At 36.3% G+C, this 57671-nt stretch carries 52 protein-coding genes (1 of these 52 running past the window's edge); 28 read left to right on the forward strand and 24 right to left on the reverse strand.

What is annotated here, in order from left to right; genetic code table 11:
• Nucleotides 1–318: 318 nt before the first annotated feature.
• From CLV62_RS12915 to CLV62_RS12960, 9 genes are all read right to left on the reverse strand, one after another.
• Nucleotides 319–978: a hypothetical protein gene (locus CLV62_RS12915; protein WP_110311201.1), complete on the reverse strand. Its 660-nt coding sequence runs from the start codon at nt 976–978 to the stop codon at nt 319–321.
• A gap of 97 nt (nt 979–1075) precedes the next feature.
• The gene (locus tag CLV62_RS12920; RefSeq protein WP_110311202.1) at nt 1076–1657 is read right to left on the reverse strand and encodes a non-canonical purine NTP diphosphatase; all 582 of its coding nucleotides are present in this window, start codon (nt 1655–1657) and stop codon (nt 1076–1078) included.
• Nucleotides 1623–2777, reverse strand: coding sequence for a hypothetical protein (locus tag CLV62_RS12925; RefSeq protein WP_110311203.1), 1155 nt, complete (start codon nt 2775–2777; stop codon nt 1623–1625). The genes CLV62_RS12920 and CLV62_RS12925 overlap by 35 nt, the downstream gene beginning before the upstream one ends.
• Nucleotides 2778–2868: 91 nt before the next feature.
• A complete protein-coding gene (gene porN / locus CLV62_RS12930) occupies nt 2869–3927 on the reverse strand; it encodes a type IX secretion system ring subunit PorN/GldN (protein WP_110311204.1) in 1059 nt (352 codons plus the stop codon).
• Between the two features lie 106 nt (nt 3928–4033).
• The gene (gene porM / locus CLV62_RS12935) at nt 4034–5572 is read right to left on the reverse strand and encodes a type IX secretion system motor protein PorM/GldM (RefSeq protein WP_110311205.1); all 1539 of its coding nucleotides are present in this window, start codon (nt 5570–5572) and stop codon (nt 4034–4036) included.
• Nucleotides 5573–5635: 63 nt separating this feature from the next.
• On the reverse strand, nt 5636–6799 hold the full coding sequence (gene porL / locus CLV62_RS22055) for a type IX secretion system motor protein PorL/GldL (RefSeq protein WP_245904089.1): 1164 nt from the start codon (nt 6797–6799) through the stop codon (nt 5636–5638).
• Nucleotides 6800–6904: 105 nt separating this feature from the next.
• Nucleotides 6905–8329, reverse strand: coding sequence for a T9SS ring complex lipoprotein PorK/GldK (porK, locus tag CLV62_RS12950; RefSeq protein ID WP_110311281.1), 1425 nt, complete (start codon nt 8327–8329; stop codon nt 6905–6907).
• Between the two features lie 182 nt (nt 8330–8511).
• Nucleotides 8512–9456 carry a PorP/SprF family type IX secretion system membrane protein gene (locus CLV62_RS12955; RefSeq protein ID WP_110311206.1) on the reverse strand — a complete coding sequence of 315 codons (945 nt, stop codon included), beginning with the start codon at nt 9454–9456 and terminating at the stop codon, nt 8512–8514.
• Nucleotides 9457–9647: 191 nt separating this feature from the next.
• Complete coding sequence (locus CLV62_RS12960; protein WP_110311207.1) at nt 9648–11492, reverse strand: 4-hydroxy-3-methylbut-2-en-1-yl diphosphate synthase; 1845 nt, start codon at nt 11490–11492, stop codon at nt 9648–9650.
• A gap of 307 nt (nt 11493–11799) precedes the next feature.
• Between CLV62_RS12960 and CLV62_RS12965 the strand changes: the two genes are divergently transcribed.
• Complete coding sequence (locus CLV62_RS12965) at nt 11800–13464, forward strand: mechanosensitive ion channel family protein (protein WP_110311208.1); 1665 nt, start codon at nt 11800–11802, stop codon at nt 13462–13464.
• Between the two features lie 7 nt (nt 13465–13471).
• Here CLV62_RS12965 and CLV62_RS12970 read toward each other — a convergent pair whose 3' ends face one another.
• From CLV62_RS12970 to CLV62_RS12995, 6 genes are all read right to left on the reverse strand, one after another.
• Nucleotides 13472–14371, reverse strand: coding sequence for a hypothetical protein (locus tag CLV62_RS12970; RefSeq protein WP_110311209.1), 900 nt, complete (start codon nt 14369–14371; stop codon nt 13472–13474).
• A gap of 108 nt (nt 14372–14479) precedes the next feature.
• Nucleotides 14480–15892 carry an MBOAT family O-acyltransferase gene (locus CLV62_RS12975; RefSeq protein WP_110311210.1) on the reverse strand — a complete coding sequence of 471 codons (1413 nt, stop codon included), beginning with the start codon at nt 15890–15892 and terminating at the stop codon, nt 14480–14482.
• Between the two features lie 132 nt (nt 15893–16024).
• A complete protein-coding gene (rpsO, locus tag CLV62_RS12980; RefSeq protein ID WP_050709170.1) occupies nt 16025–16294 on the reverse strand; it encodes a 30S ribosomal protein S15 in 270 nt (89 codons plus the stop codon).
• A gap of 168 nt (nt 16295–16462) precedes the next feature.
• Nucleotides 16463–16837, reverse strand: a complete 375-nt coding sequence (locus CLV62_RS12985) for a hypothetical protein (protein ID WP_110311211.1) — start codon at nt 16835–16837, stop codon at nt 16463–16465.
• A 71-nt stretch (nt 16838–16908) separates the two neighbouring features.
• Nucleotides 16909–17847, reverse strand: a complete 939-nt coding sequence (locus CLV62_RS12990; RefSeq protein ID WP_110311212.1) for a hypothetical protein — start codon at nt 17845–17847, stop codon at nt 16909–16911.
• A complete protein-coding gene (locus tag CLV62_RS12995) occupies nt 17844–18755 on the reverse strand; it encodes a helix-turn-helix transcriptional regulator (protein ID WP_110311213.1) in 912 nt (303 codons plus the stop codon). Before CLV62_RS12995 ends, CLV62_RS12990 begins: the two co-directional genes overlap by 4 nt.
• Before the next feature lie 544 nt (nt 18756–19299).
• On the opposite strand from CLV62_RS12995, the gene pta reads away from it, so the two are divergent.
• The 10 genes from pta (at nt 19300) to CLV62_RS13045 (ending at nt 30661) form a co-directional block, all read left to right on the forward strand.
• Nucleotides 19300–20310: a phosphate acetyltransferase gene (pta, locus tag CLV62_RS13000; RefSeq protein WP_110311214.1), complete on the forward strand. Its 1011-nt coding sequence runs from the start codon at nt 19300–19302 to the stop codon at nt 20308–20310.
• Between the two features lie 109 nt (nt 20311–20419).
• Nucleotides 20420–21385: a 3-hydroxyacyl-CoA dehydrogenase family protein gene (locus CLV62_RS13005; RefSeq protein ID WP_110311215.1), complete on the forward strand. Its 966-nt coding sequence runs from the start codon at nt 20420–20422 to the stop codon at nt 21383–21385.
• 90 nt (nt 21386–21475) lie between these two features.
• Nucleotides 21476–22672, forward strand: coding sequence for an acetate kinase (locus CLV62_RS13010; RefSeq protein ID WP_110311216.1), 1197 nt, complete (start codon nt 21476–21478; stop codon nt 22670–22672).
• Between the two features lie 269 nt (nt 22673–22941).
• Nucleotides 22942–23988 carry an agmatine deiminase family protein gene (locus CLV62_RS13015; RefSeq protein ID WP_110311217.1) on the forward strand — a complete coding sequence of 349 codons (1047 nt, stop codon included), beginning with the start codon at nt 22942–22944 and terminating at the stop codon, nt 23986–23988.
• Nucleotides 23985–25013, forward strand: a complete 1029-nt coding sequence (locus CLV62_RS13020; RefSeq protein WP_110311218.1) for a serine hydrolase domain-containing protein — start codon at nt 23985–23987, stop codon at nt 25011–25013. Before CLV62_RS13015 ends, CLV62_RS13020 begins: the two co-directional genes overlap by 4 nt.
• A 335-nt stretch (nt 25014–25348) precedes the next feature.
• On the forward strand, nt 25349–26224 hold the full coding sequence (locus CLV62_RS13025; RefSeq protein WP_110311219.1) for a carbon-nitrogen hydrolase: 876 nt from the start codon (nt 25349–25351) through the stop codon (nt 26222–26224).
• 148 nt (nt 26225–26372) lie between these two features.
• A complete protein-coding gene (locus CLV62_RS13030; protein WP_110311220.1) occupies nt 26373–27311 on the forward strand; it encodes an NAD-dependent epimerase/dehydratase family protein in 939 nt (312 codons plus the stop codon).
• A 3-nt stretch (nt 27312–27314) separates the two neighbouring features.
• Nucleotides 27315–28283 (forward strand): MraY family glycosyltransferase, encoded by a 969-nt coding sequence (locus tag CLV62_RS13035; protein WP_110311221.1) that lies wholly within the window; start codon nt 27315–27317, stop codon nt 28281–28283.
• Nucleotides 28264–28686: a cupin domain-containing protein gene (locus tag CLV62_RS13040; RefSeq protein ID WP_110311222.1), complete on the forward strand. Its 423-nt coding sequence runs from the start codon at nt 28264–28266 to the stop codon at nt 28684–28686. Before CLV62_RS13035 ends, CLV62_RS13040 begins: the two co-directional genes overlap by 20 nt.
• Nucleotides 28687–28753: 67 nt before the next feature.
• Nucleotides 28754–30661: a polysaccharide biosynthesis protein gene (locus tag CLV62_RS13045; RefSeq protein ID WP_110311223.1), complete on the forward strand. Its 1908-nt coding sequence runs from the start codon at nt 28754–28756 to the stop codon at nt 30659–30661.
• Nucleotides 30662–30707: 46 nt separating this feature from the next.
• On the opposite strand, the gene CLV62_RS13050 is transcribed toward CLV62_RS13045, so the two are convergent.
• From CLV62_RS13050 to prmC, 3 genes are read right to left on the reverse strand one after another with little or no spacing between them, the layout of a single operon-like run.
• Nucleotides 30708–31400, reverse strand: coding sequence for a ComF family protein (locus CLV62_RS13050; protein ID WP_245904090.1), 693 nt, complete (start codon nt 31398–31400; stop codon nt 30708–30710).
• A complete protein-coding gene (locus tag CLV62_RS13055; protein ID WP_110311224.1) occupies nt 31369–31863 on the reverse strand; it encodes a regulatory protein RecX in 495 nt (164 codons plus the stop codon). Before CLV62_RS13055 ends, CLV62_RS13050 begins: the two co-directional genes overlap by 32 nt.
• A complete protein-coding gene (gene prmC / locus CLV62_RS13060) occupies nt 31860–32708 on the reverse strand; it encodes a peptide chain release factor N(5)-glutamine methyltransferase (RefSeq protein WP_110311225.1) in 849 nt (282 codons plus the stop codon). Before prmC ends, CLV62_RS13055 begins: the two co-directional genes overlap by 4 nt.
• 107 nt (nt 32709–32815) lie before the next feature.
• Between prmC and ribD the strand changes: the two genes are divergently transcribed.
• From ribD to CLV62_RS13120, 13 genes are all read left to right on the forward strand, one after another.
• A complete protein-coding gene (gene ribD / locus CLV62_RS13065) occupies nt 32816–33883 on the forward strand; it encodes a bifunctional diaminohydroxyphosphoribosylaminopyrimidine deaminase/5-amino-6-(5-phosphoribosylamino)uracil reductase RibD (RefSeq protein WP_110311226.1) in 1068 nt (355 codons plus the stop codon).
• 78 nt (nt 33884–33961) lie between these two features.
• Complete coding sequence (locus CLV62_RS13070) at nt 33962–35362, forward strand: DUF6242 domain-containing protein (protein WP_110311227.1); 1401 nt, start codon at nt 33962–33964, stop codon at nt 35360–35362.
• Nucleotides 35363–35477: 115 nt separating this feature from the next.
• A complete protein-coding gene (gene porG / locus CLV62_RS13075; RefSeq protein ID WP_394337208.1) occupies nt 35478–36143 on the forward strand; it encodes a type IX secretion system protein PorG in 666 nt (221 codons plus the stop codon).
• Nucleotides 36144–36256: 113 nt separating this feature from the next.
• The gene (locus CLV62_RS13080; protein ID WP_110311229.1) at nt 36257–36994 is read left to right on the forward strand and encodes an isoprenyl transferase; all 738 of its coding nucleotides are present in this window, start codon (nt 36257–36259) and stop codon (nt 36992–36994) included.
• A gap of 22 nt (nt 36995–37016) precedes the next feature.
• The gene (locus tag CLV62_RS13085) at nt 37017–39680 is read left to right on the forward strand and encodes a BamA/OMP85 family outer membrane protein (protein WP_110311230.1); all 2664 of its coding nucleotides are present in this window, start codon (nt 37017–37019) and stop codon (nt 39678–39680) included.
• Nucleotides 39681–39774: 94 nt separating this feature from the next.
• Nucleotides 39775–40290, forward strand: a complete 516-nt coding sequence (locus tag CLV62_RS13090; RefSeq protein WP_110311231.1) for an OmpH family outer membrane protein — start codon at nt 39775–39777, stop codon at nt 40288–40290.
• Nucleotides 40291–40352: 62 nt separating this feature from the next.
• The gene (locus tag CLV62_RS13095) at nt 40353–40850 is read left to right on the forward strand and encodes an OmpH family outer membrane protein (RefSeq protein ID WP_110311232.1); all 498 of its coding nucleotides are present in this window, start codon (nt 40353–40355) and stop codon (nt 40848–40850) included.
• A 120-nt stretch (nt 40851–40970) separates the two neighbouring features.
• Nucleotides 40971–42590, forward strand: a complete 1620-nt coding sequence (locus CLV62_RS13100; RefSeq protein ID WP_110311233.1) for a DUF4836 family protein — start codon at nt 40971–40973, stop codon at nt 42588–42590.
• A gap of 250 nt (nt 42591–42840) precedes the next feature.
• Nucleotides 42841–43485, forward strand: a complete 645-nt coding sequence (locus tag CLV62_RS13105; RefSeq protein ID WP_110311234.1) for an ATP-binding cassette domain-containing protein — start codon at nt 42841–42843, stop codon at nt 43483–43485.
• Nucleotides 43482–44663: an ABC transporter permease gene (locus tag CLV62_RS13110; RefSeq protein WP_110311235.1), complete on the forward strand. Its 1182-nt coding sequence runs from the start codon at nt 43482–43484 to the stop codon at nt 44661–44663. The genes CLV62_RS13105 and CLV62_RS13110 overlap by 4 nt, the downstream gene beginning before the upstream one ends.
• Before the next feature lie 728 nt (nt 44664–45391).
• Nucleotides 45392–45601 (forward strand): hypothetical protein, encoded by a 210-nt coding sequence (locus tag CLV62_RS13115; protein WP_110311236.1) that lies wholly within the window; start codon nt 45392–45394, stop codon nt 45599–45601.
• Nucleotides 45602–45640: 39 nt separating this feature from the next.
• Complete coding sequence (locus CLV62_RS21515; RefSeq protein WP_146212742.1) at nt 45641–45844, forward strand: hypothetical protein; 204 nt, start codon at nt 45641–45643, stop codon at nt 45842–45844.
• A 33-nt stretch (nt 45845–45877) separates the two neighbouring features.
• Nucleotides 45878–47179: a tetratricopeptide repeat protein gene (locus CLV62_RS13120; RefSeq protein ID WP_110311237.1), complete on the forward strand. Its 1302-nt coding sequence runs from the start codon at nt 45878–45880 to the stop codon at nt 47177–47179.
• 149 nt (nt 47180–47328) lie between these two features.
• Here the strand turns inward: CLV62_RS13120 and corA are convergent, their stop codons facing one another.
• Both corA and rsmA read right to left on the reverse strand, forming a co-directional pair.
• The gene (gene corA, locus CLV62_RS13125; RefSeq protein ID WP_110311238.1) at nt 47329–48273 is read right to left on the reverse strand and encodes a magnesium/cobalt transporter CorA; all 945 of its coding nucleotides are present in this window, start codon (nt 48271–48273) and stop codon (nt 47329–47331) included.
• A gap of 48 nt (nt 48274–48321) precedes the next feature.
• Entirely contained in the window at nt 48322–49137 is an 816-nt protein-coding gene (gene rsmA, locus CLV62_RS13130) for a 16S rRNA (adenine(1518)-N(6)/adenine(1519)-N(6))-dimethyltransferase RsmA (RefSeq protein WP_110311239.1), read from the reverse strand.
• 199 nt (nt 49138–49336) lie between these two features.
• Here rsmA and CLV62_RS13135 point away from each other — a divergent pair, with 199 nt between their 5' ends.
• The 3 genes from CLV62_RS13135 to CLV62_RS13145 all read left to right on the forward strand — a co-directional run bounded on the left by CLV62_RS13135 (nt 49337) and on the right by CLV62_RS13145 (nt 52446).
• Nucleotides 49337–50350, forward strand: a complete 1014-nt coding sequence (locus tag CLV62_RS13135; protein ID WP_245904092.1) for a lysylphosphatidylglycerol synthase transmembrane domain-containing protein — start codon at nt 49337–49339, stop codon at nt 50348–50350.
• A 92-nt stretch (nt 50351–50442) separates the two neighbouring features.
• The gene (locus tag CLV62_RS13140; protein ID WP_110311240.1) at nt 50443–50979 is read left to right on the forward strand and encodes a hypothetical protein; all 537 of its coding nucleotides are present in this window, start codon (nt 50443–50445) and stop codon (nt 50977–50979) included.
• 12 nt (nt 50980–50991) lie between these two features.
• Nucleotides 50992–52446 (forward strand): aminoacyl-histidine dipeptidase, encoded by a 1455-nt coding sequence (locus CLV62_RS13145; RefSeq protein ID WP_110311241.1) that lies wholly within the window; start codon nt 50992–50994, stop codon nt 52444–52446.
• Nucleotides 52447–52502: 56 nt separating this feature from the next.
• Here the strand turns inward: CLV62_RS13145 and CLV62_RS13150 are convergent, their stop codons facing one another.
• The gene (locus CLV62_RS13150; protein WP_110311242.1) at nt 52503–53390 is read right to left on the reverse strand and encodes a hypothetical protein; all 888 of its coding nucleotides are present in this window, start codon (nt 53388–53390) and stop codon (nt 52503–52505) included.
• A gap of 157 nt (nt 53391–53547) precedes the next feature.
• Between CLV62_RS13150 and CLV62_RS13155 the strand changes: the two genes are divergently transcribed.
• Nucleotides 53548–54609 (forward strand): endonuclease/exonuclease/phosphatase family protein, encoded by a 1062-nt coding sequence (locus CLV62_RS13155; protein ID WP_110311243.1) that lies wholly within the window; start codon nt 53548–53550, stop codon nt 54607–54609.
• 87 nt (nt 54610–54696) lie between these two features.
• On the opposite strand, the gene CLV62_RS13160 is transcribed toward CLV62_RS13155, so the two are convergent.
• From CLV62_RS13160 to CLV62_RS13170, 3 genes are all read right to left on the reverse strand, one after another.
• Nucleotides 54697–55776 carry a hypothetical protein gene (locus CLV62_RS13160; RefSeq protein ID WP_110311244.1) on the reverse strand — a complete coding sequence of 360 codons (1080 nt, stop codon included), beginning with the start codon at nt 55774–55776 and terminating at the stop codon, nt 54697–54699.
• Nucleotides 55777–55842: 66 nt separating this feature from the next.
• Nucleotides 55843–56907, reverse strand: a complete 1065-nt coding sequence (locus tag CLV62_RS13165; protein WP_146212743.1) for a hypothetical protein — start codon at nt 56905–56907, stop codon at nt 55843–55845.
• Nucleotides 56908–56918: 11 nt separating this feature from the next.
• Nucleotides 56919–57671 carry the 3' portion of a hypothetical protein gene (locus CLV62_RS13170; RefSeq protein WP_110311246.1) on the reverse strand. Its footprint extends 354 nt past the window's final position, so only the last 753 of its 1107 coding nucleotides appear in the window; its start codon lies beyond the right edge, outside the window — the gene reads right to left on this strand; the stop codon is at nt 56919–56921.

Here is a 57671-nt window from a genome sequence, read left to right on the forward strand (position 1 = left end):
CAGAAAGTCAGATCAACATCCGGACTACTAGTACATACGATGGGTAAAATTGCAATCGCATTTATTTATCTAATTTTTTAAATACTGATTCGCATGATTAACATATTTCTCACTGCCATTTGTATTGAAATTGAATAAAGAACCATCCTCTAGGCAAACGCATAAAAAAATCTATCCATCTAAATGGTATTATATGGACTGTGAGTATACCGTGAAAATGCTATTTAGAAATATCCTTAATAACATAAAATCATATAAATTTGGTTCTAAACGTATTATGTTTTCAAAAATCTTTCATACGTTTGTCCCTCGTTTGTTTTATTCAACATATCCTTTTCCGTAGCAAACTTTACATATTGGTGTATTGTGCGTATGGGATGCACTTGTACTACCACATTGACTGCAATATCTATTATTATTGCCTCCTGTATAATTAGGCGAATAAGTTATTTGGTCCATACCTTTTTTTGTGCCATTGCACCCTGGGCATTGCTTTCTGGTTGAATTACTACTACTCGCAGCGGGAGTAGCAGGGCTTACTATAATGGAAATAGGAGAGTTAGTTGTATTAGAGATAGGTTTTTTAATCAAAGCACAGGTTAGTATATTTTTCGGCGGGCTTGCCAGCACATAAACATAAGTTGAACCATCGTTTTCGACTCGTATGTTTAACCTACCGTAATTTTCGGTGAATATATAAGTAGCCACACCCCAATAGCTGTTACCCCGATAATATACCTTACCGTTGCTTGTTGCACCGTATTTCAGAAATCCGTTATCTACCGTATATCCCGATCTGTCGGAATCATAACATCCTTTCTCGTTAAAAGTTATGAATTGTCCTCTATTATTTCCTTTCATCTCTTTCCCATCTTTTGAAACAACCTTTAGCTGCGTGTAATAATGTGTTACCGGCTTGCCAGCAAATAGGTACAAAGAAAAGAAAATTAGAGTCAATGCTAATACAATTTTTTTCATCCTTCAAGGTCGTTTTTTTATTTTTAGACAGGTTTTCCAGAGCGATAAATATATAAAAAAGTCGCTTCAAAAAATCGAGGATACTGAAAAAAATTCTTTATTTCCTTAAAAATAGAACTAATTGCTCTACAGCTTTTGCTCTATGGCTTATGTTGTTCTTATCTTCAAGGGTCAATTCTGCAAATGTTTTATCGTAACCGTCAGCCTGAAAAACAGGATCGTATCCAAAACCCGATGTTCCTTTAGGCGATGTTGTAATAACGCCTTCTATTATTCCTTCGAACAGATAACGCTTACCACCCATAATAAGGGCAATCACTGTTCTGAAACGAGCTTTTCGGTTCTCTTTACCTTCCAATTCTTTAAGAAGTTTAGCAACATTGTCTTCCGAGCTTTTATGTTCTCCTGCATATCGTGCCGAATATACTCCGGGAGCATTATCTAATGCTTCTACTTCAAGACCTGTATCATCAGCAAAGCAATTCAAGTGGTAGGTATTCCATAGGTAGTCGGCTTTTATCATAGCGTTTTCCTCCAGTGTATCGCCTGTTTCGGGAACATCGGTATCATCACCAAGATCTTTTAGGCTTATAACCTGATAGTATTTGCCTACTTTGGCTCTTACTTCTTCGAGTTTATGTTCGTTATTTGTTGAAAAGACTAATTTTCTTATTTTCATTTTTGTCTGTTTTAGAGAGACATAAGCCTAGGACAACAAACGGAATAGTGATGTTGAAATAAGATATGTCGAATAGATCATTTGTAAGAGTTTCCATAAAACCATCTAAATAGAGGAATTTTATAAAACTCAAAAATATAAAACTAAAGAGTATAATCGAAATATAGAGAAGATATTCTTTATAGCTTTTCCAGCAAAAGGAAAATATGCTGATAAATACGAGTCCTGCCATTAATGTATAAATACTTCCCTGCTTTGTTTGAAGTATGAGAGGACTGTATTCGAAGAAAAACAGCATGTCGAAATCCCAGATCATTAAAGGTATAAACGGGCATACGAAGCCTAAAAGGCAACCTGTGATCAGTTTTAATTTTTCTATTTTATTTTTTCTAAAAAAGTAGGGTATAAAATAAATAGCTAAAGGTATTCCCGTAAATAGGCGGGTGCACAATAAAAGACCTATGATTAGTCCTAATGGGATCAGGTATTTTGTGTTTCTAAAGCTAAAATGGAATATAGTAATAAAGAGCAGGCAGATGAACATATTGTTCATTAAATCGCTTCTTACAGCTATTTCCCACCAATAGCAAGGTGATAGTAGCAGCAAGAATAGAAACAGCGTTAAGTTAAACTCTTTACGATATGTAAATAATACAAAAGATACTAAGGCAAGTGTAACCAAATGCCCGACACCCATTTCTCCGAGAAAATAAAAGGGGATATGTAATACTTGCCATACAGGAAATGGCGACGGGTAATTACCCGTAACATGTGTATATGTATAGTAAGGATATTTACCTTGAAAGAGAGTATCAGACCAGTTATACAGGGCAGACCAACGGTCTACAGTTACATTATAAGGGTCGATAAGCAGTAATAATGAAATAGCAATGCAAATTATTATTGCGAGTAGTATATAGCTGTATCGCTTTTTATTCAGCTCTTCTTGTAAGAAATATTTATAGAAACAATAGGATGAAAATAAAGCAATCCCATATATTGCCGATACATAAAATGAATACGCAGGACAGTATTTTACGACAAATAACATATTAATAATCACCAAAATGAATAGTAATACCTTTTGGGTGTTATTGTCAAATATTTGTCTTTTCGTCATTTTTTAGTTTACGAACTGTTAGTAAATGAGCTCACAAATCTCACTTATCAACTACTTTTTACTTAGCCAAGTTATAAAAAGGTCTGAGACCTTAGTTTCTTTTTCGGTTTCTCATACTACGTGCAGGAGCCGATTGCGATTTAGCCTCTTTTTGAACAGTTGCTCTGGTAGTACCTGTTGTACTGTTGGCTGTTGGAGCATTCTTTATGCTTGGACCTTTCCCTTTGTTATTAGCTTGAGCGGCAGCATTATTTGCTGCAACAGAATCGTTATACACCCAAAGATTAGCATTGAACTCTTTTAACTGAGCTTCAATTTTCTTTTGTGCTTCTTTACGTTTCGCTTCATCGGGATATAGTTGAGCCAAAGTGAGGTCACGCACATTGGTCGTTTTTTCGATATCTCCTTCAAACAGATGTTTGGTGAAGTAATCGTTGATAGTCAAGGTCGTTGCATTATTCAAACTCGATACCATAATAGGCATACGCGATGTGTAAGGTCGTATATTTTCGTAAGGAACCCAGAACATCGGATAACGGGTTCTATCCACACCAAAATCATCTTGTCTGATAATTACAGGAGATATAGCCAGTGTTTTGATATCTACAATAGAATTGTTTTTATCAAAATACCAAGCCTCTTTTACATAATAGCCCAATACCTCATTGCTAGGGATATCTACATCTTCAACAATAAATTTACCGTTTTCCTGACGATACATAATATTGAAATCTTCCAATACATCTTTGAAAGTTTCTCTGTTCTCTTCAGTGAAAACCTCAGCACCACCCAATTTGTATCTGTAGACAGTTATATCTCCATTTTGGAGATGTCTGAATATCAGAGTAAACAGATTGGTACGCTCTCCGATAGGCGTTACAGGATAGTATAGGGTAGCGTTTTTTTCTTTTTCGAGATCGATAAAACGATATATCTCACGCATCCAGGGAGCATTATCTATCTCCTGAGTTTGCGATTCGTTCATTATTTGGGCTCTCACAGTCAACGGAGGTTTTCCCGAGTTGCTCTGCTGATTTTGTCGTTTGGCGATACGGTCACGCAAAGACGACTCCTGATCTTGTGCAGAGATTGTCTGGGCGATTAGCAAACTACATAACCCTATAGTAATTGTTAGAAATAATCTTTTCATATATATTTTGTTCTAATCGAAGGTCACAGACCTTTTTATATAATAAAGTTAAGCTGATTCTGAATAATTTATTTGTTTAAGCAATAAAGAGGTCTGAGACCTCGGCTTAATTTATTCTTACTTCGATAGCTGTGAGATCTCTTTCCACACCATCTTTTCCTCTCACTTTTACCTCGGTGATAAAGAAGGTTTTTCCTCTGGGCAACTCTCTGATCTGAGCTTTCTGTTTGTCGGAAAAGTTACCTCCATCAGATGCTATACGAACGCCATTTCCCATAGCGTCGATAAATAAGGTGGTAAATTTCAATACGGTAAATTGCCTGTCGAGTAATCCGTCATCGATAGATGCTTTTACACCTGTGGCGTTTGTTATAACCGATTTAGAGATTCTGCCTCCTTTATATCTTTTGAGGTTACCATCGGCATCGGCATATTCGATGTATGGAGTAGGGTCGGGTAGGAGACGTACTCTGAATTCCTGATCGCTTACAAAAGTAGTTCCGTTAAATACCGATATTTTCATATTGGTTCCGGCTCTGGTTGGTTTAGCGATCCAGTTTTGTCCCGATTTGGTAATTGCTCCGTTAGTTGCTGTAACGCGAAGCTGATCGTTAGACATACCCGGAACGGATATAGTCAATTTGTTATCTTCTCCCTGATACAAAACATTGGCTTCGGCTACTTGTATAGTAGTCATACGCGGTACAACGTGGTATTCGCTTTTAAACGGACGGGTAATAACCTCTCCGTCGGGCGTACTGAGTGTAACCATCCCCGAGAATACTTTATTGATACCAACACCGCCTGCTCCAACTTTAAATTCTCCGTTTGCATTGATCGAAGGTAAACTAAACGTCGGACGTTTGGTAGTATCTATTGCAGTAAGTACTACACGACCTTCGTATGTTCCTCCCTCCATTATGAATTCCGATTTGGGAACAACTTCTGCTTGCAAACTATTTACACGGAAGTCTTTTGCTCCTATCTGATTATAAAGGTCAGCTAATACTTCGCCTTGCGTGGCACGTATATCGCTTTGTATTTTAGTTAGCATAGTAATTGTAACCGAAGTAGGCATTTGTTCGAATAATGCTTCTTCCCAGTTTTTATTGTCCAGATTACCCCTTTTCGGATTATCTGTGTTAAGTCTGCTTTTTATAATATCTTTTCTTGATGTTCCGGTAATCAGATTGATAGCCTGTTCACGGTATACATCTATAGACGATTTCAGTTTTTTAGCTTCGTTATTTATGCCTACCAACATAACATCGGTTGAAGCATCAATATTTTCTCTGTTTATTATGTTATTCAAATCTCCTTTTTCTCCATCCGCTTGTTTTACTATGCGGGTCTTTAACTCCTGAATGTGATTATATAACTGATCCGATTGTTGAGAAAATTGAGCAGCAGGAAGATACCATTGTTCTGCTTTTATGGGATTCTGATTGTTTATATCTGTGAGACTGTTAAAAACGAGTTGATTTTGCGCCTCCGAACTTTTTATAGTTTGGTTTAATCCTTCGTCTACCATGTCAAAACCATCAAGTACCTCTTCGGGTAGATTGATAGCAAGCATAGCGATAAAAACCAGATACATCAGGTTTATCATTTTCTGTCTTGGAGACCTTGGATTAGTTGAAGCCATTAGTAGTTACAAGTTAATAGTTACAAGTTACAAATTTGTTTCTTAGAGGATAAATTCCTCAAATCAAGGTTGAGGATCGTTACCTATTGTATTAGGATTGAAGCCTCCGCCCATATTCATGTTACTTGTCATAGCTTGCAGCAAACGAGCATATACTTTGTTAAGTTCGGTAAGTTGCTGAGCCATTTTTTCTGTTTCGTTTTTGAAGATAGAACTATCTACAAGCGATCCGCCGTATAATTTCTTGATACGGTCTAAGCCTGCATTGATTTCTTCGATTGTATGAATCTGACCACTTACGCCCTTCAATTGTATTTCGTATATGGTATTTAATCCCGAAATATTACGATTGAGAGTTTCCATTTGGGTGACATACCCTTGGGTATTCGTTCCGATACCATCCGAATTATCAATAATAGTTTGGAATGAACCTAACAGCGACTCGGATATTTTGCCCAATGACTCGGTTACTTGTGCAAACTTAGCCATGTTATCAGACATGTGAGACATTTGATCAACATACTTTGCAGAAGCTTCTACAACATTGGCTCCATCAAGAACCACAGCTCCACCGGTAACTATTGTACCGCCGGATATTGATCCTCCGCCGCTGCCTGAACCCGCCGGTGCATATTGATTTCCTCCGGATACGTTTGAAGAAGTTCCCGAAGAAGCAGTACCTCCACCACCTATTATAGTTGTGCCACCGCCTGCGTTTCCTCCTCCATTGTTATTATTTCGGCCACTATTTCCACCACCACTGTTACCGCTTTGAGGTATATTGTTGTTGCCGGTGTTATTAGTATTACCAGTATTACCAGAGCTTGCAACATTATTTCTGCCACTACCGCCAGTAGAGCCGGCATTACCTCCTTGTTGTGAAGGAGTAGAGGTTTGCTGTATAGCAGGTCCACTTTGTTGTTGTATTTGTGCTCTTTCGGCTCTTGGGACAAAACCCTCTTCATCTACCAAAGCAGGATACACTTCTTCCCATTTATACTCTTTAGCAGGTTTTTCGAATGCTGACAATAAGAATACAATAGCCTCGGTTATCATACCGATCATAAGCATCTGATTACCGAAAGGAAGGTGAAGAATCTTGAACATCGCACCTAGAATAACGATAGCAGCACCTACACTATAAACGACATTGAAGAAGCGTTTACCGTTGTTACTGTCCAGATATTTTTCAAGAAAGTTTTTATATCGTCTGTACTTTTTACCCATGGTTGTACTGTTTTTAAGCAAAAGAAAGTATTTAGTTATGTATTTAAATTATAACAGTCTATATTTGTTATAGTTGTCAAAGTAATAAACAGGTCTGAGACCTTCTTATCTTTTTGATCTGGCAAATCCTATCTGAGTTCTCACACAACGGAATCCCACGTAGGAACGAGGCTGATTTTGATATTCCGAGTCACGCATATCGCCACGAATAAATCGACCGACATCTTTCCATGAACCTCCTTTTATAACCTTTTTCTTTGCGGCGTAAGGGTCTTCGATGGCTGCGTTGTACTTATATTGAGGATTCAGATCATTCATTTCCTTGCTTCCGGCTTCGGTGTAGGTTGTTGATGTCCACTCAGAGACGTTTCCTGCCATATCATAAAGTCCAAAAGCATTGGGCGAGTAGCTGCCCACACGAGAGGTTATAAGATTACCGTCTTTAGTATAGTTTCCTTCTCCCGGTTTGAAGTTGGCCATAAAGCATCCCTTCTCGGATTGGGTACTTTCGGAATCCCAAGGATATTTGTTTTCTGATTTTCCGCTTCTGGCAGCAAATTCCCATTCGCCTTCAGTCGGTAATCTATAAGGTTCTATATTACGCCCTCTGGTTCCCATTCCCATTTTAAAGAACATGGTTCTCCATTCGCAAAATGCAGTAGCCTGCTCCCAGGTTACACCTACGACCGGATAGTCGTTGTAACCCGAATGTGAGAAGTACATACGCATATAAGGTTCATTATAAGCATTATTGAAATCGTTGACCCAAACAGTTGTATCGGGGTAAATGTTAACGATTTTGGTATTCAGGAAATCGAATAATGAACTTAAGGGCCGGTTGATTGTCATATTCACAGGCTTTCCGTTCTCGTCAAGAAAAGCAGTATCCTTCGAAATCATAATCATTTCATTGGGGTCAACCTGTATATCGGTATTTAAGATACGTTGAGCAGGGTTTAATCTGTTGCGGCGTTTTGCAGCCTCTGTATGATCAAACCATTCGTATCTGAAATTAAATTGTTCGGGATCGAGACCTCTTTCTCCTGTAATCGGATTTACTTCGGTCAAACTCAATATAGCACGTTCTTCGTCTTCATTAGGACGCTTTGGTATTGGTCTTTTCCAATTCAGGTATGGTTTTACAGGATCTCCATAGCGATCCTCTGTAATTTTGTAAGTTTCATCGCCTCCGAACGCAGGGTCGGCCAGACGTTCTCTGAGGATAGAGTCACGTACCCAATATACAAACTGGCGATATTCGGAGTTGGTGATCTCCGTGTCGTCCATCCAGAAAGCATCTACTGATACTCCTTTGGCGTTTGCTGTGATGCCCCATAATGAATCGCTGTCAGCAGGACCCATAGCAATAGAACCTCGCGAAACCAGAACCATTCCATAAGGATTCGATTCTGCCCACGATGAACTTCCGATGCCTACAAGTTCACCTCCTACGCTTCCCGCACCTCCCGGTTTCCCGCAAGAGGTAGTCAGCATCAGGATGGTGATCGATGCAAAAAGTAAATTCTTCATATAATTTATTGAGAGTCCGGATCTCTTTGTCATAAAAGTCTTGTTTCAGTTATAATAACTCTTTAGTAATTTCAACTATTTGTTACTGCGTTTTATTTATAAGGGCAGACCTATGTGTTTATCATCAATAGGTTAAGACATTGGTTCGTCCTTATATTAATCGTATAAAAAGGTCTGAGACCTTAAAGTATTCTGACACTTTTGTGCCTGTTTTGTCCATTTTTTGCAAGTTTGATCGGCATTGCATAGCGTACAAAAAACTCATGGCTTCCTCCGCTTTTCAGTGCTATTTCCGAAGTGGAGAGGTCATAAGCATATCCGGCATCTACGCCAAAGATATTTATTCCGAGCAAAAATACAAAACCGTCGTCTTTCCTCCAACTTATACCTCCGTTAAACATTTTATTGTATACAACTCGTGCTGTTACATCGTATTGTGTAACTACATTATCTGTTTTTACCAACACCGAAGGCTGTAGCTCATACAACGGATTACGTAATCTTAAATTGTATCCTGCTGTAAAATAGTATACTCTGCCTACAAGCGTTGCTGTACCATCATCAAGCTCAAAAGTGGGCTGGGTGATATGTGTCAACGATATTCCTATATAATACCTTGGTGCTACCCATGCCAGTCCGATATTGCCATCTATAACCCGAGCTTCGGCAGGAACACTGGGTATTTCGAGCCCGTCCTCCTTCTGACTATCGGGAATGCGTATTTTAGATGCATCAAAGCCTATATTCAGGAAACCTGCTTGTACTCCTACATTAAGAAGGTTTCTTTTAAAACGTTTTTTATATACATACTGTGCTCCGACAGATGTGTTTTTAAATAAACCGGACGATTCGGTCAATGCCACTATTCCTACACCATGCTTGCGCCCTAAAAAACTGATTGGCATATCTGCCGATAAAATAAATGTTTTAGGAGCATTCTCTATTCCTACCCATTGCTGACGGTGCAATAGGGTTGCTTGTATAGAATCTTTTTCGGCGGCAAAGGCAGGGTTGAAAAAAGTTTTAACTTTCCAATACTGACTAACTTGTCCATCCCATTGAGCTTTTAGATCCAAAGAGAAGCAAAAGCTAATAAGCAACGCCAGTAAGATATAACCAAATTTCATCAATACCTTTTATAAATCAAATATTTAGCTCGGCAAAAGTACATTTATTATTTAGTATGCCCCAAAAATATGAATAAATCTTAATTCTTTTTCACAATATGGGTGTTAAATAATGAGACATCGTAAATAGTTACAAGATAAAAACAAGCTTGTACTTATTATCTGTAACTCGTAACTACTTTACTTCTTCCTTAATCAGGTTCTACCCAATCTCCATGAGATTTAATCAGTTCTACTAATCTTTCCACAGCCTGTTCCGAAGGAATGTTTTTCTCTATAAGATCTTGTCTTTTATAGAGTGATATTTTTCCTTTTTCAGCACCTACATATCCATAATCGGCATCCGCCATTTCTCCGGGACCGTTAACAATACAGCCCATTACACCAATCTTCAGGTGTTTGAGGTGAGAGGTCGACCCTTTCACTCGTGCCACTGTCGATTGCAGATCGAATAATGTACGTCCGCAACTGGGGCATGATATATATTCGGTTTTGGTTGTACGGACACGCGCCGCCTGCAATACTCCGAAAGTATAGGCGTCAATATTTTTTTGAGGAATAGTACCTCCGTTTTCTATCATAGCACCATTACCAAAGCCATCGAGAAGTATTGCTCCAAAGTCGATACCTGCTTTTATCTGTATATCTTCTTCTTGATTTTCGTTGTATTTGCGATTGAGTACTATAGGTGTTTTGCAATCGTTGTTCATCAATGTATGGATGAATGCACGTTGTTCTCCCACGCCATTTTTGTGGTCTGTGGTTATAATGACAACAATACTTTGATCTGCTTTTAAGATAGATATAACTTCGTCCGATAGATCAGGGTAACCTATTTGAAGGAATTTGATTGCTGCTGTATTATCTTTTATTTTATTGAAATTATCTTTATTGAATAAAGGATAGGTATTCTTTTCTTCTTTCCAGCCGTCAGCATCTATGATTATGGAAATAGATCTCGGGGCTTCGGCAGGTAATTCTTTACCTACATATATGTAGTCGGGTAAGAAATGAACATTAAATTCAAAATTACCGTTCGACCTGTTCGAAATTACGATAGGTAATTTATCTCCTCCTATATTTTCTATACTGTATGTCTTGCGTTTTAGGGTAGAGAATGGTGAGAAATTAGGATTAATAGTTGCTTTTATTTCGGGATGATTGGCACGTTCTAACACGTAATTTACCATCTTCTTGGCAACGGGAACTTCAAATTCGGGGTCTTCACTCAGTGATACGCGTACGGTATCGCCAATTCCATCCGAAAGTAATGCACCGATGCCTACAGCCGATTTTATACGTCCGTCTTCGCCGTCTCCTGCCTCGGTTACGCCAAGGTGAAGAGGGAAAGCCAAACCTTCTTCATCCATCTTTTGTACCAATAGCCGCACTGCCTTGGTCATTACAATGGTATTGGATGCTTTCATTGATATGGCTATATCCGTGAAATTCTGCTCAAGGCAGATACGAAGAAATTCCATACACGATTCTACCATGCCTTCGGGAGTATCTCCGTAGCGAGTTAGAATACGATCAGATAATGATCCGTGATTCACGCCTATACGAACAGCGGTATTGTGTTCTTTGCAAATGTTGAGGAATGAAGTCAGTTTAGTCCGTATCTTTTCTATTTCGATAGCATACTCTTCGTCGGTAAATTCTTTACCTTCAAAAACTTTAGCTCCGTCTACAAAATTACCGGGATTGATACGTACTTTTTCTACGTGTTTTGCTGCGGCTTCGGCTGCTCGGGGGTTAAAGTGAATATCGGCGATGAGAGGGGTATTGTATCCTCTCTTGCGGATTTCTTCTTTTATGTTTTTCAGATTTTCGGCTTCACGGACTCCTTGAGCCGTTAAGCGTACATAATCAGCTCCGGCCTCAATAATACGAATAGTTTGTTCTACACTACTTTCTGTATCATTGGTATTGGTGCTTGTCATCGATTGTATTCTGATCGGATTGTCGCCACCCAGAGGGGTATTCCCTATTTTTGCTATAGACGATACACGTCTTTTATAATTGAAAAAATCCATTTGAAGTTTTAATTAGTTGAACTAAACTTTAACAAAGGTAGATATTTTTTGTTCTCTCTATTTTATATCCGATGCTAAATAAATGATTCTCTTTTTCTAAAACACTATTGCATACTCTATTGTTGTATATTGTAGTGACAAATATACCAAAAATAGGAATAAAGAAACTGTATACATTAAGAACTCTTATTTATTGATGCTATTAATATTTTGTATTACTTATATTTGTACATCAAATATTGTGTAATTTAAATTATACGACTCACTGAATAAAATAACATAACTTGCATCCTTTATTTTACAGAATATGTATAAAAAATATTCAATCTCATACCGCTTCGTCTTTTTGCTCGCATTATTAATATTATGCTGTGCCCCTGCATTTGGTCAAAAGAAGAAGAATAAGAAAAAAGCAGTTGAAGTTGTTCAGATAGATACGATTCAGATTGCAAAGCTGTTTCCTAAAAAAGCACCGGTGGTTCCTTTCCGTGATACCATATTTTACATATACGGGAATATGGGATCTTTTACCTCGGAACAAAGAGCTGCTGCCATAAGTGAAAGAATAAGAGTTTTGTATGATGATCCCCATTTTGATGACGATTCTATAAAACTGATAGATATTGATGATAATATCAAGCTTGTATATAAAAATGATTTGATAGTTAGTGTAGATACTTTGCAGGCTGCATTGGGAGAGAAAACAAAAATAGCACTGGCGCAATTCTTCAGAGAGAAGATCATAACTTCCATTCATAAACATCAGGAAGAAAATAGTTTAAAGCGAATTGCCATTCAAGCAGGATGGGTAGCATTAATATTGCTGGTGATATTTTTCCTGTTAAGAGGCCTTTTCTTTGTATATCGAAGAGTCAAAATATTTATCAGGCTGCAAAGAGGAAAACGGATAAAAGGAATCTTTGGGCTTATAGATGCCGACCGGGAGGTGCATCTCTTTATCTTTTTGCTTAAGCTTCTACGGTTCATCTTGATAATTATGTCTCTTTATTTGGGTATTTGGGCTTTGTTCAAAGTGTTTCCTAATACCACAGATCTTTCGGATCGATTATTAAATTATGTTCTTTCTCCATTAAAATCTATAGCTCGTAGTATAATTGACTATTTACCCGAGTTTTTCACCATTCTGGTGATTATGGTTATCTTTATGTATATCCGTAAGTCATTTCGTTTTATAGCACAACAGATTAGTAGTGGTAAAATTACGATTAAAGGTTTTTATCCCGATTGGGCTACTCCTACATATAATATCCTGAATGTGATATTGTATATCTTTATGTTTATACTCATATTCCCTTATTTGCCAAAGTCGGATTCTACAGTATTTCAAGGGGTATCGGTTTTTGCGGGTATTATGCTTTCGCTTGGGTCAACTTCCATAATAGGAAACCTTGTGGCAGGACTGGTTATAACTTATATGCGCCCTTTCAAGATCGGTGACCGTATTAAGATGGACGATTGCCTGGGGGATGTTGTAGAAAAAACAGCACTTGTAACACGGGTAAGAACTCTCAAGAATGAGATTATAACAATACCCAATTCGAATGTGATGAACACTAAGACCCTTAATTATTCGGCTTCTGCACGTGAATATGGTCTGATTTTATATATACATGTAACAGTTGGTTACGATGTTCCATGGGAGCAAGTACACGACCTGCTTTTGACGGCTGCCTCGCATACCGATAATCTACTGAAAAAGCAAAAACCTTTTATATTACAAACTGCATTGGATGAATTCAATATAGAGTATCAGTTGAATGTGTACACGAAAGAGGCCGGTAAAATGAGCGCAATATATTCCGATTTACGAAAACATGTACAAGATGTATTTAAAGAAGCAGGTATAAATCTTGTTTCGCCACATTTTATTATAAATAAGAATTTTGACGGAGATAAGGAGGCGAATCAAAATTCTGTTAAGCCCCAATCTACTAAATCCTCTGATAAATAAGATAGTATTATTTTAGACTATCCATTTGTCTTTTAAAAAAGAGTGTGTATTTTTCGGCAGATGCTCCATCTAAATGGAGTCCATCTGTTGTACCATAATTGCTACAGTCGGGCATATCGATATATTGATATTTATCGCGGGGAAATGTTCTATAAAATTGATTGCGTATCGCTGTCGGTTTATTCAATCCGCACAATTCATGTTGAATAGGCATTTCAAAAAATACTACAGTTACATTGTTTTTCTCAAGGATATCAACGTAGTATTTAAGATTTTGAGCATCTTTTTCTAAGTCTGAAGCATTTGGCATCTGTGATTCTTCTTCTAATAACCGGGGTAGGATTCTAGTAAGCATATCTACTTCTTCTATTCCATGATGTTCTCTGGTAACTATTTTTCCTGCAACACTGTGTAGTATAGTTTGAGTAATGTATATCCCATAAGCTGTAATTTTTTGTCCATAAGGTATGGCAATAAACCCCATCGGTTGTTTTCCATCGCGAATAGGGATAAAATACTTACGCAGGAATGTCATTACCGGATTATTCAGCGAAGTGGTGAAATCTACGGAAGCTTTCCTGTCAATCTTATTCATCTCGATGAAGATCTTTTGGGGATATACACCTTTTCTTGTTAAGGTTTGTAGTCCGTCAAAAATACCAAGTCCTCCCATGGAGAGATTATAGACATTGGGTAGGTAGCCAATAATAAGCCTGTCTGCTAATGACGATCCTACAATAATATTTTCAACCGAATCGGTATCTGAATATAGATATTCCTGAGCTTTTATTTGATTATCCTGCCATTGATGTTCCGATACAAATCGGTGAGAGTCTGTTACAAATGTTACTATAATTGTATAAGCTATAAATATAATAAAGAATGATAGTAAAGTTTTTTTTACCATAATCCCGATATATTAAGTAAATAAAAATATTTGATGATATATTTTAGAGTCATAAAAGTTTATAGTTTTTATACTTGGCAAATATTAAAATTAAATAGGTTTGAAACCTTAAAATTGAAAATAAATGAATGAACCACTGGTTCCGGAGTTTGTAATCACAAAAAATAAAAGAATCGCATAAAGGATATATTCTTTCTTCTTTAAGATGAACCAAAATTTACTATTTCTATATAAGTATAATAAATGGTAAATAATAACAGGGATTGAATACAGGATAATATACATATTCAGTTTCACATTGCTTTGTATAAACACATTATTTGCCATCGACTCAAAGTATTTAATAACATGGCTAAAGTCGGGCAGTTTAAATAGTAGCCAAGCCAATGTAACCATCGTAAATACAAAGAATCCCTTAATTACAAGTAGAAATCGGGGGAGCTTTATTTTTATATTATCATTAGTTAGCCTTTCTATTGCTAACATTCCTCCGTGCAATGCTCCCCAGGTAGCATAGCTCCATCCTGCCCCGTGCCAAAGTCCTCCAAGTACCATAGTGAGTAATAAGTTAAAATAAGTTCGCCATTTTCCTTTGCGGTTTCCACCCAAAGGGAAGTATAAATACTCCATAAGGAAGGTGGAAAGTGAAATATGCCATCGTTTCCAAAACTCCTTAAAAGAGGTTGATATATAGGGGAAATTAAAATTCGTTTGAAAATCGTATCCGAATACTTTTGCCAATCCTATTGCAATTAATGAATAGCCTGCAAAATCGGCAAAGATCTGGATAGAATATCCAAATAGCATTGTGGATAGATCGATTGTTGAATATTTTTCAAAGTAGGGATAGCTGATCCAGAATGTGAAATTTTTCAGATTATCGGCAATAACCATTTTCAGAAAATATCCTGTAATGAGGTTTTTGACCGCACTCTCCCAGTTTATCTCTTTGAAACGTTTGTCCATGATTTGGGGATAGAAATCATGAGCCTTCAAAATAGGACCTGCTATAAGGTGTGGAAAGAATGAAATGAAAAACAGGGTTCGCTGAGCGTGTTGTAAAAGGGAGGGCGAAATGAATGTTTTTGCTTTTTCGTCAGCGTCTTTATCTCTCCATACATCTATCAATAGGCTTATTCCTTCGAAAGTAAAAAATGAAATACCTATAGGAAGCGGAATCATCAGTAAGAAATGACCTACTGAACTCTCCGGATTGAAAAGAGTAGCCGATATTAATGGACTATACTTGAAGAAAGCCAATCCGAGAACATTAAGAATAACCCCTGTTGTTGCAACCAGTTTTCTTTTTTGAGGATTGCCATATACTACATAATAGCTGGTAGCAATATTAAGCCCCGCAGAAAAAAGTAAGAGAAGTGTAAACCATGGTTGATCGTATGCATAGAAGATCAGACTGGATATCACTAATATAGATACCTGATGCTTAGATACCTTGGGTAAATAATACAGGATAAAAGTTATAAGAAACAGAATGAGAAAAGGTACACTTGTAAATAGCATTTATAACGATTGATAAATGATTGGGGTGTAAGTCAACTAAAAAATAATAGGCTGTAGTGTGAGTATGCTATTAAAGAAAAAAAGTTACTACTCAATTGCTGAGGAGTAACTTTTATACTTTTGGAAAAGATTTTACTTTCTGATTCCAAGCTCTTTGATGATAGCACGATATCTGTTGATATCTACTTCGATCAGGTAATCCAATAAACGACGACGTTTACCTACCAACATTTTAAGAGCACGTTCAGTGTTATAATCTTTGTGATTTGACTTTAAGTGACCAGTCAAATGCGAAATACGGTACGAAAACAATGCAATCTGCGCTTCAGGTGAGCCAGTATCAGTGTTAGACTTTCCGTATTTAGCGAAGATTTCTTCTTTCTTTTGCGAATCTAAATACATAATTCGTTTTTATTTTGATTAAAAATTCGCTGCAAAGATAAGAGTTATTTTCTGATGAACAAATGTTTATGATGTTTTTTGCCTCTGAATAGCATTGTTTAATAATGGCTACTGTATTTTTCTTTACCTTATTTTTCTTTATCCCAATTATCAAAAACCTCTGTATTTTTAATAGAAGAAAGCAACTATTCTTATCTTTTTACCCAAAGTTTCATCAATAAAAAATCCCAGAATTAATTCAATACTTGAATCAAAGGTGTTGATTAAATTACTTAATACATCCATTTCTTCCACTTTAGGTTGGAATTCTCTATTTGATAATAGAAATATGCAGATATAATTAAACGGTTTTATATTTATAAGAATCTGTTCGCAGACATCTTTCATCCTTTGAGGCGAATCAGATGAATAGTCTAAAACAGACCCATTATTATTATCCAATACGGGTTGAATATCCTCTATTGTTATTGCTATAAACGATTCTAGTGATAATAAATCAATATAAGAATCTAACTTTTCTTTTTCTAACTCTTTTATCTTCATTGATACAAAGATCGAATAGAGGTCTGCCAAACTAAAGCAGATCAGTTTTATTTATGGGAATTTACTACAATTCATATATATAATCGTATTACTTCATCAATATACTCTTCCAGTATATGTTGTTGTTCTTTCGCATTACTGGCATTGTCGAACATTGTATTAAAGTTATCATTAGTATAAACGAAATATTGGTTGTTTCCGGGAGAAGGTTCTTTGGCGTATATTAATTGATCCGATTTTAACTTTGGGGTTTCCAGAATATCAAAAAAAGGTTTCCCCCAATTTTCTTTATTGTCTATAGCAATACAAATAAGAGGTTTTTCTCTATTGTAGTATATTCCTGCCCATATCCATATATCTTTAATTTCCACCTTGCTTTGCACTGATACTTTAAAATAAAACCCACTCCATTCAGTTTGTAAATCTTGTTTATATATCTCAAGTGTGTAATTATCAATACTTCTATTTAAACTTGATTTTAGTATTTCTGTAAAACTGTATAGAGAATAAACTTGTTCTATTTTCATTTTTCTTGTTATTTTAACTATTGAACAGACATTTCTTAAATAGCCTAGATAGGCTGTAAATAATTCTTTTTCGGCAGAGATATTCTCAGGTATATTTTCATTTAGCATATCGTAAAACTCATGCCATGTCTTGGTCTTGAAGGACTCCTTCCATAAAACATAATTAGTTATATAGCCTAACTGAGTACTCGGAATATTGAATGTTGTGCAGTATTGCTCAAAGTGATGGTTTCGATCACCTATTTTACATTCGATTAGATATATCTGATCGCGATTTTTTATTAGAAAATCGGGTCTGCTATCTCCTTCCGAACTCTCTCTTTCGAACCTAGTTATATTATCAAATACCACTTCAGGAAAAAAGAAATTAAGAAATAATTTCTTGAAGTTTTCACTTGTTTGGCACATACTCCATGTTATATCAGACAGAGCGTTTTCATTTCGCAATCGACTTGATATATTTTGTAAAAAATCGTTTATCATACTGTTTGTCTATATCTGATATTCATTTCATTTATGACTTCTCTTATTTCTTCTCTAAACCATATTGGCTCTAGTATTTCAATCTCAGCTCCCATAGATAGCAACTCCTTCCGAAAATCGAATGTTGGATGTATATAATATTGAAATACAGAAAACTTTTCATTAATTTCTATCTCTTTTTGAGAATGATGCAACGGCAGGCTTTTTAGATATTCTGCTTGATAGGTATTTGCTGATATTTTCACTTTGCAGGGAGGGCTATTCTCATCATTTATAATGCCAAAATAATTATAAAAATATTCTTCAGAATCAAATTCTTTTGGTAATTCAAAGTATCGATCGATAAGTGACAGTTTCCGGATGCGATCCAATGCGTATATCATAATTTTCTGCGGCCCCTGACTATAAGCTATTACATACCAACGTTGCTTGAAGACCTTTACGAAATACGGTTCGATAGGAAAGGTCGTGGGTGTATCTCTCCAATAACTCTGATAGGTAATCTCAAGAGCTATATTGTCTCTCATGGCTTCTATTATAGCCGTAAGATATTCTTGCCCAGATGGAATCTGTTCAAATTGGAATCTGTTTTTTAGTTTATGGCTCTCATTAATAAGGTTATTTATAGCGAATGTATTAAGTAACCAGCTACGGAGTCCGCCTTGTTCTATATCTTTAACATTCTCGATATAGTATTTGTATCCGTTTTTTCGATCACATTCTATTATTATATCGAAAATATCTTCGATTGCTTTTCTATGATTATGAAAAGTCCGGAGAGGAATATCATCCCCATTATTCATCGTATTCCTCACCCAACGCTCATTAATCTCTTCAAAAGTAATTTGTTTTGCTTTATAGATTGTATCTACTAACCAAATGTAACGATTGAATATGTCTTTTGCCATATATTATTGTTGTATAAAGAGGATGATGCTTTTTTCTATATATCTAGAAAAGGTAATAAATTTATGGTAGATTCTTTTAGTTCTTCTATAAATCTAAATTAAATATTTTGAGAAAAAAAATCTAAAATACACAGACTGTTTTTTATCTTGTAAAGAAAACATTATATTATGCCATAATATAGCACAAGAGTTGACTTTTGTCTTTTGTAATAATTTGAACTTGTTTAAATATTAATGAAGAGCATGTGTAGGGATGAAAAATCTTTTAGCGGTTGTTTTATGGAGCGTATAATTATACGCCCCTAGGGTTGTTTCATATGATTATCACATGTCGTTTCTCGAATTTAAGCGGACTCTTAGAAAGCTATAATTGAGTTTCGGACATCAATGTTTATTAATTAAATAATATTTTTACATAAAATTGCAAACTCCATGTTACAATTTACTATATTTGTGTTAATAAAAAAACCAAATAAGAAGATATTGGTTATAACTGTCAAAATTGAGTTACGGTCAATCTTCAAAAGTAATAATATAGTAGACTATGGATCTTATTAATGAAATCATTGCCAGAGCAAAAGCAAACAAACAACGTATTGTATTGCCCGAAGGAACAGAAGAAAGAACAATAAAAGCAGCCGATCAATTGCTTGCCGATGGTGTTGCAGAAATTATTCTGATAGGGAATCCTACCGAAATAAAGAATCTGGCTGTAAAATTTAATTTAACTCATATCGATAAGGCTCAAATAGTTGATCCTAAAGACAATGTTAAAAAGCAGGTATATGCCGATTTGCTTTTTGAATTACGCAAAGCAAAAGGTATGACGCCTGAGCAAGCAGCAACACTGGCAGAAGACCCCTTGTATCTGGCTTGTCTGATGATTAAAAACGGAGATGCTGACGGCGAAATTGCCGGAGCTCAAAATACAACAGGAAATGTATTGCGTCCTGCATTGCAGATTATAAAGACAGCACCGGGAATCAGTGTTGTTTCGGGAGCATTTATGATGTTTGTAAAAGACAATGAATATGTACCTAGTGGTGTATTGGTATTTGCAGACTGTGCTGTAACACCAAACCCAACGGCACCTCAGTTAGCAGAAATAGCTATAGCATCGGCACATACCGCAAGAGCTCTAGTAGGCGAAGAGCCAAGAGTGGCTATGTTGAGTTTTTCAACAAAAGGAAGTGCCAAAGATCCTATGGTAGACAAAGTGGTTGAAGCGACAGCTTTGGCAAAAAAAATAGATCCAACTGTGGAAATTGATGGAGAGCTGCAAGCAGATGCGGCATTAGTGCCATCTGTAGGAAACAGTAAAGCTCCCGGAAGTTTGGTTGCAGGTAAAGCAAATGTGCTTGTATTCCCTACATTAGAAGTGGGCAATATCAGTTACAAATTGGTACAACGATTGGCAGGAGCCGAAGCAGTAGGTCCTGTTTTGCAAGGTATGGCTGCCCCAGTTAACGATTTGTCAAGAGGGTGTTCTGTAGACGATATCTATAAAATGGTAGCTGTAACGGCTAATCAGGCGATAGCCGCCAAAAAGAAATAAGATCGCAGACCTTATTATTGCTTTGGGTAAAATATCTTATCTAAAGCTTATTATCACTTAATAATCTAATCTGACACTATAAATTTATTGAAGTTTAAATAATATAAATATGGCTGAAATAGTAGAACCGATAGAAGGTTACGGATTAAGTAAGAAGGATCAGGAGAGAGCATTGTTCTCGAAAATAGGTGTTGTCGGTTGCGGTCGTGATGGACGCAGTATCGTTAATCTGACAGCACAATCGGGTATGGAGGTAGTATTTATCGAAATATCAGAAGAAAAAATACAGGATGCTCTAAGAGAGATTGAGCATAGTTTAGATACAAAAATAGAAAACTGGGGGCTGACTCAAGGCGAAAAACGTGGTACGATGGGACGTATTACGGGTTCTTTGGATTATGCGGACCTTCGGGATTGTGATTTTGTGATAGAGTGTATCCGCTACGAAGCCAATGGTGAGCGTAGTACAACTCTACGTAAAGAAGTTTTTAAAAAATTAGAGGAAGTTCTTTCGCCCGATGCTATTATTGCAACTAATGCAACAACAGTAATTATCAGTGAGCTTTCGGCTGACATGACCTATAAGGAGCGTTGCGTGAGTTTACACTTTCCTATTCCTCACAGCGATGCAAGATTGCTTGAAATTGTAAAAGGAACGTTTACTTCTCCTGAAGTAGTTGAAAAAGTAATTCGTTTCTCAAACCTAATCAAACACCTGCCAATAGAAGTTCGTGAGAGTAGCGGATTGGTTAGTATGCGTCTGATGACAATTATGTTGAACGAAGCATGTCATATATTAATGGAAAATTTGACATCGATGGAAGACATCGACAAAGAATTTACCGTTATTTATGGACAACGTTATGGTATATTCGAATTAGCAGATCTTCTGGGTATTGAAAAAATTGTTATGTTGATGGAAGACATGTTCAATGAATATGGAGACCGTAAGTATAAAGCATCGCCAATTTTGTGGAGACTGTATCACTCAAAACAATACGGAGTGCAAACGGGAAGAGGTTTCTATATTTATGACGAAGCCGGAAAACGTGTGACACCTAACAATTTAATCTAAGGGCTCAGACCTTTCAGTTAACAGTTAACAGTCAACAGTTAGCAGTTTTTACCCGTAGCTATTTTACTTTACTTACTTAAGACGAAGATCATGAAAATATTAGTATTGAACTGCGGAAGTTCATCCATAAAATACAAGCTTTTCGATATGGAAAGCAAAGAAGTGGTTGCTCAGGGAGCCATTGAAAAGATAGGATTAAAAGGTTCTTTCCTCAAATTTCCTTTCAAAAACGATAAAGTTATTCTCGAAGGTGAAATTTTGGAACACAAATCGGGCATAGAATATATATTAGGTGTATTGACCAGCGAAAAATACGGCTGTATTAAATCGCTAAGTGAGATCGATGCAGTAGGTCACCGTGTGGTGCATGGCGGCGAGAAGTTCAACAAAAGTGTACTTATCACCGACGATGTAATGGCAAAAGTGGTAGAGTGTATAGATATTGCACCGCTTCACAATCCGCCCAATTTAGCAGGTATCAATGCTGTTAAAGACTTGATGGGCGATATTCCTCAGGTGGCAGTATTCGATACGGCATTTCATCAGACAATGCCATCAAAAGCATATATGTATGGTCTGCCTTATTCGTTGTATGAGAAATATGCTATCCGCCGTTACGGTTTTCATGGTACAAGCCATAGATATGTAACACGCCGTGCGTGCGAATTTTTAGAAGTTCCTTTCGAAAGTCAGAAGATAGTATCGGCACACATCGGTAACGGGGGCTCTTTAGCTGCTGTTGCAGAGGGGAAATCAGTAGACACAAGTATGGGGATGACTCCTGTTGAAGGTCTGTTGATGGGAACCCGTGCAGGCGATGTGGATGCAGGCGTGTTGTCTTTCATTATGGAAAAGGAAAACGTAGGACCTCAAACCATGTCTACCATCGTAAATAAATTCAGTGGTTTGTTGGGTATCTCGGGATTATCATCTGATATGAGGGATATTCGTGCAGGTATCGATAAAGGAGATAAGAGAGCCGAACTGGCATTCGATATGTTTACCTACCGTATCAAGAAATATGTGGGTGCTTATGCTGCTGCTCTGGGTGGTATGGATGTACTTATATTTACGGGTGGTATTGGAGAAAATCACTCTATAACCAGAGAGATAGTGTGTAAAGATCTGGAGTTTATGGGTGTGAAACTCGATTTTGATAAAAACAACGAAATTCATGGAGATGAGGCTGTAATCAGTACTCCCGATTCGAAGGTCAAGATTGTGGTGATTCCTACCGATGAAGAATTTATGATTGCTTCCGATACAATGGGAATAGTAAGCGCTTAAGCACACATACCTTTTTATAAAGAAAAGCTAAAGATTAAATAGGCTAGAGGCATTAAAGTCTATTGGGATATCAAACAAGCCGCAATTAAATATTTAATTGCGGCTTGTTTGCATAAGATAACGCAAAATATGTAATTTTGTATACTGATATTGGCTTTTACGTGTGGGGTTCTGCTCTGACCGTAAAACAGTAAAGTTTAACAGGCGTTTGGAGTAGAACCCCACCCCTGCAAAATACGAGAGTAAATAGTTGAAAGAATTTAGAAGTAATGAAAAACGATAAAAATAAATTATTCACCCTTCCTGCCGAATGGCATCCGCAAAGTGCAATTCAGTTGACATGGCCACACTATGGGACAGATTGGGATTATATGCTTGAAGAGATAACCGCATGCTATATAAATTTGGCACGCATCATTCTTCAATACCAAAAACTGATCATTGTTTGCCGAGATGATGCAGCCGTAAAGTTACTGCTGAATGTAGATGAAAGTCTACTTGAAAATCTTGTTTTGGTAGAACTGCCTACCAATGATACCTGGGCACGGGATCATGCCGCAATTTCGGTTTTTGATGAAGATAATAAGAAGTATTTGTTAGACTTTACCTTCAATGGTTGGGGACTCAAATTTCCATCTAATTATGATAATCAAATAAACAGAGGGCTGTTTGCTGCTACGGTTTTTCAATCGGATGTAGAATATGTCAATAAAAAAGACTTTGTTCTTGAAGGAGGTGCATTAGAATCGGATGGAAAAGGCACATTGCTTACAACATCCGAATGTTTGTTGTCTCCGAATAGAAATTCAGCTTTTACTAAATCGGAGATCGAAAGTTATCTGACTGATACTTTTGGTTTAAAGAAGGTATTATGGTTAGATCACGGTTACCTGGCAGGTGATGATACGGATAGCCATATAGATACACTGGCTCGTTTATGTGACGAGCATACTATTGCTTATGTAAAATGCGAAGATGAGGCTGACGAGCATTATGATGCTCTTTTGAAAATGGAAAAACAATTGCAAGGTTTTGTTGATCTGAATGGAAATCCTTATAATCTGATTGCATTGCCTATGGCAGATAAGGTGATTGAAGATGGTCAACGACTTCCGGCAACCTATGCCAATTTTTTAATAATGAATGAGATTGTACTTCTTCCATTCTACAATACAGCAACAGATTTAATGGCTCAGGAGCAATTACAGAAAGCTTTTCCAACCCGAAAAGTGATAGGTACAGACTGTTCTGCTATAATCAAACAGCACGGATCGCTGCATTGTATCACTATGCAATACCCCGAAGGTTTTTTATGATGAAGCAATTAACAACTTTTTTTTGGGTATCTCTGTTTGCAACGTCGTCTGTTTTCGGACAAAAATCAAATGATTTTACAAGAATAGATTCGCTTATTCATGCCGAATCTCAAAAGCCTTTTAACGGAGTCATTCTTATTTCTCAAAATGGGAAGACTGCTTATTTTAAAAAGCAGGGATATTCGGATTTAGAGAAAAAGACGGTTCTAAAAGACGATAGCCAGTTTGTAATAGGGTCTGTTTCCAAGCAAATTACGGCTGTTATGATTTTGCAGGAATATGAAAAGGGACATATTCAACTTCATGAACCGATAAAGGCTTATTTACCTGAGTTGACTCAGGGTTGGGCAGATTCGGTAACCGTTCACGATTTATTGTGCCATACGCATGGAGTAGTCGATTTTAATAAACTGTCTCTATTTCCGGCAGGTAGTCAATATTTATATTCTCAGATCGGCTATGAAATATTATCCGATATAGTAGAAAGGATAAATAATGACAGTTTTGCTAATCTATCATTAAAACTATTCAGGAAGATCGGAATGAATAATACATTTCACCCCGAATCGAAATACTACAAAGATCTTGTGAAATCTTATAATGAAGATGAGAATGGCGTTCTTATTCCAGAGACCGAAAAGACAAAGTATGCTCCTGCAGGCGGTTTTATCTCAACGGCAAATGATCTTTTGACCTGGAATGATTATTTATATAATGGGAAATTGCTTCAACAATCGACTTTTGATTTGATGACTACCAAACAGCCCAATGCTGTGAGGAATCATCCTATATTTGGAGAAACGAGTTATGGTTATGGTATCACAGTAGATACCAATAATGATATTCAACAGTTAGGGCAGACAGGCTATGTACCGGGTTCGGTTTGCATGAGCTTTTATTTTCCCGAATCCAAAGTCGGTGTCATAGTTCTAGAAAATATAGCTTATGATGCGGACAATATAAAGGAAACATTTTTTTATCATACTGCTATTTTAAATATGGTAAGAGATAATTTAAGTAAATAATGCGAATCAGTAGCGGAGTCATTTTATCTATCTATATAAGGGGCAGTTACCAAGTTAGGGTGCAGTAGGGGCTGACCTGCGTGTCTGTCCGATGGAAAAACCCAAGAACAGTAAACAGTAAAAAAGAACTCGAAAAAAAGTGTTACTTTTGTTACCTTTGTAACTTTTTAAATAGTGAGTCTTTGATTTACAGTAAATTAGAAAAATACCAAAAGTGACACTTATCGGTCATTTAACGGTTACTTTTGTTACCTTAATTGTTTACTTTTTGTAACCTTTGACTACTTACGATGTAACTTTTTACTCTTGATTGGCATAAATAATAATTGAAGATTATGAAAATAGGAATAGTACAACAATCGAATACTTCGGATATAGAAGTCAATATAAATAAATTAAAGGCTAATATCAGAGAGCTTGCTTCACAGGGAGCCGAACTTATAGTATTACAAGAATTACATAACTCTCTTTATTTCTGCCAAACAGAAAACACGGATATTTTTGATCTGGCAGAAACGATTCCGGGTAAATCGACCGATCAGTTTGGCTTATTGGCTAAAGAATTAGGTGTTGTTCTGGTTCTTTCTCTGTTCGAGAAAAGAGCTCCCGGATTATATCACAATACGGCGGTAGTTATAGAAAAAGACGGTTCAATTGCTGGTAAATACCGTAAGATGCATATTCCGGACGATCCGGCATATTATGAGAAATTTTATTTTACTCCCGGTGATTTAGGTTTTCAACCGATCGAAACCTCTTTGGGTAAGTTGGGTGTTCTTGTTTGCTGGGATCAATGGTATCCCGAAGCTGCACGCCTTATGGCTTTGGCAGGGGCGGATATTCTTATCTATCCTACGGCTATCGGTTGGGAGTCAACTGACTCTGATGATGAAAAGAACAGACAAAGAGATGCATGGACAATTTCTCAGCGTGGGCATGCTGTTGCTAATGGATTACATGTAGTTTCGGTTAATAGAATCGGGCATGAGCCCGATCCGTCGAATCAGACAAATGGAATCCAATTTTGGGGAAGCAGTTTTGTTGCAGGCCCTCAGGGTGAAATTCTGTGGACGGGATCGGATGATAGGGAGGAGAATCAATTAATAGAAATAGATATAAAAAAATCGGAGAATGTTCGTCGTATTTGGCCATTCTTTAGAGATCGCCGTATAGATGCCTTTTCGGAGATTACAAAGAGGTTTATTGATTAAATATTGTGATCGATACAATATTTGTAAAGTCTCTGCGTTTTTCACTAAGCGAGTGATCTTTTCACTTGATTAAGATTTTGCTGTTCTATTTAATCCTTCAAAAATTAAGGAATGAATAGATAGAGTTCTTATCTATCAAAAAACAAAAATGAAAAAAACAATTTTACTGACAGGAGCATATGGTTTTGTTGGTTCTAATCTTGCGAATTATTTAAAATCAGAATATACAATCTGGGCGTTGGATATTAAGGAGTTTAAAGTTGGGCTATATGATAAATATTTTTCATGGACAGATTTTAGTTCTATCCCTTTCGATGAAATCGACACGGTAATTCATCTTGCAGGCAAAGCACACGATACAAAAGGAAAAAGTCAAGCTAATGAATACTTTGAAATAAATACAGGCTTAACTCAAAAAATATACGATCGATTTTTATCATCCCAAGCTAAAAGATTTATATTTTTTAGCTCAGTGAAAGCTGCAGCTGATTCAGTGGAAGAAGGTTTTTTGACTGAAGAAATTATACCTAATCCTAAGGGGGCGTATGGCGAAAGTAAAATCAAAGCAGAAGATTATATTCTTAGTCAAAACTCCGGTAATAAGAAATATTATATTTTACGTCCGTGCATGATACATGGTCCGGGTAATAAGGGTAATTTAAATCTGCTATATACATTTATTCAGAAAGGCATACCTTATCCGTTAGGAGCATTTGATAATAAACGATCATTCACATCTATTGACAATCTAAGTTATATTATCGAAAAGATTGTTTCATTAGATATTGATAAAGGAATATATAATATAGCAGATGATGTACCATTGTCTACTAATGAATTAATACGTATTATTTGCAAAGGGGTGAATCAAAAGCCTAAAATCTGGAAGTTTCCGGTGCCTTTAGTTACTTGGGGAGCTAAAGTAGGTGATTTGCTGCATCTTCCTTTAAATACCTTTAGATTGAACAAACTAACTGAAAATTACCTTGTTAGTAATGAAAAAATAAAACGAGCCATAGGTGTCGATACGCTTCCTGTTTCATCTGCTGACGGCCTTGAAAAAACAATAAAGTCTTTTAATGAATAAAATATGCTTTATCTACTGATTACTTGTATACTGGCAATCTTAATGGTTGTTTACTTCAAAATTGCAGAAAGGTATAATATTGTCGATAAACCAAATGAAAGAAGCTCCCACAAGGAGGTGACTTTAAGAGGAGGAGGTATTATATTCTGGTTTTCGGCTTTACTGTATTTCACTCAACACGCCTCTGAAAATTATTTATTTTTCATAGGAATCACTATTGTTAGTTTAGTTAGTTTTTGGGACGATATTCAGAGTTTGTCTAATAAAGTTAGAATTTTAGCACACTTTTTAGCAATATCTCTGATTTTCTGGAATGTTGATCTTTTCAGCCTTTTGCCTTGGTGGGCAATCGCAGTCTCCTATATTGTAGCCATAGGTATTATAAACGCATATAATTTTATGGATGGAATTAATGGTATAACAGGACTCTATACCTTGATTGTGATGGGTTCTGTATTATATGTAGACTGTTTTATTGTCAGTTTTATGGATAAAGATTTTATAATCTATGGAATGTTGGCAAGTATCGTTTTTCTGTTTTTTAATTACAGAAAAAAAGCCAAATGTTTTGCGGGTGACGTAGGCAGTATTGCTATTGCTTATTGGGTTATATATCTATTAGTAGCCTTAATGATATCTACCGATTCTTTAATCTGGATTTTATTTTTGGCAATATACGGAGTAGACGCAATATGTACAATTCTTCACCGTTTATATTTAAGACAGAATATATTTAAACCACATAGATTACATTTCTATCAGATTATGAGTAATGAGTATAAAATAGATCACCGGATAGTTGCTCTTGGCTATGCAATTGTGCAGATGATAATCTCATTTGTAGTTATTATCAGTTATAATAAGCTGGATAGTTATCTTATTATACTAGTTGTTTTATGTCCTCTGATTTTAATTTATTTATTGAAATTTAAACTTATAGCTTTACAAAAGAATGAAAGCGCAACTAATTGAAGGAGGATCTTTTCAGGATTCCAGAGGAAGCATATCATTTGTGAATGATTTTTGCTTTAAAGATATTGTGAGATTTTATATTCTGGAAAATTCGGAAGAGAATAAGATAAGAGCGTGGCAGGGACATAAGTTAGATTGTAAAAATTTTTATTGTCTTGTTGGTTCTTTTCGCGTATCGTATGTGAAAATTGATAATTGGGATAAACCTTCCAAGGCATTAAAAGTTGAAAGTGTAATTCTTCGTGCAAGTAAAAGTCAAATATTGTCTATCCCTGCAGGTTATGCCAATGCTATTGAATCTTTAGAAGCCAATTCGAAATTAATATCTTTTTCTACATTGCCATTAGATGAAGTTAAAGATGACGATGTCAGGTACAATAAAGATATGTGGTTACTTCAATAATTAAAAGGTAAATACTTTGTTTAGTTAGAAGTCGAAAATCTCAAGTCATGTTTAAAATCACAGAAAAATGATACACGAAATATTTAATGCTTTTTTAAAGAAAAATTTCCTAAGTAGATGGGTTATTTTGCTAATAGATTTATTTATTATTCTAGGAGTATCTATCCTGTCGTATACTATTGTAAATCAGGTGTATCACAGCTTGTCTGTTGTTCTTCCCGATTTTAATGAATTTATCTGTATCTCGGTTGTGGCAAACTTATGTGCATTTTTGGTATTTAAAACATATCATGGTATTGTACGTTATTCTACATTTTATGAGATTCAACGTATTTTTATATCTCTATTAGTTTCCCATGTAATTATATTTCTTCTGATCCACTTTCCTCTTAATTTTTCAGGGAGTATTACAATTGCTTATTGTTTTATATCGCTGTTATTTTCTATAATCGGATTACTTGGGTTTCGCTTATTTATCGTATTTGCCTATCAAAGCTTTCTGTTCAGGAAAAATAAGGATAAAAAAATATCAGTCTATATATACGGGACATCGCCCGAAAGTGTTTCTTTACAGCAATCAATTTCTATGTATAGAAATAAATACCACATAAAAGGTTTTATTTCATTGGATAAGGGTAATACTTCGAAACGTATTGCTAACTATCCTATTTTATGCGTTGAACGTGATCAGCTGGATGATTTAAAGAAAGAGGGGGTTCGAGCGATTCTGTTCCCCAATGATGAATATTTTAAAAATGATAAGAAGTTATTAGACAGGCTTCTGAGTTTAAAAATTAAGACCTTTGTTGTTCCTCAGCTTAAGGATGCTAATGAGCCTATACACGAACGTATACGTTCTGTTCAAATAGAGGACTTATTGGGTCGTCCTGAAATAGAAGTGAGTTTTGGTATTATTGAGAAAAATGTCAAAGGAAAAACCGTTTTAGTGACGGGGGCTGCAGGGTCTATTGGTAGTGAAATTGTTCGACAATTAGGACACTTTGCTCCGAAGTTAATTGTTTGTGTAGATCAAGCCGAAACTCCGTTGAATGAGTTGGAGTTGGAATTAAGAGAAAATTTCAAAGGTTTAAATTTTGTGACCTCTATAAGGGATGTACGTAATAAAACTAATATAGCCAAGGTCTTTAATGAGTTTAAACCTAATGTTGTATATCATGCAGCGGCATACAAGCATGTCCCTATGATGGAAAAAGATCCTTGTGAGGCGATTACAACAAATGTGCAGGGAACAAAGATATTGGTTGATCTTTCGATTGAGTATTCTGTAGGCATGTTCGTTATGATCTCTACAGATAAAGCTGTAAATCCAACGAATATTATGGGTACATCAAAGAGAATTGCAGAAATTTATGTACAAAGCTGTGCTATGAATCCATCTATTAATAAATCGAATACTAAATTTGTGACTACGCGTTTTGGGAATGTCTTAGGTAGTAACGGATCAGTTATACCTAGATTTAGAAAGCAAATAGAAGGAGGAGGACCTATTACAGTAACAGACGCTAATATTACACGTTACTTCATGACTATTCCCGAAGCTTGCCGTTTGGTACTTGAGGCGTCGGTAATAGGAAAGTCGGGTCATATATATGTTTTTGATATGGGTGAACCAGTTAAGATATTGGATCTGGCTACAAGAATGATCGAATTGGCGGGTTTAGTTCCTCATCGAGACATTAAAATTGCATTTTCGGGACTACGCCCCGGTGAAAAGCTCTATGAAGAATTATTAAATGACTCGGAAATAACTCAACCGACCACACATGAAAAAGTGATGATCGCTAAAGTCAGAGAGTATGACATTGAAGAAGTAGCTCCTCAGATTGAAGAGATAATCCATAAAGCGAAAAACGGTGACAAAAATAGGATGGTGATTTTGATGAAGGACCTGGTTCCCGAATTTATTAGTAAAAATTCTGAATTTGAACACTTTGATAAGCAAAAAGTAGAATGAAAATTTAAAACAAAGGAGGCATACTATATAGTATGACTCCTTTGTTTTAAACAGCAAATCCTACGGTAAATATACTGATTCTTGCCTCCGGGCATGATACGATGAGTTTAGCACAGGCCTCGAGTGTAGACCCTGTTGTCACTACATCATCAATAAGCAGGATATGCTTGTCCTTAAACTGATTTTTATCTTTTATACCAAATATACCTTCTGTGTTTTTCCATCGTTCAAATCTGGAGTTTTTTGTTTGAGACGGATTGTCTATAATGCGGATTAAATTCTCTGCATTTACAGGTATGTTTATCTTACTCGATATTCCGTTTGCAAGCATCATAGCTTGGTTATAGCCTCTGCTTTTTAATCTGTTCCTGTGCAAAGGGATGGGTACAATAAAATCGACATCATCGAAATAATTGCTTTTTGCAATTTCCTTACCACATATCTCTCCTATATAAATAGCCAACCGGGAATTGTTTTTGTATTTGATTTCGTGGATAATCTTTTGAATACTTCCTCCTTTTACAAAATAAGCAAATGAGGCTATACGGACAAAAGGGAACCGTCCGGCAAAAAACACCTCTAATTTGTTATCCGGATTTGCGAGGTGATTGGTTTTGGGTAGTTTGTATAGGCAATTCAGGCAGATAAATTTTTCACTATTGACGAGTCTTTCCCCACAACAGACACATAGCCGTGGGAAAAAAAGTTCAAAGAAATGATTCAAAATAGTCTTCACCATCAGTATCCAGTATTTTTGATAAACACTTCTTTATTTGATCAAAAGAATAACCTCTTCCCATTCCGAAACGAACAAGCTTAGTCCACTTTTCATAATCGTTAGAGGCTTTCACGCTTTTGGCTTTATTAATAAGTATTTTCATGAGAGGAGCTTCAAAATCGGCTCCTTCTATTTCTTCGAAGCAGGAGTTAATTGTAGACTCGGAGATTTGCTTTTTTTTCAGTTCAAATACAATCTTTACTTTACCCCATTTATTGAATTGTATTTTATCTTTTATAAAACTCCTGCAATAACGCTCTTCATTCAGAAAGTTTTCTTTTTTTAAGCGGGCAATGATTCTTTCGGTACTTTCATTCTCTAATTCCCATCCTTGGAGTTTCTTGCGTACATCAGATTCCGCTCTTTCGGCTTTGGAGCAGTACGCAGCGATTTTAGGTAAAGCCTGAGTCTCGGAGTATCTCATCGTGATTTGTAATATTCGGCTCTTACCATTCGGTCATTACCTGAAATGTCTTTGATCAATTGAATGGTAGAAAAATTCTTGTCTTTAAGCATTTTGATTGTTTCCTGCCCTTTCATTCTGTTGATCTCGAAATACAGTTTCCCTCCATTCGTGAGTAGCTGTGTAGCAACATCTGCTATTCTCTCGTAAAACAACAAAGGATTGCTGTCTGCTACAAAAAGAGCTGTGTGAGGTTCATACTCCAATACATTTGTGTGCATCTGAGATTTTTCAGAATCCAAAACATAAGGCGGATTGCTTACAATTATATCAAATCTTTGTTCTGTCGGATAGTCTGAGAGTATATCTACCTGACTAAAGGCAACATCAACCGAATTGTTTTTACTGTTACGATTGGCGACCTCCAGTGCTTCGTTCGAAATATCCCAGCCTTCCACAGTACTTTGAGGTATGTATTTTTTTAGAGAGATGGCGATGCACCCGCTTCCTGTTCCTATATCTAAGATCCGAATATCCTCTCTTTTGTTTTCATTGATGATAAGTTCAACAAGCTCTTCTGTTTCGGGTCGTGGAATAAGGACGTTTTTATTTACCGAATAAGGAAGTCCATAGAACTCGGTTTCTCCTAATATATATTGTATGGGTTCGAATTTTTGCAGGCGTTCTATAATCTTGTCTATTTTTAGAAGCTCCTCTCCTGTTATTTTCTTACTTTTGTCAGATAAAAAAGCCGGGATCGACGATTGGGTGACATTCTCGATCAATAATCGGGTAAGTCCCGATATTTCAGTGTCAGGATAAAAATCGGACAATGATTTTCGGATATTTTGGATTATATCTTGCATAAAGGCAAAATTAAATATTTTTATTAAGTAAACAAGCGGAAGAGTTACGAGTCACGAATGTAGCAAAGCAGGTAAAACCTGTTTACTGATAATTGATAATTGAGAAGATGCTTACAGACAACAAATATATGAAACGATGCTTGCAGTTGGCTGCCTGCGGAAAGGGCTATGTTGCCCCTAATCCGATGGTTGGTGCTGTCGTTGTGCATAATGGCAAAATAATAGGAGAAGGCTATCATCGGCAATATGGAAAGGCGCATGCTGAAGTGAATGCCATAAATGCGGTTTCGGATAAAAGCTTATTAAAAGAATCGACCATCTATGTGTCTTTAGAGCCCTGCTCGCATTACGGAAAAACTCCTCCCTGCTCGCAGTTAATTATAGATTCGGGTATTCCACGAGTAGTTATTGCAACTCTTGACCCATATCATAAAGTGTCGGGTAGGGGGGTGAATATGCTTAAAGAGGCAGGTGTCGATGTTGTAACAGGTATTCTCGAAAAAGAGGCTCAGTATTTAAATAAGGAATTTTTTGTTTCACAAACTCAACACCGACCTTATATCTACTTAAAATGGGCACAAACGAAAGATGGTTTTATTGATAAAAAAAGAAAGGATGGGGAAGCGGTAGAACCCACTCCTATATCCAATAATTTAACAAAAACGCTGGTGCATAAATTGCGATCAGAGGTTTCGGCTATTATGATTGCAACGAATACGGCAGTAAACGATAATCCTTCACTGACAACCCGTTTGTGGTTTGGTAAAAATCCTGAACGGATTATTTTGGATAGAACAAGACGAATTCCTGAAAATTACCATCTTTTTGATAACACCGTAAATACAATAATCTTTACAGAAAAAGTGGAAAAAGAGGTCGTAAATGATAAAGTAAATTTTGTTCCTCTTCAATTCAATCAAGAGATAATTCCATTAGTTTTAAAAGAGTTAAATAAAAGAAAAATAGACTCTTTACTTGTTGAAGGAGGAGCCGCTCTATTGCAGGGCTTTATTGATAGGGGGGCTTGGGATGAGGCTTACATAGAAGTTGCCGATAAACGCTTTACAGAAGGAACAAGAGCACCTGATATACATGGTGAAATAGTGGATGATCGGAAAATCATAGACTCTCATGCTATACATTTGGTGAACAACCGTAATTATAAAATATTATAAATATTAGCATTCTTCGAGTTTTAGTGGAAAATCTTTCTATTTTTGCACACTGATACAGTATAAAACCGTATAAACAAAATGAATATAAAGTATATAACTTTCCTATTTTCGTGTTTACTTCTTTTTTTATTATTTCCATCTTGCGGTGATAATGATACTACTACTGACTATACTTCTTCATCGAAAGATGCACAGATTTATTCTTTTTCGATAACAGCAATTGCACCCATCAGCGAAGACTCTGTTCAAAGGGCGCAAGATTCTATTCGATTCATTCGGGTTGGCAAGACTAAATTTGCGATAGATCAAGTGGCAGGAGTTATTTATAATCCTGATTCATTGATGTATGGTACAGTCCTTGATTCGGTAAAAGTGGCGATAACATTCAATGGAAGTTATCAGCCGGCTAAAGTGTTGGTTACTACGCCTGACTCGGTGAATGGTTATGTCTGGAATCTGGAGGATTCTATCAGTTTTGCTAAACTGCCGGTCAAACTTACTGTAACATCACCAAGCGGAAATCTTAAAACTTACAATATTGATATCCGTACACACAAAATAGATCCTGATACCCTTCTCTGGAAACAGATGACATCATATCCAAGTACTTTTGGCGAGTCAAAAACTTTATTGTTAAAAGACAGTGCTTTTTATACCTATGGAATTAGCGGTAGCTCTGCTTTATTGTATACAAGCAGTAAGTCGTCAACCTTAAGTTGGACAAAACAAACTTTATCGGGTTTTTCGTCTAATGTGAAGCCTGAAAGTATCTTTTTGATGAATGGAGTGTTTTACGCATTAGATCAGACGGGGAATTCATATAGTTCAGCCAAAGGTCTTGACTGGAAAAAATTAACGACTACAAAAACCTTAACTTCAATCTTAGGAGTCTTACCCGCAGCTAATAGAGCAGACGACCAGTTGTTGGTTACCTATAATAATGGTGGTAAGTATTATTTTGGAAAAACAAAAGATCTGATAACTATAACAGAGGTTTCATCTATAAGCGTGTCTCCTTATGACAATCAGGTTCCATCTAATTTTCCTTTACAAAAAGCAGCATCTTATACAAGTATAACTACCAATAAAAATAAGAGGATGTTGATTCTTACTGCCGGTATCAGCAGTGGAGGAGTGGAACTGCCTTATACATGGCTTATTAAAGATTCGGATGATGGGCTCGAAATGTCTCCATTTATAAAGAATACTCTTTTTAAAGGAGCTGGTCTTTCTAATTTTGTTTATGGTGATAATTTATATGCATTAAGCAATAACCAATTCTATATATCTGTTTTATGGGGCGAGTTGTGGACTATAGCTCCTAATAAGCAAAAATTCGATCCTGCTATTGCTGCACGGACCGGGCAAACGGCTATTGTAGATGCCAATAATTTTATCTGGATATTCGGAGGAGTATCAGAAGGAAACAAAGGTTTAAGTGATGTTTGGAGAGGCCGTTTAAATAGCCTTATACCTTAATCGAAACTATCCCAGGAATAAAATAATTGCATACCTTACTTGCAAAACAAGAGTATTGATGAGAAGAAGCCTATATGAAAATAGAAACAAGATACATATTCTCCTGTTGGTTTTCATGGGGTTGTTTTCTTCTGTAAATGGCTTTTGTCAAGAATATGAATATGAAATAGGAGGAATGACGGGAATATCCTCATATATGGGAGATGCCAATAAGACAAACCTGTTTCAGAGTCCTAATTTTGCTCTGGGAGCAGTATTCAGGTATAATAAAAACTTTAGATGGGCTTATAAAGCGAACCTTGTGGTTGGAGGAGTTTCAGGGGATACGCGTAAATCCGGAAATGTTTTTCCCAATCAACAAAATACTTCGTTTAGTCGAACGTTTTATGAATTAGGAGGACAGGTTGAGTATAATTTTTTCCATTATAGTGATAAATATCAGTATTTGGGAACCAGAAAATTCTCTCCTTATATTTTTACCGGACTTGGTTTCACAGTGGGCTCCGGAGATGAAACGTTTTTTGGGATGAATCTACCGTTGGGTATTGGCCTTAAATATAAATGGAAAGATCGCTTAAATCTGGGCTTTGAATTTTCATTCCGAAAGTTATTTGGCGATTCTTTTGATGTAACTTCTAAAAAAGGAGATTTATCTTTAGATGACCCGTATAATATAAAGAGTAGTTTTTTCAAGAATAAAGACTGGTATCTTTTGACTATGTTTTCGGTAACCTGGGATTTTGGTTTACGTAGCAAATCCTGTGTAGATAGTTTATATTAATGTAATTATACATATTCAATAGAGTATTATTCAGTTTAACTGACGGTTTTTGATTACTTACAAAAGCAATAAAAAGGTCTGAAACCTTAATTCATATATAAAGAGAAAAATAGATGTCGCTTTTAGAGAAAATAAATAAAGATCGATTACCGCAACACGTTGCTATCATTATGGACGGCAATGGGCGTTGGGCAAAACAACGTAACCTTGATAGGACATTTGGGCACAAAGAAGGAGCTGTGTCTGTTCGTAGTGTGATAGAGACAGCTGCAAGACTTGGGATTTCATATATAACCTTATATACATTCTCGACAGAGAACTGGAATAGACCTGCTGAAGAAGTGGAGGCTTTGATGTCGCTTCTGATTGAATCGGTATCAAGAGAAACTCCGGAACTTATTAAAAATAATATAAGACTAAAAGCTATAGGAGATTTGGATCGGTTACCGGCCAAAACCCGTACGGCTTTGGATAACTGTATCAAAGAAACCTCTGTAAGTACAGGTCTTACGCTGGTATTAGCTTTAAGTTATTCGGCGCGATGGGAAATAACGGAAGCAACCAGAAAGATAGCAGCTGCTATAAATTCAGGGGAATTAACGCATGTTGATGAATCTACGATAAGTGATTTTTTGACAACAAAGGGTATCCCCGATCCGGATTTGTTGATTCGTACCGGAGGCGAACTTCGAATAAGCAATTTCCTTTTGTGGCAGGCAGCTTATTCCGAATTTCATTTTACGGAGACTTTATGGCCCGATTTTCGGGAAGAGGCTTTGTATGAAGCTGTAGTGGATTATCAATGCCGTGAAAGACGCTTTGGCAAAACGAGTGAACAAATCAACAGTTAATTGAATTAAACAAAAAAAGAATATGCTCAAAAGAGGTTTATTTGCTTTATTATTATCATCTTTTATTTTTAAGATTGACGCACAAGTCCAACAAACGGATAGTGTGGCATTAAAAGCTGTGAATGAAGCAATAGCGAATTCAACTAGTTCTGTTGATAATGGTCCACTTCCTGTTATAACCTATACTCTTACCCCAAAGAAGTATAAGATCGCAGAAATAACGGTATCAGGTATTAAGAATTCAATGTACGAAGATTTTGTTCTGATAGGGTTTTCAGGATTATCAGTTGGTGATGATATAGAAATACCCGGTACTGAAATAACAAATGCTGTAAGACGTTTCTGGAAACAGGGACTTTTTTCGGAAATAAAAATTACTGCAACTAAAATAGTTGGCGAAAAAATCTGGTTGAATATTGAATTGAAAGGTCGTCCCCGTATTTCCGACATCTCTTATGAAGGTGTGAAGAAAGGTGAAAGAGAAGATATAGAAAGCAAGCTCGGAATGGTAAAGGGTAATCAGATTACTCCTAACATGATAGATGGAGCAAAAAAAATAATCAAGAGATATTTCGATGACAAAGGCTTTAATAATGCTGTTATTACTATAACACAGGAAGAAGACCTATCGAAAGAGGATCACATTATTTTGAAAATCGCAGTAGATAAGAAAGAAAAGATCAAAGTATATGATGTTGTCCTAGACGGTAATGTGGAAGTTTCGGACGAAACGCTTGAAAAAGCAATGAAAAAAACGAGACATAAACATACTATGTCCGCTAAAGTTCGAAATTTCCTTCGTTCTACAAATTATGTACCGGAAAGTTATGAGGCGGACAAAGCAAATCTGATTGCTAAATATAACGAATTGGGGTATCGTGATGCCCGTATTCTTTGGGATACAGTATACAAATACAATGATAAGAAAGTACAAATAGATATTAAACTTGACGAAGGTCAACAATATTTTTTACGCAGTATAAATTGGGTTGGAAATACTGAGTTCTCAACAGATCAGTTAAATGCTGTATTGAATATGAGAGCCGGAGATGTTTATAATCAAAAGAAACTATCATCCCGTTTAACTGGTGACGAAGATGCGGTAGGTAATTATTACTATTACAATAATGGTTACATATTCTATCAGGCGGATCCTGTAGAAATCAATATTGATAAAGACTCGGTGGATCTTGAGATACGGATTTTCGAAGGTCCCAAGGCTACAATACGAAAAGTGATGATTTCGGGTAATGATCGTCTGTACGAAGATATTGTAAGACGTGAACTTAGAACTAAGCCGGGAGCATTGTTTAGTCGTGAAGATTTGATGCGTTCGTTGCGTGAGGTTGCCCAGATGGGACACTTTGATCCTGAGAAGATACAACCGGATGTTCAACCCGATAGAGAATCAGGAACGGTAGATATAGCATATCCGTTGGTTTCTAAAGCAAATGACCAGGTCGAATTTTCAGCAGGATGGGGACAAACCGGTATATTAGGTCGTCTTAGCTTGAAATTCACAAACTTTTCTTTAAAGAACTTATTGAATCCCGGATCATATAAAGGAATCATACCTCAGGGAGAAGGTCAAACACTGCAATTGAGTGGACAAACAAATGGTAAATATTACCAATCTTATTCAGTTTCATTTACCGACCCTTGGTTTGGAGGAAAACGTCCTAACTTCCTTTCTGTTGGAGCATATTATTCTATACAAACGGGTGTAAATAGTAACTTCTTTAACACTAGTAATTTGACTAACTCAAATTATATGTATAATCAGGGAGCTTCAGAGTCTATGCTGAATAACTCTTTAGATCCTGACAAATCAATTAAAACTTTTGGAGTATCTGTCGGATACGGAAAACGTTTAAATTGGCCGGATGACTATTTTCAACTGGAAGGGGGATTATCATATCAATTGTACAGCATGAAAAACTGGGACTATTTCTTGGTTCGTAACGGACAAAGTCATAATATCAGTGCATCAGTAACATTGTCTCGTAACTCTATAGATAATCCTATCTACACACGTCGAGGTACTCAATTCTCGTTAAGCGTACAAGCTACACCTCCTTACTCGCTTTGGAATGGAGTAGATTATGCTTCTATGGGAAGTGATGTCGCAGGTGTGGATGCAGGAGAAAAATACAGATGGGTAGAGTATCACAAGTGGAAATTTAAATCCAAGACATTTACATCTCTGATGCCTTCTATTCAAAAAACTCCGGTATTAATGACTCGTGCTGAATATGGTTTAGTCGGATATTACAATAAACATAAAAAATCTCCTTTCGAAACATTCTATATGGGGGGTGATGGTATGTCCGGAGCTTCTTCAGGATATGCAACCGAAATCGTAGGTCTTCGTGGATATGAAAACGGATCTATAGGATATTATGCAAGTGCATATACCCGTTTAGCTTTAGAGCTTCGTTATCCGTTAATTCTTGAGCCATCATCAACTATTTATATCCTATCATTTGTTGAGGCCGGTAATGCTTGGAGTGATATTAAAGATTTGAATCCGTTCGATCTTAAACGTTCGGCAGGTTTTGGAGCACGTATTATGCTACCTATGATCGGACTTATTGGTATCGACTGGGCGTATGGATTTGATAAAGTTAACAATCAACGCCAGTACGGAGGAAGCCAATTCCACTTTATTATCGGGCAAGAGTTTTAATAAATGTTGATTTTAACACTATTTACAGGTTCTGTAGTAAACTAATTGGAGGAATAGTTGTCTTATATATGTATGAAATAAATTTTGAGGCATCATGAAGAAACTTATTTTGTTTTTCGGCTTATTTATTTCATTTGCATTCAGTGCGTATTCGCAAAAGTTTGCACTGATTGATATGGAATATATATTGAAAAATATAAGTAGCTACGAAACGGCCAATCAACAATTGGAAGCTATATCGAAGAAATGGCAAACAGAAGTGGAAACTGCTCAACAAGAAGTACAGAATATGTATAAGACTTATCAGTCGGAAATAGTATTCTTATCGGCAGAGCAAAAGACTAAAAAAGAAAACGAAATCGTTGAAAAGGAAAAAGCGGTGCAAGAGCTTAAGCGAAAATACTTTGGTCCCGAAGGCGAAGTTTTTAAGAGACGTGAGGCTTTGATTAAACCGATACAGGATGATATTTATAATGCTGTAAAGGAAATCTCAGATACTAAGGGATACCAATTGGTATTGGACAGAGCATCAGCCAGTAGTATTATTTTTGCATCTCCACGCATAGATATCAGCAATGAAGTATTATCTAAGCTCGGATATTCAAAATAAATTATATACATTTGCGATCAAAGAATTAAAAAGAACAATAAAAACAAAGAAACCGAAGCATTATGTTTAAAAAATTAGTTATCCTTTTTCTTATTGTTGCTCCGATAGGAGTATACGCACAAGATAAACTAGCCTATATTAATACTCAAGAGGTATTTACTCAAATGCCTGAGATAAAAGATGTAGAGACTAAGCTGTCTGCTAAACAAGAAGAGATTCAAAAGAATTTGACTGCTATACAAGCAGAGTACGATAAAAAAATGGAAGAGTTTAAAGCGGATGCAACACAAGTTACGGAAGCTATCCTGACAGATCGTCAAAAACAAATTCAACAAATTCAGGAAAGATACGAAACTTATCAGGAAAACAGTGAGAAAGAGTTTCAAACTCTTCGTCAACAACTACTAACTCCTATTCAACAAAAATTGCAACAAGCAATCAAATCTGTAGGAGATAAAAACGGATACGCTTATATTATCGAAGTAGGAGCAGTTCCTTACGTTTCTACGAGTGCGGTAGATGCAGGTAAATTAGTAAAAGCGGAATTAGGTATCAAATAATTAGATACTGATTGTCTCAAAATATAGGAAGGATGGCTTATCAATTATGCCATCCTTTCGTGTATTAATTTTAAGAGCCTATTTGCAGAATATATTTAAAAAAAAATTTATAATATTAAGATGACTGGTAAGAACATATTTTTTGTTATTGTAATGACATTGTTCGTTTTCGCCTCGTGTAGCGATTCTAAAGATCCGATAGATGCTATTCCGGCTGATGCCAATTATGTTGTTTGTGTGGATGCCAAATCGTTGGTGACAAAATCAGAATACGATATTTTTGCAAATCCAATGATTCAACAGGCTGTCAGTATGTATAAGGTAACTTTGAAAGATGAGGCAGCCATAAAACTATTGGATGGTTTTTTAAGTGATGCTAATTCTTTAGGGGTAAATCTTAAAAACGATTTATATTTTTATACGAACTATAAGGTATACGGAGTTGTAGTCGGTGTAAATAATGCTGATAAAGTAAAAGATGCACTTGTTAAATTTTCGTTGGTACAGGAAGCAGATATTAAGAAAGAGGGAGGAATATATACGGTTGCTCCTGAACCTCAAAGCTGTCTGGCTTGGAATGGAAATAAATTGTTATTACTGGTTGATATTGCCTCTGCATATGGAAATGGCACTGAAGCAGGAGAGCCTCTTAATCTGGCAGAGTTAGCTAAAACACAATTGAAACAAGGTGCCGATAAGAGTATTAATTCGAATGGAGCCTTTGCCGAATTTTTGAAGAGTAAGAAAGATCTTTCGACCTTCTTCTCTATGAAAGGTTTAGATAAATCTCTTCCTGATCTGGCAGGTTTGGCTAAAGCTACCGAAGTGACTATACCGTTTAAAAAGTTTTTGTCTGATATAGACGGTGTATCTACAGGTATCTATACTTCTTTTGAAAATGGAGAAGTAAAATTTGAGAATAAGTATTTTTATGAGAATGCCGAAGCCGAAAAGAAATTTAAAGACTTACTGTCTCAGTTAAGTGGTAATATCAAAGGAGATCAATTGAAATACATCACCAGCGAGCCATTATTCTTGGCATCGGCGAATGTGAAGGGAGAAGGTGCTTATTCGTATCTGGAAAAACTAGGATTTATTGAATTATTGACTAAAGAACTTCCCGAGAGTGTAGAGCCTGATGAGATTCAAAAAATATTAAAAGATCTGAATGGCGATATTACTCTTGCTATCACATCTAAAACAGCGACTAAAAAACAAGACGATATTTTTAGTGATATGGGAGCTCCGACTCCTGAATTTGTATTCTTTGCAGATCTTTCGAATCCTTCGGAAGTGATCGATTTTATAAAGTTGCAATTGACGAGTGGTGAAATGAAGTACACAGAACTATCTCCAACAAACTTCAAAATAAGTAGTAATAATGTGGATGTCTATTGGGGTGCAAATGGTAAAACGTTTTTCTTCACGAACAATGAGATTGTATATAATAATATGAAGGCTTCAAATCTGACTAATAACTATTCAGCGGTTATTAAAGACAAATCAATCGTAATGTTTGGAGACTTGCAGGTTTTACAATCTTATACGGCGAATAACATTGCATTTCAAGCTTTCGGGCCATTCTTAAGTGAATTCGGTAAGTATGAGTTTGCCAGTACAAGCGATTTAACGGGTGTGGGTAGACTGGAATTGGCTACAAAAGACAAGAATAGTCTGGCAGTTATTTGTAAGCAATTAGATCAGTTAATCTCCAGTTTCGGAGGTTTATTGGGCAGATAAGGTTTTGGTGTTTGGGTATAGGGGGCTGTCTCAAAAGAAATTCCGAACACAGAATACACTGATGTTACAGATTTTAGTACCTCATCCCAGCCCTCTCCTACTGAGAGGGAGCAAAGAAAGAGAGGGAACAAAAAACTTTGCGTCTTTACGTTTAATACAATTCTGTGTTTTCTATTATCTCAGTGTATTCTGTGTTCTATTCAGACTTTTGACACAGCCCCTCACAAATAAATAATCAAAAGTATTTAGCATGGATAAAATAATTTTCCGTAATACACTTCCTCTTATTTTTTCGGACGAAAAAGGATTGCAATCGGATGTCTGGTTACAGGATTTTAGTTTCGAAAAGGGTAAATCCTATTTGATAGAAGCCAATTCGGGTACCGGGAAAAGTTCGCTTTGTAGCTATATTTATGGTTACAGAGACGATTATTCAGGAGATATTATATTCAATAATGTAAATATCCGCAGATTCAAAGCAAGGCATTGGGATAAAGTGCGGAATACCGAAATCAGCCTTTTGTTTCAGGAGCTTTGTCTTTTTCCTGAGCTGACCGCTTTGGAAAATGTGCAATTGAAAAATAATCTGACCGGATATAAAGAGAGCAGGCAAATTCATGAGATGTTTGATTTGTTGGGTATTGCCAATAAAAAAGATTCTCCGGTTGCTAAAATGTCGTGGGGGCAACAACAACGTGTAGCTTTAATCCGTTGTTTGTGCCAGCCATTCGACTTCTTGGTGCTTGATGAACCCATTAGTCATTTGGATGACGAAAATGCCTCTACGGTTGCTATATTGCTTCAGAGAGAGGCATGGCAGCAAGGTGCAGGTATTGTCGCAACATCTATAGGCAAGCATCTACCCTTGGAGTATACAAAAACATTTGCTCTATGAAATTGATTTGGAAATTATTGCGTGAAAATATAAGTAAGCCACAATTAATTGGCTTTACTATTACGAGTTTGATTGGGATGAGCATTGTTTTGCTTGCATTCCAGTTTTATTTCGATATCAATCCTATTTTTTCAGGTAAAGACAAACTGTTAAAAGAAGATTACCTGACCATAACTAAAAAAGTAGGTATACTTGGGGGACTGTCGTCTAAATCAACCGGCTTTAGCCAAAGTGAGATTGATGAGTTGAAGAGTCAGCCTTTTATTAAGCATGTAGGAGCCTTTACGCCTTCTCAATTTAATGTGTTTGGAGGTTTTAACAGTCAAAAACTCGGAATAGCATTTAACACAGAGATGTTCTTCGAATCGGTGCCCGATGAGTTTATAGATGTAAGATCCGATAGCTGGCGATTCTCGCCCGTAGACAATACTGTACCTATTATTCTTCCTAAAAATTATCTGGATTTGTATAACTTCGGCTTTGCAGGAGCCAGCTCTATGCCTCAGATTTCGGAACAGTTGATCGGATTGATTAATCTGGATATAACCATCACTGCAAAAAATGGGCAACGTCAGCAAATGAAAGGTCGTATTGTGGGTTTTTCGAACCGAATAAATTCGATACTTGTACCCGAACCTTTTATGGAGTGGGCAAATCAGCAATTCGGAGGAGGCTCATTGCAACCTTCACGACTGATTGTTGAGGTGTCTAATATAGCCGATCCTAATCTTTCGGGATATTTTAAAGACAGAGGTCTCGAAATAAGTGGAGACAATACTACGGCAAGTAGAATCTCGTTTTTCCTGAAAATCATAATAGGGATCGTTATTTCTGTTGGAGTTGTAATCTGTATCTTGTCTTTCTTCATCTTGATATTGAGTATCTATCTGTTGCTGGAGAAGAATATGAGTAAGCTACGTACTTTACGCTTGATAGGCTATCCAAAATCGGCTGTCGTAAGACCTTACGAATGGCTTGTACTTAGTCTCAATCTGATTATTCTACTAATATCTTTATTGATAACTTTTGTTGCAAGAACAAAATATCAGGAGTTTCTAGGTAAAATGTTTCCTATAAATGAAGCTTCATTTTCTATATATACAATTTTAATAGGGGTGGGTATATTTTTGTTTTTATCAGTATTGAATATTGCTGTAATAAGAAAGAAAGTAAAGTAAAAGGTCAGTAGTGGCCAGAAGATTGATTTTATTGGTCGTAGGAGGGTGTGTCAAAAGTCTGAACAGAACACAAATTACACTGAAATAAAAGAAAATACAGATTTTAATTAAACGCAAAGTCGCCAAGACGCCAAGATTTTTATCCCTCTCCTTCTTTACTCCCTCTCAGTAGGAGAGGGGGTGAGGTGAAATACGAAAATCTGTAATATCGGTGCATTCTGTGTGCTCGATCTCTTTTGACACACCCTCCTACGGTATACTATAATTAGTAGAGTTTATATCCAATAAAAGCATATGGTATTGATATCGTATAACTTAAACACAAAGTTCACAAAGGTGTTTTTCACAAAGAACACCATTTATAAGTATCTGAATGCGTACTTTGTGCCTAAACTTAGTTGTTCTCTGTGTTAAAAGCAAGTCGCTACAAATGAAACATATAATAGAGTTTATATTGAATAAGAGTTTATTTTAAATGATTATCAACGACTTATGAATTTATTTATTTTATAACACATTGGGAATAAGTAATTTGATAAATGTGATTCATAACTATTTGATAATCATCAACCTCAAAGCTTATTGCATATAATGTCTAATAATCTTTTCAATTCCTTCCTTTTTTTCTAATAATCTCAGTGTTTGAGGTTAAATAAGGTTGTGCAATAAAATGTAACAATAATTTTATCATATATTACGCAAATTTTTCAATAAAACTAAGCTAAGCTATGAAATTTAAAACATTATTAATCTCATTATCCATTATAGGTTTTTTATCATTTTTACTCACTTCATGCTCTAAAGAAGACGAAATGGGAGTAGGTGGTACAACAGGGGAGAACACACCTGACGGGCATGCATCATCAAAAGTACTCGATTCAGTACCATTCCCTAAAGATGATACCGTTACTAACTCTAACTTTTCAAATAAACAATAAAATATTTACTTCAAGTAATTTTTCAAAATATACTAGGCTATGAAAATTAAAACATTATTAATCTCACTATCCATTATAAGCTGTTTATCATTTTTACTCACTTCCTGTTCAAAAGAAGATGAGATGGGAATTGGTGTTACAGCAGGAGAGGGACCTGACGGACATGCATCATCAAAGGTCCTTGATTCAATACCATTTCCTGGAAATGATAACGTTACAGGCTCTAATTTTCCGAAAGACTAACACGTATTTGAGTTACAAACAAACATTACTACAATGAAAATCTCAACACATATTTTACTATTGTTGCTTTTATGTTTATTTATTTCTTGTAAAAAAGAGAATGCTTCGGTCAATTTATTAAGACAAGCACAGAATATAGTTGAAAATAAACCGAACGAAGCTTTAGTATTACTTGATTCTATCCAAAACACCGAAAATCTGGATGCGGACAGCTACATGCAATATATAGTAACAAAAGTAGATGCAAAATATAAAACAAAACAAGAAATATCAGGCGACACATTGATATTTGAAGCACAAAAATATTTTGATGGTAGCAAGAATGTGGAACAAGCCGCATTGGCTGATTATTACGCAGGAATTGTAAACCGTAAAATAAACAGGTATGATAAATCACTCATTAGTTTCTTAAAAGCAGGAGTCAACTCAGCCAAAACAGGAAACAATAGGTTGAGCGGTAAAATATTCGAAAACATAGGTTTTATTTATTTAGAACAAGGTGCTTTAGATAGTGCAGTTTTAAATTATAAAAAAGCAGTAAATTATTACATTTTAGAAAAAGATTCTGCTTCAACAATGAGGACAACCAATCAAGTAGGACGTTGCTATGAGGATTTAGTTAAGCTTGATAGTGCCTATGTTTATTTCAGTAATGCGTTACAAATAGCTGAGAATATAAATGATGAGAAATATAAAAGTAATATCACTCTAAATCTGGGCGTAATTCGTTTCGGTATGAGTGAATATGACAAAGCTATTGCATATTTCGAGTCGGTCTTAAGTCTGGAAGCTACTACGCAAGAGCGAGTAAGACAAACAAATATTATGCTTCTTAATGCGTTTTCCTTGAAAAATGACCTTAGTTCAGCAAAAGAGTTTGCACTTAAAGTAGAAGCAAGTATACCCGATGTAACAGATATGCATACAAAGGAAGAAATGTATGCCGCCCTAACCAATTACTATAAACAGACAGGCAATTACAAACAGGCGTTACATTTTAATGAATTGGAAAAAGAAACCATTCAACAGATTGCCAAAGAAGAACGCCCTGTGGAATTGATAAAAGCTGACACTGATTTTCGTGTAGAGCAAAAAGACAGAATTTATGGAGAATTACAATCCGACTTTTATCTTTTCTTGCTACTTTCAATAGCTGCTGCTATATTGATCTCGGTATTTGTTGTAATCAATTACCGTCAAAATAAGAAAGATAAAGAGATTTTCAGGAGCGAATCGGAAAAATACGATTTAATGAGACGGCATTTGGAAGCATCTAACAGAGATTATGACCGCATCCAAGCCGAAATTAAAGATATACTGGAAGGTAATCAATAAAATAAAGAGTAGGAGAGAATAATTACACAATTACACAATTCAATTATTTTATTTAGATCAAGCCCGAATCGGAATTAATATTTCCGTTCGGGCTTTCCTTATTACTTTTCTTATTTGTATGTATGAGTATTTTATTGTCGATGTATGCCTTACAGCCACCTTTTCCTCTTGAAGTATACAAGTATACCACCCGAAGAGGCTAACATGAATACAATAGCTACAATATAGCCATACTCCCATTGCAATTCGGGCATGATAGCAAAGTTCATCCCATAGATGCTTGCAATAAGGGTAGGGGGCATAAAGATGACCGATATAATTGTAAATATCTTGATGATCTTATTCTGCTCGATATTAACAAACCCGAGGAATGTATCTTGTAAATAGTCAAGTCTGTCAAAACTAAATTTGATGTGTTCGAGTAGCGAATTTATATCTTTTACAATGATGGTAAGTTTACCGTGTAATTCTCTATTGATTAGTTCGCTTTTCAACATACTCGATACAGCCCGTTGTTTTTCAATAATATTTTCACGAAGCATCATTGTCTTTTCCTGAAGGTCTTTGATTTCCATCAACAGCTCTTCATCGGCTTCTTCCATACTAAGGCTATTACTTAATGTGGTAATCTTTTGAGTCATTTCCTCGATCATGTCAGCATCTACTTCAACACGAGTTTCCAGTAGGGCAACAAATACATGGTAGCCTGTGGGGTAATTGCGCGGATTGGCGGATATCTTTTTTACTGTCTCCTGAAATGAAGTCAGATCCTCGTCACGTACAGTAATAAGAATGTTATTCTTAAGAATAAATGAAACCAGTTCTTTATCAAAATTGGGTCGTAAGAAATTAAAATTGACTACCAGCGAATCGTACGTTTCGATGTATCGGGACGACATCTCGATCTCGATCATCTCTTCTTCTTCCTGAATATATATTTTCAGATAGTCTTCTAATTCGTTTTCTATTTCTTCATCAACATTGTTTAAGTCTATCCATAAAAAATTCTTTATAGGATTAGTCTTTAAAAATTCGATGCTACGACTTATACGAATTACATTGTCTTTGTGATAGAACAATCTTACTTCAGACATAATAAGTATTTAGTTATGAGTTACTGGTTACAAGTAAGGTCATAGACCTTATTCTTTTCGCTGGATGCCCGCGTCTTCTGCTCCTTGTGGCATGTGTTCTCGTGTGAGATTCGTCAAATATACAAACTCCTCAACTGACAATTGTTCGGGGCGTTTGTCAAAAATAGGATCAGCATATATATCGTTATCTTTTCCCAACAGCGGTTTCATCGAATTACGCAATGTCTTGCGGCGTTGGTTGAAAGATGTTTTAATAACAGTTTTGAATAATTTTTCATCACAGCCTAAACTTTCGCGGTTATTACGCACCAGTCGTATTACGGCAGATTTAACACGGGGAGGCGGATCGAATACAACTTCACTCACCGTGAATAGATATTCAATATCATACCATGCCTGAAGAAGTACGCTTAGTATTCCGTATGCCTTTTTTCCCGGTTTGGAGGCAATGCGTTCGGCAACTTCTTTTTGAAGCATGCCCGAACAGCAAGGGATGTGTTCTTTGTAATCGAGTACTTTGAAGAATATCTGAGATGAAATATTATAGGGGTAGTTTCCTATAATACAAAACTGATCGGGATAAATATCAGTAGGATTCAATTGAAGAAAATCTCCTTCAATAATATGGTCTTTAAGTGCAGGAAAATGTTCGTTTAGATAAGGAACCGACTCTCTGTCGATCTCGATAACTGTGAGATCTCTGCTTTTTTCGAGTAAATATTGGGTGAGAACGCCCATTCCCGGCCCAACTTCTATAATGGGAGTATCCGGAAAATTATCTAACGTATCGGCTATTTGTTTTGCTATTTGCAAATCCTTCAAAAAGTGTTGTCCCAGAAATTTCTTTGCTCTTACATCTCCCATCTATATACTTAAAGTTTCCGACCTATTTATTGCTTTAGTTGTGTAGCAACCAGAGCCTGTTAATATTAAAAAATACAGCAACAAATATTTTACTTTACATATTATTAATATATCCTTATATTTGCAACGAACAAAGTTAATGAATTTATCATTGGAATACTCATCAATGGCATTCATTTCCACCGAATAAGTAAACATAATGGATATTAATCAAACCGAAGAACCTCAGAAAGAAGGGTCAGTAATAAGTAAATTCTTAAAAGTACTTATCCCGCTAGCCTTGGGGGTAGTTGTGTTATGGCTTTTGTATCGCGATACTGATTTTGGTAAAATGTGGATCACTATCAAAGATGCTAATTTTGCAATACTTCTGTTTTCTCTGATTTTTGGAGCATTGGGTAATGTTATCCGTGGTCTCAGATGGAAACTTTTAATAGAGCCACTGGGATACAATCCTCCGGCATCGAGTTTAATATATGCCGTGTTAGGTAGTTATGCCGTAAACATTGCAATCCCTCGTGGAGGCGAAGTGTGGAGATGTGCCGTAGTTGCTAAGGATGAGAAGATACCTTTTGCTAAACTTTTTGGTACTATGCTTCTCGATAGGGTTAGCGACACGGTAACTGTAGCCTGCATCATTTTATTGGCGTGTTGCTTTAATGTCGAATTTTTTCTCTCTTATATTAAGGAACATGCCGCTTTGTCTAATTCCCTTGCTAGTATTTTCTCGTCAGTGTGGATGATTGGCGGAGTAATTGCTGCCATTGTTTTGGTTATTGTAATTTATAAACTATTTAAAAATACAACACCAATCATCAAGCTTACCAATCTTTTTAAAGGACTGGGTCGCGATATGCAGACCGTATTCAAAATGAAAAGAAAAGGACGCTTTCTACTATATACAATTGGTATTTGGTTCTCCTATTTTCTATATTTCTATATAACATTCTATGCCTTTGATTTCACCAAAGATCTAGGACTTACTGCTGGTTTGATTGCTTTTGCTTTGAGTAGTTTAAGTATGGCTATCCCAACCAATGGAGGAATGGGTGTTTGGCATGCGGCAGTAGTACTATCTCTGGGATTGTATGGTGTAACTAAAGATTCGGGAGAAGCATTTGCATTTGCCGTATTTGCTATACAATCATTATGGATTGTGTTGTGTGGTTTATTCAGTATGGGAGCATTGACCGTTAAAAATAGAAATAAATAATCTGCTGAAGTATCTTTGTAAATAGTCTAGTTAATTATTCCTTGTGATGTCTATTTTATGAGTACCTTTATTCTATCAAAAATGGACATGTAATGAAAAAAATATTATTTGTAATCCTAAGCTTAGGATTTGTTATATCTTCATACAGCCAACCTATTGAAGGTAAAAGTATCGGCTCAAATACAACTAAAGAAGAGCAGGACAGCGAAAATAAGATATTGGTGGACGCTGATTTTATTCAGGCTTGGGAACAGAGTAGTCTCGATAAACAGTTTGCCGATAAAGATTTATATAAACTTGAAGCCTTTACCCGATTGAAAGGTGGAGAAGATCAATTCTCATATTATATTATCAAAGAGCTAAGTTGGGGAGATTCATTCAAGTCGTATTTGATATACGAAGAGTACGAATCGGAAAGAGCTATCTGGTTAGCCAATTATACAAAAAATCATACCCTTATTGATGCGGTTGAAGTGTATTATGACAACGCTGAAGGTGCTTGGTCAACTACTTCTATCATAAATCTTAAGGAGCATTCGCTAGAAATTACCAAGTATGATGCTTATGCAGACCCTGATCAGACTCTACAGAGAGTTAAAATTACATCCAACGGAAAAGTTGAAAAATAAAATACAATTATTATGGCAAAAGAAATATTAAACCTAAAACCGGAAAGTGTTTGGAAACATTTTTATGAGTTGACTCAGATACCTCGTCCAACAGGACATACAAAAGCTGTAGAGAAATATGTAGTTGATTTTGCAAAATCGCTCAATATAGATGTTAAGCAAGATAAAGTGGGTAATGTACTTGTTACAAAACCGGCTTCGAAAGGTATGGAGAATGCTCCTACCGTAATTTTGCAGGCACACTTAGATATGGTTCCTCAAAAGAACTCGGATGTAAAACACGATTTTTTGAAAGATCCGATTGATGCATACATTGCAGGAGATAAGGTGAAAGCACGCTCTACTACTTTAGGTGCGGACAATGGCATAGGAGCTGCTGCTATTTTAGCCATTCTGGAGGACAACAGCCTTAAGCATGGTAAAATAGAAGGACTGTTTACTATTGATGAGGAAGAAGGCATGGTAGGTGCTTTTGGTCTTGAATCGGGATTCTTAACAGGTAGTATTCTTTTGAATCTGGATACGGAAGAAGAAGGAGAACTTTGTGTAGGTTGTGCAGGAGGTATTGATGAAAATGTATCCTGGCAATTTAAAGAAGTGGAAGTTCCTGCAGGTGATGTTGCTCTGAAAATAAGCCTTACAGGACTTAGAGGCGGACACTCGGGTGGAGAGATTCATTTAGGTCGTGGTAATGCCAATAAATTGATGTTCCGTTTCCTTAAACAAGCTGTAGCCGAAGTAGAAGCTCGTTTGTCATTCATTGACGGAGGTTCGCTTCGTAATGCAATACCTAGAGAAGCATTCGCGATAGTGACAGTTCCTGCTGAGAATGTAGATGACTTGTTAGATTTAGTAGACGAATATCAAGAAATCTATAGCGAAGAGTATAAAAGTATTGAGGATAAACTGTCTCTTAAAGCTGAGAAAACCGATTTACCAAAATCATTGATTCCGGAAGAAATCCAAGATGATCTTATTAATGCTGTTGAAGCATGTCCAAATGGTGTTATCAGTATGTTACAGGATTTCCCGGGTATTGTAGAATCATCTACAAACATAGCTTCTGTAAAATCGAGTGAAGGTTTGGTAGAGATAAAATTCCTTACACGTAGTTCTTCCGAAACAAAAAAATATGCACTTGATTCAAGTATAAATAGCTTATTCTCTTTGGCTGATGCCAAAGTAGAGGCTGTAAATGCTTATCCGGGCTGGCAGCCAAATGCAAATTCTGCAGCTTTGGAGGTAATGAAAGATATATATATCAGAAAATTTGGCAAAGATCCTGTTGTGCAGGTTGTGCATGCAGGTCTGGAATGTGGTATCATTCTTGATAGCACTCCCGGCTTGGATATAGTATCTTTTGGTCCTACTATTATGAATCCTCATTCTCCTGACGAATTAGTGGAGATAGATACTGTAGAAAGATTCTATGATTATCTGATAACTATTCTTGAAGAATTGAAATAAAGCTTTATAATAAAAACTCATGCCCTGTATACTGATTGGTTTACAGGGCATTTTTATTAATCCGGTTTTACGTTGACAAAACTATCTTTAGAAATCATAATACCGAACTCTTCAACTGTTTTCCATAACTTTATCTGGTTGAATTGTTTTGAAATTTTATCAGAATCGATTAAACTTATAATCATAAGATCGGGTATCTCAGATTCAAACGGTTTAAAATAATCTTTAAATTTATCTATGACAGAGTTATAAGGAACCAATCCGGACTCCTCTACTTTTTTGAATAACTTTCTATACTTCTTGACGATCATAACATAATCAACAGGTGGTATAATTATGGGTAGATGTTCTGGCCATATTGTAAATGTATAGATAATGTTGTTCAATTTGTTTTTAATAAAAAAAATACCACAAACAAATACATCTTCCGTTAGACTTTCTTGCAAATGTTCTCTTTGGTACATGTACTTCCATGCATAATTCGATTCTTCCAGAGGGAAATATTGGAGGTCACAATCCATGTAATTAACTAAACTAAACTGATTGTTCTGCTCTACCCATTGATTCTGTAAATGATTCTTATCAAATTGGTAAGGAGTATTTATTTCTGAATCTTCTTGAGGATTGAAAATGTATATATCTAAGTCAATCATAAGTTTATCAATCAGAGGGAAAATCTCAAGACCGAAATATGACGGACGTAAATAATTGATGTAGAGAGTGAAATTCAGAGAGATGAAATCTTCAAAAATAGGAAAGTCTTCTAAATCCTCTTCTTCTATTTTTTCTATTATAAAATACACTCCGGTCTTTTCATTTGAATAATACCATTGGTGTGAATATTCACTGATATTGAATGGTAAATTATCATTCAGATAGTCTGTAATGTTCTGTTGTGTTATTTCACTCTCTTTACGCTTATATAGATATAGATCGAAACTCATAATTATTAGTTTTAGGTAGGTATAGGCAAATATAAAGGATTATTTTTTATAATTATTTAACTCGTCTTTTTATTTTAGAGTTTTAATATTAAGGTAATTAGATCAACGTTTGGTAGCTTTGTTCTTTATTATGATCATACCTTAAATCAATTGTATTATGAAAAAGTTTATTTATTTATTCTGTATTTCTTTTCTTCTTTTGAGTTGTGGAGGAAAAACGAATAAGACAGATGCTGTTTCGGATGTTGAAACATTCAAAGTTCTTCAATTTAATATTTGGCAGGAAGGGACTGTAGTACCTGATGGCTACAAGGCTATTGTTCAGCAAATACTGGATTCAAAAGCCGATTTTGTAACATTGAGCGAAGTCCGAAATTACAAAGACACTCGTTTTTGCGACAGGATTGTCCAATCACTAAAAGATAGCGGACAAGTTTTCTATTCATTCTACAGTTACGATTCGGGTATTCTTTCCCGTTATCCTATTATAGATTCAACCACTGTATACCCTTGTGTTGATGATCATGGGAGTGCTTACAGGGCACTCATAGATATGAACGGACAGGAAGTTGCTCTTTATACAACCCATCTCGATTACCTCAATTGTACTTATTATGACGTAAAAGGTTATGATGGCTCTACGTGGAAAAAGCGTCCGCCCATGCTTGATGTCGATTCAATTTTGACAAACAATACCTTGTCTTTGAGAGATGATGGAATGAAAGCCATACTTGCGAAAGCAAAAGAGGATAGAGATAAAAACCGTATTGTGATTATAGGTGGAGATTTTAATGAACCGTCTCATCTGGATTGGACGGAAAAAACCAAAGATATGTTTTCCCGTCATGGTATGATTGTGCCGTGGACTGTAAGCATTTTACTTACTGATGAGGGATATATTGATGCATACCGTAAAGCATATCCCGATCCCGTGACTCATCCGGGTATAACTTTTCCTGCGGATAATCCTCTGATGGATATAAATAAATTGACTTGGACACCTGACGAAGATGAGCGGGAGCGTATCGATTTTATATATTATGCACCTTTTGATGGATTGGAGTTGACCAACGCAGTGATTTGGGGACCTGATGGTTCTATAGCATATAGTAAAAGAGTAAAGGACAATACACAAGATTCTTTTGAAATAGGTAAAGGTATTTGGCCTACCGACCATAAGGCTGTATTGGCTACGTTTACTTTGAATAAAGTAAAGTAATATTTCAGTGTAGAGCTTTATTTATCTAAAATGAGAAAGGCACAGGTAATTCACCTGTGCCTTTCTCATATACATGGGTTGTGATGGTTATGCTTTTCGCGTTACAGACATAAATATTGTTTTACTGTAATTGTTTTGGGCATCTGTTTGCATCGCCCACCATTTCATTTCGTACCAACGCCATACTCCCGGACTAACTTGTACCTGTACATTAGAGGTTATGACCTCAGCATAAACAGTTGTCCAATAAACAGTATTATCAATATCAACCTGAATAAAACCACCGGTTGTAATAGTTTGGTTGAGTGCGGTACGGTTCTGATTTACCTCTGTTGCAAATGTTTGTAAACTAATTAGTTGTGGTTGGGATGAGACATTATAGATACGAGGGAAGTAAAAGGTTGGATCGTAGTATGCCAAATCCATCCTTAAGCCGTCGATAACGGGCAATTGATCGGGAAACTGGCTGGATAAAAGAATTTGACTATTACCTGCGAAACCGGTTGTATTAAATATGCCTGAGAATGTGATAAAGCTTCCGATCTCTAATACCAAGCTGCCACTTACACCTGCAGTGCAAGTATTGCCTAGTACATTGATGTTAAAATAAGCGGTTGCGGGAGAGTCGAGCAGTGGAGTTCCAGATAAAGTATATCTCAATACGCCATTACCTTGTTGCAGTATTCCCGCTTGTAAAGTTGCAGTGAGACCCGTGTTGCCTGTTGAGGCAATAGCTGTTCCTGCGGGATAAGATGCACCATTACCACCCACATAAGGTATTTCCATAATTCCTTCATAAGGCACTCCTGCCTTAAAAATAGAAGGAGTCATGCTAGCTCCTGTACATTGTATGCCCGACACACCCGGAGCTTGTATATCTTCGGATTGCAGTTTGACCCACATGGTGCCATCCCAACTCATGTAGCCTGTTATTTTGAAGTCACCCAGACCTGTATTGTAGATTGTCAATCCTGTGGATGGATTGGGTATCGTTATTTTATCCGTATTCGAATTTAGTGCTATACGGGGAAAAATAACTCCTTTGTTACTACTCTTAACCTCGAGCATTGCCGAAGGGGAAATTTCGTGTGTACCAATACCTACTTGTGCATACATCAGCCCTATGCATACTTGTAATAATATCAATGTTAAGATTTTCTTATTCATTTGTATATTTTCTTGTTAAGGTCTCAGGTCTGTTTATTATTTTCGATTTAGTTTAGGATCAGTTTATTAAGCTTTTCTTATAACCGACATGAAAATTACTTTTTCCGTGCCAATTTGCATCGCCCACCATTTCATCTCATACCATCGCCACACACCCGAAACAATCTGTACCTGTACATTGGCAGTTATTACTTCTGCCGCAGATGTGGTCCAATAAACTGCGTCATTATTATCAACCTGCATACTGGCTCCGGCTAAAACGGTCTGATTTAAATTGCTTCGGTATTCATTCACTTGAGTTGCAAATGATTGTAAGCTTATCAGTTGACTGGTCGAATTGGTGTTGATAATCCGAGGTCTGTAATACGTTGTTGTATTGTATTCCAAGTCCATTCTTAAACCATCGATAACAGGCAGACCTGTTTTTAGAGATGACAGCAATGTCTTATCGGCTATACCCGTAGCAGGTATCGAGGTGATAAAAGTTAAAGATAACCCCACACCTAAGGTTACACCGCTTACGGCTGCACTACAACTATGCCCCAGAAAATTGATGTTGAACATGGCGGGTACCGGTGAGTCGTACAAAGGTGTTCCTGTTAATGTAAAGGTAAGTTCACCGGAGCCATATTGAAGTGTTCCTGCTTGCAAAGTTGCCGTTAGCCCGGTATTGTATCCGTTTGAAATTATTGGGCTGCCTGCAAGATAACTTCCGCCATTTCCACCTGAGTAGGGAACGGTCATAGTTCCGTTATAAGGTACTCCCGCTTTAAAAAGAGCAGGACTCATTTTTGCATTTTCGCATTGTAAATTTGATATAGCAGGAGAAGCGGTAGCTGTGAGGTTGATTTTCTTCCAGCTTGTTCCGTCCCAGCAAACAAGCCCTTGATATTTCAAACCACCTGTTCCTGTATTGTATACTAAAAGCCCTTCCTGCGGATTAGCTACGGTTACCTGATCTTTATCTGATAATAATGCAACTTTGGGAAATAAAACCCCTTGATTGGTACTACTTATATCAAGTATACTCGAATGGTCGGGGGTTTCGGTTCCGATTCCTATTTGGGCATATATCAGGTTCGTGGATAAGCAAAGGCTGAAAAAAAATAAAAATAAGATTCTTTTTTTCATGATTATATCTATTATGATTTTCTTACCAGTGACATGAAAATTACTTTTACAGTATTTATTTCCATTGCCCACCATGTCATTTCATACCATCTCCATTCCGAGGGACCCACCCGTACTTGTAAATCTGTAATAGCAGTTGAAGATGTGGTAGAACTCCATGCTACAGGATATACAGGGTTAGTAGTCCTTGCAGTTGCATTGATATAATCCCAGTTTGTAGCTGTAACCTCTGATTTTGTATAGATAGTTCTATTTAAATTTGTAACATTCTGAAGCCCTACGACCGAAAATGTTTGGAAGCTTACAATTTTTTGCTCAGAACTTTCATTGTAAACTCTTGGATAATAATAGGTTGTTCCGTTGGAGATAAGATCCATTCTTAGGCCATCAACAGTTGGTAGCTGAGTAGGATAATAGTTTGATAAAAGAACTCCTGTTATATTTTGTGCCTGAGTTAAACTGGCTATAAATGATATTTGTTCGCCAACCGCTATTTGCTTGCCTGTTAAGGAAACAGAGCAGTTAAAATTCAGTTCATTAATGTTAAATATAGCGGCAGTTGGAGAGGAAGCGGAAGGTGTACCCGTAATTCTGAATACTAATTGTCCGTTGCCGGTTGCTAATTCGCCTCTCTGAAGTGTTGCTGTTAGCCCTGTATTTCCGGTTGAAGCTATGGGTGTGCCTGTGTTGTATCCTCCACCGTTACCTCCCGTATATGGAATAGTCATTGTACCCTCATAGGGAACACCTGCCGTAAATGTGGA

This window comes from Indolivaga alginatilytica (genome assembly GCF_003201355.1).
Classification (GTDB): domain Bacteria; phylum Bacteroidota; class Bacteroidia; order Bacteroidales; family Dysgonomonadaceae; genus Dysgonomonas_A; species Dysgonomonas_A alginatilytica.

What these genes read in the sequence shown, in the direction of transcription:
- CLV62_RS13150 (WP_110311242.1), bottom strand. Translation starts at nt 53,390, where the DNA reads ATGAGTTTCGATCTATATCTATATAAGCGTAAAGAGAGTGAAATAACA.
- CLV62_RS13145 (WP_110311241.1), top strand. Translation starts at nt 50,992, where the DNA reads ATGGCAAAAGAAATATTAAACCTAAAACCGGAAAGTGTTTGGAAACAT.
- CLV62_RS13005 (WP_110311215.1), top strand. Translation starts at nt 20,420, where the DNA reads ATGGCTGAAATAGTAGAACCGATAGAAGGTTACGGATTAAGTAAGAAG.
- pta (WP_110311214.1), top strand. Translation starts at nt 19,300, where the DNA reads ATGGATCTTATTAATGAAATCATTGCCAGAGCAAAAGCAAACAAACAA.
- CLV62_RS13025 (WP_110311219.1), top strand. Translation starts at nt 25,349, where the DNA reads ATGAAAATAGGAATAGTACAACAATCGAATACTTCGGATATAGAAGTC.
- CLV62_RS12920 (WP_110311202.1), bottom strand. Translation starts at nt 1,657, where the DNA reads ATGAAAATAAGAAAATTAGTCTTTTCAACAAATAACGAACATAAACTC.
- CLV62_RS13045 (WP_110311223.1), top strand. Translation starts at nt 28,754, where the DNA reads ATGATACACGAAATATTTAATGCTTTTTTAAAGAAAAATTTCCTAAGT.
- CLV62_RS12970 (WP_110311209.1), bottom strand. Translation starts at nt 14,371, where the DNA reads ATGGTAAAAAAAACTTTACTATCATTCTTTATTATATTTATAGCTTAT.
- CLV62_RS12995 (WP_110311213.1), bottom strand. Translation starts at nt 18,755, where the DNA reads ATGGCAAAAGACATATTCAATCGTTACATTTGGTTAGTAGATACAATC.
- CLV62_RS13165 (WP_146212743.1), bottom strand. Translation starts at nt 56,907, where the DNA reads ATGAAAAAAAGAATCTTATTTTTATTTTTTTTCAGCCTTTGCTTATCC.
- porM (WP_110311205.1), bottom strand. Translation starts at nt 5,572, where the DNA reads ATGGCTTCAACTAATCCAAGGTCTCCAAGACAGAAAATGATAAACCTG.
- CLV62_RS13090 (WP_110311231.1), top strand. Translation starts at nt 39,775, where the DNA reads ATGAAGAAACTTATTTTGTTTTTCGGCTTATTTATTTCATTTGCATTC.
- porN (WP_110311204.1), bottom strand. Translation starts at nt 3,927, where the DNA reads ATGAAAAGATTATTTCTAACAATTACTATAGGGTTATGTAGTTTGCTA.
- CLV62_RS13035 (WP_110311221.1), top strand. Translation starts at nt 27,315, where the DNA reads ATGCTTTATCTACTGATTACTTGTATACTGGCAATCTTAATGGTTGTT.
- CLV62_RS13100 (WP_110311233.1), top strand. Translation starts at nt 40,971, where the DNA reads ATGACTGGTAAGAACATATTTTTTGTTATTGTAATGACATTGTTCGTT.
- CLV62_RS13135 (WP_245904092.1), top strand. Translation starts at nt 49,337, where the DNA reads ATGGATATTAATCAAACCGAAGAACCTCAGAAAGAAGGGTCAGTAATA.
- rpsO (WP_050709170.1), bottom strand. Translation starts at nt 16,294, where the DNA reads ATGTATTTAGATTCGCAAAAGAAAGAAGAAATCTTCGCTAAATACGGA.
- CLV62_RS13155 (WP_110311243.1), top strand. Translation starts at nt 53,548, where the DNA reads ATGAAAAAGTTTATTTATTTATTCTGTATTTCTTTTCTTCTTTTGAGT.
- ribD (WP_110311226.1), top strand. Translation starts at nt 32,816, where the DNA reads ATGCTTACAGACAACAAATATATGAAACGATGCTTGCAGTTGGCTGCC.
- corA (WP_110311238.1), bottom strand. Translation starts at nt 48,273, where the DNA reads ATGTCTGAAGTAAGATTGTTCTATCACAAAGACAATGTAATTCGTATA.
- CLV62_RS13010 (WP_110311216.1), top strand. Translation starts at nt 21,476, where the DNA reads ATGAAAATATTAGTATTGAACTGCGGAAGTTCATCCATAAAATACAAG.
- CLV62_RS13080 (WP_110311229.1), top strand. Translation starts at nt 36,257, where the DNA reads ATGTCGCTTTTAGAGAAAATAAATAAAGATCGATTACCGCAACACGTT.
- CLV62_RS12985 (WP_110311211.1), bottom strand. Translation starts at nt 16,837, where the DNA reads ATGAAGATAAAAGAGTTAGAAAAAGAAAAGTTAGATTCTTATATTGAT.
- rsmA (WP_110311239.1), bottom strand. Translation starts at nt 49,137, where the DNA reads ATGGGAGATGTAAGAGCAAAGAAATTTCTGGGACAACACTTTTTGAAG.
- CLV62_RS13140 (WP_110311240.1), top strand. Translation starts at nt 50,443, where the DNA reads ATGAAAAAAATATTATTTGTAATCCTAAGCTTAGGATTTGTTATATCT.
- CLV62_RS13105 (WP_110311234.1), top strand. Translation starts at nt 42,841, where the DNA reads ATGGATAAAATAATTTTCCGTAATACACTTCCTCTTATTTTTTCGGAC.
- CLV62_RS13120 (WP_110311237.1), top strand. Translation starts at nt 45,878, where the DNA reads ATGAAAATCTCAACACATATTTTACTATTGTTGCTTTTATGTTTATTT.
- CLV62_RS12990 (WP_110311212.1), bottom strand. Translation starts at nt 17,847, where the DNA reads ATGATAAACGATTTTTTACAAAATATATCAAGTCGATTGCGAAATGAA.
- CLV62_RS13115 (WP_110311236.1), top strand. Translation starts at nt 45,392, where the DNA reads ATGAAATTTAAAACATTATTAATCTCATTATCCATTATAGGTTTTTTA.
- CLV62_RS12975 (WP_110311210.1), bottom strand. Translation starts at nt 15,892, where the DNA reads ATGCTATTTACAAGTGTACCTTTTCTCATTCTGTTTCTTATAACTTTT.
- CLV62_RS13055 (WP_110311224.1), bottom strand. Translation starts at nt 31,863, where the DNA reads ATGAGATACTCCGAGACTCAGGCTTTACCTAAAATCGCTGCGTACTGC.
- CLV62_RS12960 (WP_110311207.1), bottom strand. Translation starts at nt 11,492, where the DNA reads ATGGATTTTTTCAATTATAAAAGACGTGTATCGTCTATAGCAAAAATA.
- CLV62_RS21515 (WP_146212742.1), top strand. Translation starts at nt 45,641, where the DNA reads ATGAAAATTAAAACATTATTAATCTCACTATCCATTATAAGCTGTTTA.
- CLV62_RS13040 (WP_110311222.1), top strand. Translation starts at nt 28,264, where the DNA reads ATGAAAGCGCAACTAATTGAAGGAGGATCTTTTCAGGATTCCAGAGGA.
- CLV62_RS12925 (WP_110311203.1), bottom strand. Translation starts at nt 2,777, where the DNA reads ATGACGAAAAGACAAATATTTGACAATAACACCCAAAAGGTATTACTA.
- prmC (WP_110311225.1), bottom strand. Translation starts at nt 32,708, where the DNA reads ATGCAAGATATAATCCAAAATATCCGAAAATCATTGTCCGATTTTTAT.
- porK (WP_110311281.1), bottom strand. Translation starts at nt 8,329, where the DNA reads ATGAAGAATTTACTTTTTGCATCGATCACCATCCTGATGCTGACTACC.
- CLV62_RS13030 (WP_110311220.1), top strand. Translation starts at nt 26,373, where the DNA reads ATGAAAAAAACAATTTTACTGACAGGAGCATATGGTTTTGTTGGTTCT.
- CLV62_RS13020 (WP_110311218.1), top strand. Translation starts at nt 23,985, where the DNA reads ATGATGAAGCAATTAACAACTTTTTTTTGGGTATCTCTGTTTGCAACG.
- CLV62_RS13110 (WP_110311235.1), top strand. Translation starts at nt 43,482, where the DNA reads ATGAAATTGATTTGGAAATTATTGCGTGAAAATATAAGTAAGCCACAA.
- CLV62_RS12955 (WP_110311206.1), bottom strand. Translation starts at nt 9,456, where the DNA reads ATGAAATTTGGTTATATCTTACTGGCGTTGCTTATTAGCTTTTGCTTC.
- porG (WP_394337208.1), top strand. Translation starts at nt 35,478, where the DNA reads ATGGGGTTGTTTTCTTCTGTAAATGGCTTTTGTCAAGAATATGAATAT.
- CLV62_RS13050 (WP_245904090.1), bottom strand. Translation starts at nt 31,400, where the DNA reads ATGGTGAAGACTATTTTGAATCATTTCTTTGAACTTTTTTTCCCACGG.
- porL (WP_245904089.1), bottom strand. Translation starts at nt 6,799, where the DNA reads ATGGGTAAAAAGTACAGACGATATAAAAACTTTCTTGAAAAATATCTG.
- CLV62_RS13160 (WP_110311244.1), bottom strand. Translation starts at nt 55,776, where the DNA reads ATGAATAAGAAAATCTTAACATTGATATTATTACAAGTATGCATAGGG.
- CLV62_RS13015 (WP_110311217.1), top strand. Translation starts at nt 22,942, where the DNA reads ATGAAAAACGATAAAAATAAATTATTCACCCTTCCTGCCGAATGGCAT.
- CLV62_RS12915 (WP_110311201.1), bottom strand. Translation starts at nt 978, where the DNA reads ATGAAAAAAATTGTATTAGCATTGACTCTAATTTTCTTTTCTTTGTAC.
- CLV62_RS13085 (WP_110311230.1), top strand. Translation starts at nt 37,017, where the DNA reads ATGCTCAAAAGAGGTTTATTTGCTTTATTATTATCATCTTTTATTTTT.
- CLV62_RS13070 (WP_110311227.1), top strand. Translation starts at nt 33,962, where the DNA reads ATGAATATAAAGTATATAACTTTCCTATTTTCGTGTTTACTTCTTTTT.
- CLV62_RS12965 (WP_110311208.1), top strand. Translation starts at nt 11,800, where the DNA reads ATGTATAAAAAATATTCAATCTCATACCGCTTCGTCTTTTTGCTCGCA.
- CLV62_RS13095 (WP_110311232.1), top strand. Translation starts at nt 40,353, where the DNA reads ATGTTTAAAAAATTAGTTATCCTTTTTCTTATTGTTGCTCCGATAGGA.